The following is a 41,767-nucleotide window of genomic DNA, read 5'->3' on the forward strand; positions in this document are numbered from 1 at the left end:
TAAAAAAACCACGATTTTTTTTAGAAATCGTGGTTTTTATTTGCGTTTTTAAATATTTTTATTGCCTTTTGTCCCCCAAAAGAGAACCCGTTATCTTATTGACGACCCTTTATTTCACTAACGCACCCGATAGCTTAAGTACATTTCTTCACAAACCTTTCTTTTAATGTGAAGCAAACTCCTTCTTCTTGAAGAGTTACACCACCAGTTCAGTTCAAATAATTCTGTATTGTATTTAGCCCCACCACATCGCACAAACAAACACCGACCATCCCGATATACAAAAACCTATTATTCCAAAACCAAATATGTATATAAGAGCAAATTTTTTTACCCTTATCTTCAAATAAGCAAATAAAGGGATGACTATATATATTAGCACACTAATAATTGTAAGTACGGTTAAGTAGTTTAATGCTCGATTTGTTTTAAATAATTCATCCATAAAATATGCTAAAGACTGTCCGTTAACGCCTAATACAGTTGCAATTATCAATAACACCCATATTAAAAAATGCACCATTTTCAATGCAGCTCCCCCTAGACTAACACATATACATATAGTGTAAAATTTCACTAATTATAACAAATACTCCTGTCATTGGAAATGTCGTTTTATTCAACTAAACTGCCCCTTTGGACGCCGTAATGGCAGCCTGAACTTCAATTAACGCCCCCGTTAGCTTAACAAAATTTATTTCATAATGCAGTTATTTTTTTAATTTGAACACTATAAAGTCAGCACATCTAAAATCTTCTTCAGATGAAGGATATTTATTTAGCATTTCTTTTGATGGCATAGGTTCTACAATGCTCTCTAAAGCAAAACCAGTTTTGATAAGAGAATTTATATAACTCGTTAATGTTCTATGGAAGAACAGCATTTTTTCTTTGTCACCTAAACCTTGTTCATACGCACCTTCATAAAAAAATTTATCTACGTTCCAGTGCAACTTTTCACCGCTATCCGTTCTCTCCCAACCACATTCTGGAGTAACAAAGCAAGGATGCAAAATTGAAAAAATAAAAATGCCTCCATCTACTAATAACCGATACATTTCTTGAAATGCTTTTTCATAATTAGCAAGGTCTTGAATAACCATATTGGACACAATTAAATCAAAACTTTTATCTTCAAAAGTATTTAAGTCCTCACAGTTACCTTGTTTAAAATCAATTAACAAATCATTTGGAGTTCTTTCTTTCGCAATTTCTATCATTCTAGGAGAATAATCAACTGCTGTAACTGTGGCACCAGACTTGTAAAACATCCTGCTTAAGTACCCTTCACCACATCCTGCATCTAAAACTTTTATATTTTTTATATTCCCTATAAGTGAAAATAGAGTTGGGTTTAAGAATACCTCTTTATGAAGGTCTCCTTGTTCAGTATGATTATTTGAATATGTATTTGCAAAGGCATCCCATCTCTTAATCGCTTCTTCAGTACCTAAATTATGCTTCATTTTTAAATAACCCCCAATACCATTTTTCATATCCATTCCCCTTATTTCTATAACCTTCTTAAAGTATCCTGCTTCATTACTTCAATTAGAAAAAGCATTACCGTTGTTCCAGTAATGCACCCGTTAGCTTAAGTACATCTATTCACATACTTCACTTACAAATTTCTTTCTAATAAAATCCCAATTTGCTTAGGTAGCGATTCACGATTTTCTTTTATAGCGTTTAAAATATATGCTTCCACTACGCCGACAATGGCAACTCCGAAAAACTGTAGCAATAATTCTTTATTTAATCCTTTATTCTTCCCCTCATGTACATGAACTTCATCATGTAATTCATCAATGACATATTGTAGAAAACGACTTCTAAATGTTGGACCACCCTTACTCGCCAACATAGTAGAGAAAAACAACTCATGTTTATCAAAATATTCAAACCAGATAATTGTTCCATCTATAAAGCTTTCCTCTGCTCTTTCGTCACAAATACGCTGGAGCTCCTTTAAATGTTCATCGATTAACTTCTCAAGTAAATCAAATTTATCTAAGTAATGTGCATAGACTGTTCTTCTTCCGACGTTAGCTCGATCTGCAATTTCTTGGATAGTGATTTGGTCAAAATTCCTTTCAGCCATCAACTCAATAAACGCTGTTTTGATTGCCTCCTGTGATTTCAATACTCTTCTATCAACTGTTTCCATCTATATCATCCTACCTTTACTAAACTTTTTTTCATTTTTTTAATGCAGTCTATTTCGATTTAATCACATGTATAAATATAGCCCATAAAGATATTGCACTATTTTCGGCAGTTTGTTCTTTATCACTCAAATGATGCATAATTGGTCATTGAATGTAAATCGCCCCCGTGTATAATAAGGTACGTGAGGTAAATATAGCACATTTGTGCGAAATAATAAATAGGAGGATTCAAAATGCAAGTAACCAAAACAGATGTACAGTTTAATGGCAAAGGTCTTCAGTTAGCAGGACATCTTTATTTACCAGAGGGGTTTATAGGAAATAAAAAGTATCCTGCAATAGTTTGTGTCCATCCGGGTAGTAGCTGTAAAGATCAAACCGCGGGAATCTATGCCGGAAAACTTGCTGAACAAGGATATATAACCATTGCATTTGATGCGTCATATCAAGGTGAAAGTGAAGGTGAACCTCGATATATTGAAGATCCGTCTGCAAGGGTTGAAGATATTCGTTGTGCGGTGGATTACCTGAGTTCACTGGATTATGTAGATGAAAATCGTATCGGTGTATTAGGCGTTTGTGCTGGAGGGGGTTATGCAGTAAATGCCGCAATGACAGAACGTCGAATCAAGGCAGTAGGTACAGTCGTTGGCGCTAATATCGGTCGTTTATATCGTGAAGGTGATGCAATCAAGGCACTAGAGGGAATTGGTAAACAACGTACTGCTGAAGCTCGTGGGGCTGAACCAATGATTACGAATTGGATTCCTAATAGCCAAGAGGAAAGAGAAAAAGCTGGTATTACTGATATAGATATTACGGAAGCCGTTGATTATTATACTACTCCAAGAGGTCAAAGTCCTAATTCTCCAAATAAGTTAAAATTCACTAGTATAGGATCAGTAATGGCTTTTGATGCTTTCCATTTAGTAGAAGAATTTCTTACTCAACCTTTACAAATAGTTATTGGTACCGTACAAGGTGGATTCGGTTCAATAAAAGATGGACAAGAACTTTATACTAGAGCAGCTTCCGTTAAAAAGAATTTGTTTGTTGTTGATGGTGCAAGTCACTATGATTTATATGACAAACCGGAACCTGTTAATAAGGCTGTTGAAAAACTGGTAGGATTCTATAAAGAAAACCTTTAGGTGGAAGGGTGAGATGGCAGCAAAAGCTGCCATCTTTTTTTGTCGTAGAGTAAAATGATTACGTATTAGATTTTTATCATAAAAACCTTCTTCCTCTAAACTGTCCCGTTACTTCAATACCACGTTTCCAAAGCTATAATCAGGGCAATAATTCCTCTAATATAACCGAAAAGGAGGAAATATTTTGTTATTATCAAAAGCTTGGGAATTATATGAATCAGACAAAAGGATTGAAGGATTGAAGGATTCTCTCCTCAGACATTAAATGCATATAAACTCCAATCAAAACTGCGATTCAACACTTTAATGATGTGGATATTGAGTCATTGACTACTGATCAACTGAAAGGATACTAGCAAAATCCAGCAAACGCCTAAAACCGTCAAGTTTGGCTCATCGAATTCGATTTATTAAATCATTATTTCTTTGGTCACACGAGGAAGGGCATTTACCCAAGCACTCATAAGCTATATCTCCACATATTCTAAAAATTTCTTTACTAATCTATACTGATTTCCACCATTTAAGAAAACCCCCCCATATACGGAATTAAAGTTTAGAGGATACCCAGTTAGAGGAATAGCAACGATCTTTCCACTTTCTATATATGGGTCGTCTTTTAGCATTAAACTAGATACCAAACTAATACCCAATCCCTCTGAAACAGCTCTCTTGATAACTTCAGAATTTTTTGTTCTTAAAATAACATTAATTGGTTCGTATTGTTTTTCTAAATCTTCAATTAAATGTCTAAAATATCTCCTTTCATACATAATAAATGGATAATCCTTAATATCCACTAATTGTAGTTCTTTATTAAAAGCCAAGGCTGAGTCTTTTGGGGCTATAATATTAAAATTTCCTTCATAGTGAAAGGAGTGAAATATAATATGGGAAGGTAATTTATCTCCAGGATTAAATAAGGTAATTAAGCCCAAGTCCACTTTTTCTTGGTCAACACTACTAATTACATCCTCTTTTTCCATTTCTTTAATTGTAACTTGTATTTGTGGGTAATCGTTTTTAAATCTAGCAAGTGCTTTAAGTAAAAAAGTCATAAATATGCTTGGACTTGTAGCAATTTTTAATTCTCCGTTGAATGATGAAGTAAGGGATTGGACTTCTTCTTTTAATTCTTCGGTCTTTTTTGAAATTTCAAGTAACTTTTTAATTATAGTTTTCCCTTCAGCTGTGGGAACAGTTCCAAGCCTTGAACGTTTAAATAATTGAACTCCGAATTCTTTTTCCAATAAAGAAATCGACTGACTGATAGCTGATTGCGTAATATGCAGATTTTGTGCAGCAATCGACATTGATTTTGTTTCAATAATTTCCTTTACATACTCCAACTGTTCAAAATTCATTGGTTTCTCCTTTTATATTAGTTTCTCTAATATTATCATCAATAATTGTAATTTTACATTTAAAGTGAATTATATATATAATCGAGGTTGTTATATTATTGGAGTGATAAATAGAAAAGAGGTTAGGATAAAATTGAATAAACCTAAGTTATGGACAAAGGATTTTCTTATTATATCTATAACAAATTTTTTTCTTTATTTAATTCATTATTTATTAATCGCCACCATTGCAATATTTACAGCAGATAAGTTCCATGCCTCTGCAAGTATGAGTGGATTGGCTGCAGGTATTTTTATCATCGGAATGCTTTTTGGTCGTCTTTATTCGGGTAAGTATATAGACCTTATTGGATGGAAGAAAATGCTTTTTATCGGAATTATTTTTTCGATTATAACGATTCTTTTATATTTTGCCGTTATAAACTTATCCATTCTTTTAATTGTTCGCTTTTTACACGGTATTGGATTCGGAATAGCCTCAACAGCAACAGGGACAATAGTTTCGAGTGTTATTCCTGATGAACGAAGAGGCGAAGGTACTGGTTACTATGCCTTAAGTACAACCATTGCTTCCGCAATTGGTCCTTTTTTTGGTATATTTATTAATCAGCATTTAGGATTTAAGATGAACTTTGTAGTATGTACCGTAATAATTCTGATAAGCTTTTTATCTTCTCTTTTTCTTAAGATACCAAAAGTGGAATTTAATAAAGAGCAATTAAAATGCATGAAAGGGTTTAAGCTAAACAACTTCTTAGAACCGAAAGCTCTTCCAATTGCGATTGTAAGTATCATAGTAACCGCTGCTTATGCTAGTATTCTTTCGTTTCTTAACACATATGCACAACAAATACATTTAGTCGATGCCGCTAGCTTCTTCTTTATTGTCTTTGCAATAGCTGCCTTGGTTTCGAGACCATTTACAGGACGGTTGTTTGACCTTAAAGGAGAAAATTTTGTAGTGTATCCTGCTCTTATTTGTTTTATTATCGGTTTCCTGATTATCAGTCATGTTCATACTGGATTTATGCTTTTATTCTCTGCCGTTTTTATCGGTTTGGCTTATGGGACATTTATTCCAAGCGGTCAGGCTATAGCTGTTAAGGTTTCACCTCGTAATCGTATGGGCTTGGCAACGTCAACTTTCTTTATATTTGCAGATTTTGGTGGTGGTTTTGGACCATTTTTAATTGGACTATTAATTCCAGTCTATGGTTTTTCAAACTTATATATAATGATGGCTATAGTCATTTTAGCAGACGTTATTTTATATTACTTCTTACATGGAAAAACAAAAGGAAATGTAACATCATTACAAAATTAAGGATAAAAGAAAATGTCTCATTTTGACGAAGATTAGTCGTATACATGAAAAAGCACTCTAACTTGAGTGCTTTTTACTTTGAAATAGGTGGATTAATTATTACTAATAAAAAAAGAGTGGTTGTGAAGAATCTCACTTAAACTAACCTGCCCCGTTACTTTTATTAAGAAAAAAGCGACCTTCTTTCTTGAAGAATCGCACCCGTTTGTTAAAGTACAATTCTTCACAATCTTTTTTTATACTAAAAAAGAGCTACCTTTGCAATTAATCTTCTTATGTTTATATGTCCCTAACCGAATCTTATTTCATTTTACTTATTGGTAAATTAAAAAATAAGAAATAAAAAATAATGATTGGAACAGAAATTATGTATGCTGCTAAGGGTTTTTTATGGTGAAGTAGCAACATAGGAAATAAAGTAGCGTCAAGCAAAGCAGACCACCAAATGTTCCATCCATGATAGTAATGGAACAACCCAATAACAACAAAGAAATACTCGATTGCTATGTATAAAACTACCCAAAAAGAAACGTATATTAATTGTTTTATTCGGTTGTTTTTAGGGAAACGTGAAAGAAATAAAAGTACAGAACAAGGGAAACCTATAAATGTTACTGCAAGGCTATTTAATGTGTGAGTAGGTAAAATAAAGTCACTAAATATCCAGAGGGAATAATTATATGAAAGAACATCATAAAGTAATGAAAAAACAATCATAAAGAGCAATGTTGATTGATAGTTCCTCCAATTCCTCCAATCCCCCCAACGCCATGCAGCAAAAATCCATAAAAATTGACCGATGATATGCATTATCTACCTCTTACTATAATCATGTTTCGTTTTATTATCACTCTAAATAACCAAAAGTATTACTTTTTCCAACAGCCTTACCGTTTTTTTTCAATAAGAAAAAGCTACCCTTGATGACAGCCCTTTTTCAGGGAAACTTTCAATAAGCTTCTCAACGGTTTGTCCTTTAGCAGTGGTTGGGTCAGAAAACTTGTTCTCCATCACATTACCTCCCTTAACGGATAGCTTATTCTACACAAATATTAAAGGAAGAATAAGTTGTTTTGGTAGGAGTAATACTTAAATTAGAAAAATCCACTACTAAGAGGAGCTCTTCAATGAATACAAAACATTCTGTAGGTTTATCATCAACAGAAATTGCAGGATTATGGGCTACATATATTAACGATAGCTTATCTATCTGTCTCTCTAAGCATTTCCTTCAACAGTCGAACAACGAAGATGTTAAACCCTTAATTAAACTAACATTAGATTTATCACAAAAAAATATTGAGGAAATCAAGAATATTTTTGAAAACGAGAATTTCCCTATTCCCAAGGGATTTTCCGATGAAGACATTGATCTTTCAGCTCCACCTTTGTTTTTCGATTTATTTCCTGTAAGCTACACTTACGGGATGAGTCGTATGGGTTTGATGACCTATAGTATGCTCATTTCTAATGTCGTCCGTGAAGATGTTCGATCTTTCTTCTCAAAGTGTTTAACTTCCACAATGGATCTTTATAATACATCAGTAAATCTAATGCTATCCAAAGGGATATACGATCGCCCAACAATGATCCCTTATCCCGATAAAGTTGAATTTGTTAAAAAGAAAGAAATATTTTTATCCAAGTGGTTTGAAAAGAAACGCCCTCTGAATGTTCTTGAACTATCTGAAATATTTTTTAACATTGAAAGGAACTATTTTGGTTTAGTCTTACTCACTGGATTTATTCAAGTTGTGAAAGATGAACAAATAAAAAAGTTTTTGACAAAAGGAAAAGACTTAGCTCAAAAACAAATTCAATTCCTAAACCATACTTTAATCAAGGAAGATCTGCTTGGTACTGTAATGGTTAACTCAGAAGTGTCAACTTCTACTGTATCTCCTTTTTCAGAAAAGCTCATCATGAACCTTGTAACTATACTTAATACGCAAGCAATAACCTATATTGGTCATGCATTAGCTACATCAGCAAGAGTGGACCTAGCTTCTGAATATTCAAAACTAATTCCTGAAATATTGCAGTACGGGAAGGAGGGCACCGACATTTTGATAGAAAGGGAATGGATGGAAGAACCACCACATGCTCCAAATAGAAAGGAGTTAGCAGAAAATTAGGTTTAAATTAAACAATAGATCTCAACGATCACTTTTTTTAGTTATATTAGGCAAAAGTTGAAACCCTTTTCAAATATCCTGCACTAAGCTAAATAAGAAAAGGCTGCCAATTGTGGTTAACGGGTTCGGTTCAGTGGTGCAAAACAGTAAATAAGTACAATGAAAGATTATTGGGTCACCAAGTTACTTCGCACGAGGTTGTTACCCGTAGAATGTTAGGATGAAAAATCGCTTAAAGAATATTATTGATACTTGTCAAAAAGGATGTCAAAATTGACATCCTTTTTCTATTTCTAAATTAATGTTAAAAACTTCGTTAATTACAGTGTTAAATAGGCTGTGAATTGAATTTTGCACCTCTCAACCGAACCCGTTAAATTGTGGTAGCCTTTTCTTCAAGAAATGCCCCCGTTTGTTTAAGTGTAGTTCTTCACAATCTTATTTACACATCATAAACTTAATTCCTTTATTTTATTATCCATTCAAATAGGGCACAATTTCTTATTAAAGAATAACGCCCGATTGTTGAACATCTCATTAGTCTATTCAAAGAATATAATTAAAATAAACCCACCCATTTGTTAAATCAAAAGGTTGGGTTTATATAATAAATTTATAATTCGTGAACTAATTCTTATTTAATAACGTGTACCCGCAACATTTGGGCTAATCGCATCAAGTGCTGCTAATTCTTCATTTGTTAATGTTATTTCGGCTGCTTTTACATTTCCTCTAAATATTTCACTCGTTTTGTTCCAGGAAATGGTACAGCACCTTTTGCCATTGTCCAAGCAATCGCCATTTGAGCAACTGATACCCCTTTTGCAATAGCCATTTCTTCTAGTTTTGTAACAATGTCTACATTAGCTTGGAAATTTTCAGGCTGGAAGCGTGGTAGTCTACGACGTATATCATCAGCGGACAAATCCTCAAATGATTTTAATTCGCCTGAAATGAAGCCACGGCTTAATGGACTGTATGCCACGTGCAAATGCCTAAATCACGTGTTGTCGGTAAAATCTCTTCTTCAATGTCACGACTCCATAGTGAGTATTCTGTTTGAAGTGCTGCGATTGGGCGTACACTATTTGCACGACGAATTTGTTCAGCATTCGCTTCAGAAAGACCTAATGGACGCACTTTACCCGCTTGTACCAGTTCAGCCATTGCCCCAACTGTTTCTTCAATCGGTACGTTTTGATCTACACGATGTTGGTAGTAAATGTCGATGTAATTTAAGTTTAAGCGACGTAATGATTCATCAATCGCTTTTTTCACGTAGTCAGGATGCCCACCAATAATTGCCAGTTCGGACCAAAGGTGAATTTTGTAGCGACGATTGCTTGCTCACGTTTACCACCTTGTAACGCTTTACCTAGTAATTCCGGGTCTACGCAAAAAAGGAATTCGTTTGAATCCTTGATTATAACTGAAAATAGCCACATTTTTTGACAGATCCTCAATGTGTTCCCGTTCATTTTCTATTAAACTATAAAACTCTTTTGAATCATTCTGCTGAAGAATCAGGAATTGGAAACAGTTCTGATAACCTGATTATTTTTCCATCGACATCTTTAAATACAATGTGTTCCCGTGTGAATTTATGAGGGCTATCAATGCCACAAGCCGCGGCTAAGGCAAACAAACCAGAACGTACATTCATGATATAGTTCATGACTCGCCATTTTTTCTCCTCTGGCACAAGTGCTTCTTGATATTTTGGATCAGTGGTCGTTACGCCCGTAGGACATTTACCCGTATGGCATTGAAGTGCCATAATACAGCCGTTCGCAATCATAAATCCTCGTGCAGAGTTCACGGCATCAGCACCAATTGCAAGCGCAATGGCAATTTTATCGGCTGAAATTAACCTTCCTGAAGCAAAAATTTTCAGCTTGTTTCGTACACCAAACTGATAGGCCTTATCCACAACGGCAATTAAAGCAGGATATAAAGGAATCCCCATGGTATCTGCCATCGATTTATAAGTAGCGCCTGTTCCACCTTCTCCGCCATCAACCGTAATAAAATCCGGATAAATCCGAAGATGATTCATGGCCTCGAAAAATTCATCCAAGCTGGATGGATAGCCAACGACGATTTTGATTCCGACAGGTTTTCCCCCTTCCTCTTGCAGCATTTTGATAAACTGCAACGTTTCAACAGCATTATGCAAAAAGGGAAAGCGATTGGGTGAATTAATGGTCTGCCCCACTGGAACCTTCCGAATAGTTGCTACCTTCATTGTCACCTTCGCCCCCTCCAGATGTCCGCCACGGATTTTGGCTCCTTGGCCGAATTTAAGCTCAAATGCTTTTATATTCGGTTCCTGGGCTTTACACTTAAATTCATCAAGAGAAAAATTCCCTTTATCATCGCGAAAACCAAATAAACCAGGGCCAATTTGAGCGACCACATCTACGCCGCTCTCTAAATGCTCTGGTGCCACTCCGCCCTCCCCTGTATTGATCCATGAACCGCCTGCCATCCGGCTCCCTTGACCTATTGAAAGGATATAGTTTTCGCCGACTGCTCCATAAGAGGTGGCAGAGGCACCAAATGGACCTGCAAGTCTCCATGGAATTTTCCGATCACTGCCAACGATGATCGTGTCTTCCTCCTGGTAAAGCCAACGTGTGGTTTGATCCTTTTCCAACTGTTCGTGACGCGTAAACAATCCTTCATGATCAATTTTGTATTTCATTGCGTGGACTTTTTCCTGGTTGTCAACTCTTAATTCTTCATTTAATAGTGGAAACAAGCTATTGGCAATATAATACCCAGGCTTTTCAAAGTCACGTTTCGAACCAAAGCTCACAAGGTCACTTCGATATTTGGCCGAAAACACAATCCCTAAAAAATCTGTACGTGAAAATGGTTTGCCACTATTGTCATCATCAAACCAATATTGTCTAAATTCCGGACCAATCTTTTCTAACAAATAGCGCATCCATCCCAAATAAGGGTGTGCTCTAATAATCGAATGCTGTGGTTTCTTTGATAAAATATGTAACCACACAAGCAGGGCAATGGGTCCTACAATAAACACAATCAATAGGAAGATAAAAATAGTCCAAACCATCTAACAATCCCACCTTTTCTAAAACTAAAATGGTGACAAGAACTGCAGCTCTGATGCTGGGCGGCCATTTTTTCATTACTATTATGTTTATTTAGACCTTTCCTTTATATTGCCTGATATTTATCTCCAAATTGGATTTTCATAAAAATACAAATCCTTGCTTTTAATGGTATAGCCCCCGGTTGCTGAACTAATCTGGACCTTCGCAGCCTCCCCATCTTTATCTCTTGCAACAACTACTTCAATAAGAAGTATTACATAATAAACCACATTGGGAAGTAAAAAACGCCCCTTTATAAAAATACCCCTACCTAATTGGCGGGGGTGAAAGAAGCTAATATCCAAATGGTGATGGACAGCAAGGATTAACTGGAAAACCACACATTTTATGTGGTTCACAACATTCATTTACACATGATTCTGTGTTTTTTATCTTAGTTGAATAAGTACTATCAATTAACATTTTTTTTCAGATGTTTTCTCCATCGAATTGAGCATACTTACTTATGAGGTGAATTTATGAAACACACATTAGAGAAAAACATATTAAGGGCTTTATTAATTTTTGGAATAATTTCATTCATAAATTTGATGAGAAAACCACCCGCAAAAGATTGGTTACTTATCTTTCTATTTAAAGGATTTATATCTACACTTTTAGATATTATAATTGTGAAAAAGGGATACATCAAATATCCAATAAATTTATTTAAATCCTTTGATATTAGCTTTATTTTTGATTATTTACTTTATCCTATAAACTGTGTTTACTATAACCAAGTTACTAAGAAATCCAATATTTTTGGTATAATTGTTAAATCATTCTTTTTTACTATTCCAATGGCTATAACAGAGTATTTCTTAGAGAAGAAAACGTCTTTAATTAAATTTAACAACGGATGGAATTCCTTTACTAGCTTCTGGACTTCAAGTATAACTTTACTTATGTCTCGGGCTTTTATTGCAATAGTCCGAAAAGCAACTAATAGTCCTGTTTAAAATTAATTTACTTTAAGTACAGGATTTTTTCATGAAAAAATCCATTAAATTGATACAATGAATTATTAAAGAGGGTTCATACCTATTTCATTAACCTGCCCCTTTCGTATTATAAGTTTAGCCAGAATGCTAAATATTTCTGGTTGACCTTATTTATATCTTTCCACTTCGCCGTAAAGACTTTTCCCATTAAAGGAAGTTAGCTTTAGATATTCACCTCAATTTTTTTAATCATTATATTACCAACATCAGTTTGATCGGATATATGAAATGTTGTTCCTTTTCGATAGGTTCAACCCGTACAATGAAACTCTGAGTGTATTTAGGAAGAATTACCGATTCATGAATAATCAAGAAATTTTTTGAAAAAATAAAAAAAGAGATAGAGTTTTTAGGGGGTATAACAATGAACGTAAATGAATTAGGTTTCCTTTGGTACTTACAATCAAGTTCAAACATGATGAATTATTTTTTAAAATATCTTAGTGAAACTTCTGAGGATACCGATTTAAGGAATATTTTAAATGAAATATATGAAATCTCTACATATCAGGAACAAGAGGCTACTCAATTATTGTCTGAGGAAGGTTATAAAGATACACCGTTCTTCAGGGAAGATGATATATATAGTTCAACAACAAAGCTATTTTCAGACCAATTAATGATAGAAATCTTAAAGCATATAACGAGTAATGGATTGCGAGCGCTTGCTGTTCAATATGTTGAATTAACAGATTATAAAGTAAAAAATTTTTATAAAAAACTACTTATTGATGTAATTCAATTAGATTTATCTTTATTAAAATTACTTAATGATAAAAATTTATTACAAAATAATTCGTTCTCTTATAAAAAAGCAGATAAAAGGGATGGGAGACTATTCAAAGTTGCATCAACTCAGCAACGACCACTCAATGCCGTAGAATTGGCAAATATGTTCGGTGCCCTTCAATGTAACAATGTTGGAATTGCTCTTTGTACCGGTTTTTCTGAAGTCGTAGAGGATATGGACACAAAGGAATTTATACTAGAAGGGAAAAAGTTAGCATTTAATCAATCAGCCACTTTATCCGATATCTATAGAGAAAATGGAATTCCAACTACAACTGGACTAGAGGCTCACGTTAATAAAGGAAAGGAATCACCTTTTTCCGATAAATTAATTGCAAACTTAATAATGTTCCTTAATCCAGTAAGTATAACCCATCTACAAAATGCAGTGGTATCCAGTTATAAAAAGGATCATATAGATTCTTTAAAGGAACTAATCAAGATGATTGAAAACTACTCAGAGAAAGGGCTGAAGTTATTAATAAGGAAAAATTGGTTTAATGAACCACCTGTGTCTAATTGGTCACATAAATAGAAACGATGCCTGGTGGTAATCAAGATATAGAAACTACTCGGCACATAGGCCAGTTACACGAACTCCATAGGCGACACCCACATCGTCATGCCCCCCCATGTGAGCAGACGTACAGCCATGACTTCACAGATGGATTTTTCGGAAAAGTTTAGGAATTAGCAACGTAAGAAATCATTTGTACTTCTTTCGACCCAAAAAGAGCATTATGGCTTAAACCCTTTCTATCGCATTCAATCAAGTGGCTCTAATAAAAAAATTAAAAAATTTTTCAACTGATAGCAAAAGAAGTCTAAAAAGCGCTGGGGGGTATTAATTGGTGGAATGATCAGGAATGGGATCATGGAATTTTAAACATAAAACCATCGATAGACAACATTCATTTTTATTTCTCTTACTAATTGCCTCTCAGAGCGAATACCGTTCATATAACCAATGAACATCATTTTTAAAAGAATTAGTGGGTCCAAAGGACGCCCGTTGTCCTCACTATAATAAGGGAGAATCTTTTCTAGAAGAATATGTTTACAATGTAACCCTCTTATTAAATCAAGTTTTTTACCCTACGATTGCTGGTCCTACCCCAATATGTAGTAATGAAGATAGGGTCGAATGCCCCTCTTCACAGGAAGGTGTAATTATATCTAGGAGTATCTTAACGGCATTTCCTGAAACAAAGCTATTGCAGTTTGCCATGGAGGAGAATATTTCTTAATATCCTGAACAATCTAACATCATGAATTAAAGTCTTATGTGGAAGAATAACATCTGTTAAAACAAAGTCATTTGCTACTTAATACGACGCTAATATTCACAAATTAGAGTAATAGAAAAGTAGTGTGAATTATTTGAATTCCCCTCCATTTTTTATTGTGAATTTGCTTGCGAATTACCGCCTTCTACTTCAAATCGGAACCCGTTTACCATATTCTACTTTTTTAAAAAATAGTGTATGTTTTTATCTAGTTTTGAACCAAGTTTAATAACCTCTTAAACGACGTTTCCATATATGCACCTCATAAGCCCCTTACTCTTCTTTGTAATACAATTTGTTCGGATCGCTCACTAGCGGATCCGTTGGTTTTTATAAGGTGCCTGGCAACATTTTAAAACATTAACTTAAGTTGTATCAGTGCACTCATAATTGCTGCATCTCTTCCTATTTTTCCAGGTTGATTGATAAGCGGTCTCGTTCTATTTATAAACATTTGATCGCACATTTTTCTATTTCCAGTCATTCGGTAACAATTATCATGTTCCAAGCAAATAGCATCCAATACATTTACAGGAGCACCCGGCCCGTGACAACCAGGTCCTCAATATCTGTATCCCGGATAACAAAGCATCAGAAACCCTCCTTTCCTCAAAAGGTTTCTAATATATTATGTTATTGGGATAAAACTTGATTGTACTAGTTGCTTACTTTATCTTTTCCAATGCGAGAAAAAATTTATAACAAAAATGCATCTATCTTAATTGAAAATAAACCAGCCTCGATTTCACTATATCAATTGATAATTGAGTAAACTCACTTATCTTTTGGTCTATTTCATCTTCAATAAGATCAATAGTTCAATATTTATGTTAATGTTGGTCGGGGCAGAAAAATGTGGATTTACAACGTTAAGCAATTTTAAGAAGTAAAAATGTTAAACTTAACAACTATAAGGGATTTTTTGAGACATGTATATTTGACATTTGGGACCCTTTAACCACTGTTATATCCGTCATTCTCAATAGAGTTAAACCCTATTGATACAAATCTCATAAACCTTGAAATATCAGTATTTGTTCCCTTACCGTTGTAATTTGTCAAAACCATGACGCTTCCCAAAATAGAATGAACAGCGGTCTTTATGGATGCTTTTCATCTTTTGTTTTCCTCAACGCGGGTTCTGAAGTTATATGAAGAGGTACCATATACCTTTTCTTAGTATTATAATTAGGTTTAACCTTTTTGAGATTAACATTCCTTCCTACGTTAAAATGACCATTGTCAATCTGGGTGATAAAGACATTTGGAATATTATTTTCAAACATAAATATCAATTGAGTGTTATCTTTGAAATTGTCAACTGGGAACTCCTCATCCCTATGGACACCATTTTCATTATCATTATTATAAGAAATAATTAATTTTTTCATTATCTCTTCCTTGGAAAACAAATTTTTTTATTAGGAAAAATTTAAAAAACTAAGGGAAGCCTATTATTCATTTATATCTATTCCAGATAAATCTAATGAAAGTTCATCTATTACTATAAATACACAACCGAAAACAGTTCTGTAATCGATGAAGTCCCCTTTAACTTCAACATTCACCTCAATAATATTCCTTCTATTATGTATGTGTTTTTCTTCAAATAGATTAAACTTGATACTTGAAACAGATACACTAATTTCCTCTAAGGATTTTTTTAGCTCTCTTTCAAATATTGAATTGCTAAAGTTTTCCCTGAAGAAAAAACGGATAGTAAATTTCATCTCAAAACCTCCTTCTTCTTATAATTTGCCAAATCTTCCTTACTCAATCTTTTTTTCGAATACGGCAAAATCAAGGATTTCCTTATAGGATAAGAACTTTTCTTCTTTTACCTCACCAAAAAGTCTGAAATTCCATGTGGATTCATCAAACTTGGAAACATCACCTGCATGCAGTATTGGCCATTTTTCTGTTTCGAATTGGCCAGGTGGAAGCTGCTTTTCCATCGCACACCATCCCTTTTCCCTCTTAAACGTTGGTTCGATCTTAGTGCTTCGTATAGTATGCTACAAAATAATGTAAGCAAACCAAAGACAAATACGTTGGAATTCAAGTAAAGGAAGTAGCAGATCCTGCCCTTCAAAAGAATGAGGATATAATTGTCAGAATTACCTCAACGGCTATCTGCGGTTCCGACCTTCATATTTACAGTGGTGCTCTTCCGGCATCAAAAGATTATGTCATTGGACACGAGCCCATGGGGATTGTGGAAGAAGTCGGACCGGAAGTAACAAGAGTGAAGAAAGGTGACCGCGTGGTACTGCCATTTAATATTTCTTGCGGACACTGCCATTACTGCCAAAATCATATGGAAAGTCAATGTGATCATTCCAATGGAAATCCCCATATTGATACAGGCGGTTATTTCGGTTTTACAGAAAGATACGGGGGGCATCCAGGCGGGCAAGCCGAATTGCTGCGTGTGCCTTATGGCAATTTCATGCCTTTTGTGATCCCGGAATCAGCCGAGGTGCCAGATGAAGCCGTGCTGTTCTTATCTGATGTTCTCCCGACTGCCTATTGGAGTGTCGAGAATGCAGGTGTTAAATCCGGTGATACAGTGGTCGTGCTTGGCTGCGGTCCAGTGGGGTTAATGGCACAAAAGTTTGCCTGGATGAAAGGCGCTTCCCGAGTCATTGCAGTCGATAATCTTCCATACCGGCTAAACCATACAAAAAAGATGAACAATGTTGAAATCATTAATTTTGATGACTACGATGAAACAGGAGCCTATATCGCTGAACTTACAAAAGGCGGAGCTGACGTTGTCATTGACTGTGTTGGGATGGATGGAGAAAAAACACCAAGAGAAACAGTCGATCAAAAAATAAAGCTTTCCGGCGGTACGATAAGTGCGATCAGAATTGGCATGGAGGCTGTCCGCAAATTTGGAACCATACAGTTGACAGGAGTATATGGCTCTAAGTATAATCAATTCCCTCTTGGAAATTTATTTGAAAGAAACATCCAAATAAAAATGGGACAAGCCCCTGTCATTCATTACATGCAGACCCTGTTCGATATGATTACATCCGGTCAAATCGATCCTACAGAAATTATCACCCACCGTGTACCGCTTGATCAAGCAAGCGAAGCGTATAAAATCTTCAATGACCATGAAGACGAATGTATCAAAGTCATTTTGAAGCCATAAAGAAAAGGCTGCTGATTGGTAGTTGCACTTATGCCTATAGTAAAAACACTTGAATCAATATTTTGATTCAAGCGTTTTTTTAATTAAATTAAAGACTATTCTAATTACACACCAAAACCCATATTAATTTCTTTTTTGTGATTGCAGATACTCTTTCCAGGCAGTAATTCCGCCTTCTAGCAATACAACATTATAGTTTTTTCTGGACAAGATTGTGGCACATTTTTTGGCAGAGTTTCCTGTTGTACAGGTTACAATGATTTCATGGTTTTTAGGTAATGCTGCGACTTCTTCATCACTTTTTTCCTCAAGCTCAAAGATCGTTGTTTTTGGAATATTAAAGTTTTTGATTTTAGCAGCTTCAATGTGAAAGTCATTGTATTTTTCCTCTGCGCGGACATCCAGTATGTAAGTTTGGGTATTTTCTTTCAGTCGCTCTTCAAGCTCTTTTGGCGAAATCGTTTTGATTGTCAAAATCAACACTCCCTTTGAAGGTTTTAAATCTTATAAAATTCCCATCTATTATAACATTGTGGCTCAAATAAAATAATCATACTGCCAAATGATTGTGTGATTAAGGAATGGGATATTCATTTAGAGAAAGTCATATAAAAAAGCACCTCCATTAATTGATCCATTCAGGAGGCGCTGCCTGTTTTATGATTTAATAAGTATAACTCCCCATTTTTTTATGGAAACCAGGATCAGAAGATAGATTGCAATCAATCCCTAAATCGGAAGAAAGCTTTCTGGCAAGGACTTGTAATGGTACAACATATTCTAAAGAAGCAAAATACGGATGATTTTTAAAATCAAAGATTAAATTATGAGGATCTTTTTCAAAACCTTTATCAGAGGTTATAACAAAGTTTTTATTTCCTCGTTCCATTTCAAAATAGTTTCTCATATTCATCATTCGATTGTAATACTGACCTTCTGAACCAAGATAGAACATGAAAGTATCTTGATCAATCGAATGATAAACGCCGTGCATGAATTCCTCTAATTCATATCCTGTTACACTGTATCTAACGGCTTCTAGTACTTTTAATGTTCCTTCCATTAAAGCAGACTTGCACTGCTCATAACCCACCATGATGATTCTTCTAGATTTAAGTAATTCCTCTTTATTATCGTTATACCAATTAACACTTTTTCTGGCAATATCAGGGATATTATCCGTTGTGTCAAGCAGATCGAATACATAGTTCTCATACTCTAACGCAGTGAGTTTCTTTGATTGTAAGCCAATGTTTAGAGCCAATAATACCAATGAAGCTACTGTTCCAATATATCCTTTTGTTTTTGGTGCTGCATATTCAGGTCCGACTGAAATTTCTAAGAAACGTTCTGCATGATCGATAATGGGTGTATTTTTCTCTGCAGATGCAGCAATAGTTGCATATCCTTTTTCCTTGGCCTTATCCAAGGCTAGGATGGTAGATGTAGATCTTCCTGCATGAGAAATACCAATGACCAACGTATTTTCATCCGGTAAAAATTCTTGATCTTTAAAATCCATCGGATATTGAGCTATGACTGGAATACCTAACACTTTCTCCATCATACTTCTGGACGCTAACCCCGCATGATAACTGGTTCCTGATCCGACTAAATAGATTCTATTTATTTGCTTTGAGAAAAAGTATACAGTTGCTTCTTCCAGAATCTCATCTTTTTGATCTACCATTCTTCTTACTGCATCCTTTGATTCTACAATATAATCATACATATCCCATGTTTGGTTAGTCATATTATTCTCCTCGCCTATAAGTTTAAATCCCTGTTGTTCTGTCAATCGATATTCAAGTTCCTATTAATCTGTCCAATTGTTTCATTTGTCCTTGTGATTTAGAAAAACTCTTTGCTTTTTGGAGGAATCGTTTCGACTGATCCACCTCTCCAAGAAATTCATAAAGCTTGGCAAGTCTAAAATAAAGAATGACCACTTCGGGTAATACCTTTGTTTTTTCAATCCTTTTCTCCAAAACACTGATATAGTTCCTGTCATGATCAATATAAATTGTTTTTAGTTCATTCAATTCACGGTATAATTCTTGATTTGATTCTTTATCAATTTGATTAATTAAGAAATGGTAGATTTCTACTGCATCCTTTTTGTGCCCGAAGTCTAAATAATAACCATATACCGACAGTAAGATACTAACCAAATCTTTCATTTTGACATTCGATTTCCTTAATTGTTCGGTTATCTCTTTTATTTGATTGTATTGGTTTGTATCTAAATAATATTTAATTTTTAATACTATGATCGTTTTTGAAGAAAAATATAGTTTTATAGGTAAAGAAGACAACAAATCCATATATTCTTCTTCTTTTTTATAAAGTTTATATTCCATCAATAACGACAAATATTTTTTAGTGATAACCTTCTTATAGATAAAACTAGCGAAGATACAAATAAAGAATAATGAGGGGACTAAATAATTAGTCATGGTATCGTTTCAGCATTCTAGCAAATCGCTTTGCTGTAATATGAGGACGAGTGATGGCATTCCCAACAACAACCGCATAAGCCCCCATGTATAAACATTGGATGGCGATTTCAGGAGTAGAAACCTTACCTTCCATAATCACCTTTGTTTCTGTACCTTTTACTGCATCCACAATATCTCGCAATAAAATAAAGTCAGGTGTATCCTTGAGCGTTACATGATCGAAGTAACCCGCTTTTGTATATCCTTGTAAGGTAGGTGCGACAAAATCAGCTCCATACTCAGCAGCAATCCTAGCATCTTCAGGAGTGGAAATATCTGCAAAAATGAGAGCTTCGGGAATTTCTTTTTTGATTTCCTTTATGGTTTCATAGGAGTACTTTCCATCGTCTCTCTTATGTTTCGTTGCCTGTACCGCAATAATCTCTGCACCAGCATGCCAAATTTCCCTGGCAGCGTTTAGATGGGGCGTTAAATAAACATCCTTTATATTCCGGTCTATTTTCCAGAGACCGATGATGGGTAAATCGACCGTTTCCTTGATTCTTTTGATGTCGTCCGGTGAATTCGCTCGTATGCCGACCGCTCCAGCCCATGCTGCACATTCGGCCATTTTTGCCGTCATTCCCTCCATATAATGAGGCTCACCCGGAACCGCTTGGCAGGAAACGATTAAACCGTCTTTCAATCCGTCGATAATTTCTTCTTTTCTCATCCTAACCTCCCCTTACTTTAAAACGCCTAAAAGAACACCAAGAATACCGAGTATAATCAGCCCAAACATGATCCAGGTTCCACTTACTCTCTTTTGCAGGAGACTATAGCAGCCAAACGTAACGAGTAAAGGCAACAATTTAGGCATGATCGAATCTAAGGTTTCTTGAACATTAATCTTCGCGTGATTAATGCTAATGGACGTAGGTAATTTGATCACGACCATGGAAGCAATCAATGCCCCAATCACAACCAGGCCAAGAACCTTGGCGGCTTCTGTTAGTTTTTGCAACGTTCCATTTTCACTAATCTTCGCTAAAAATTCGCTGCCGCCTTTGTAACCAATTTTAAATCCAAACCATCTTACCAATTCACTCGGGATGACATTCATCAAAAAATACAATAGCGGTCCCAAAATACTTCCTTTAATCGCCAATGGTGCACCGATTCCCACACCAATGACTCGAAACGTTCCCCAGAAAAACGAGTCCCCGATGCCGGCAAGCGGCCCCATTAGTGCCGCTTTTACGGAATTAATGGAAGATACCTCGAACTCGTCTTCTTCGGCATTGGCATACTGTTCCTCCATCGCACAACTGATTCCGAGAATGAATGGTGAAGTGGATGTCGCACAATTAAAAAACTCTAAGTGTCGTTGATACCCTTCTTTTAGCTGTTCATCATCATCACCGTACAATTTTTTAATAACAGGTGTCATGGCCCATCCATATCCCGTCGACATCTGTCTTTCATAATTAAAACAACCGAGAAGCTGGTAATGTCTTACGTAAACACTCATTAAGTCTTTTTTGGTTAACTTCTTTGAGTTATTTTCCATTAGAATAATTCCCCTTCCCTTGGCTTAAATTGATAATATAGATAGGCGCAGATCGCACCGAATATGGCCGCACCAATCGTTGATATATTGAAAAAAGCAACAAGCGCAAATCCGAGGAATAGAAAGGCAGCGTATTTTTTATCAAGACTTAACTGCATTAACATTGCAATCCCAAGAGCAGGAAGCAGATTTCCTGATTGTGCTAAACCCGCTTGAATCACTTGAGGAATATGATTGACGATCCCTTTAATGACATCTCCACCGACCATAAATCCAATGAACACCATCAAAAACTTAGACAAGAAGTACATGAGTGAACCTGACCAATTTCCAATGGCGATTCCTTTCCAGCTGCCCTTTGCAATCTGATTGTCCGCATAATGGGCAAAGGTAGTATTCAAAATTGCCACCCCAATGGCTACAAATTGAGCAAGTAAAGCGATCGGAATCGCTAATGCTAAAGTGGTTTGATAATCGGCGCCCGTTTGAATCGCTAATGCAGTCGCTAAAGCAGAGCCAACCACCACATCGGGAGGAGTTGATGTTCCAATCCCCACCAGTCCCATCCAAACTAGTTCAAGTTCACCGCCTATGATTAAACCCATTTGAAAGTCCCCCATCACCAAACCAACCAGCGGACCAATGATAATGGGCCGATCTAACATGTGCTGCCCGCCAATTCGGCTTTCCATGTAAACAACTGCAGCAATTAAGGCAATCAAAATTCCTTGAATAACCATTACTTTTGCCTCCTCTTAGCTAAATAGTATGAAATGCTTTAAGGATTCCCTCATAATTCATTCTTTCTAAAGAAGGAGTAACTTGAGCAAAAACGTCAATTCCTTTTTCATGCAGCTTTCTAGCATACTCGAAATCTTCGATTGTCATTTTGATTTGCGGCAAGGTTGAAATTAATTTTTCTTTCTTTTTTAATCCTGCTGTCCCAATATTAACGGTTTTAATACCATTAACCTGTTCACTGACTTTATAGGCATCTTCTACACTTTCCGTCACAACAAAAAACTTCTTACTCTTGTATTTCTCACTGTTCAATATTCCTATGGATTCTTCGATATTTTTAATAATCAAACTAACCCCTGCCGGTTTCGCCATTTTCATCGTCATACTCATAAAAGCATCCTTTGAAGCTGCATCATTCGCCACTAAAATACAATCCGGCTTCAGCGCACTCGTCCAGGAAACTGCTACCATTCCATGAACCAATCGATCATCCACTCTTACTAAACTAATCATTCGTAAACTCCTTCCCTTCCATTTCTTCGATCAATTTGTTCATAAACACTAATTGTTCTCTAGATGATGTTACAACCCTCTCAATGGTTTCCTTATTTATCGTTTCAGGACTAAACACCAATTCCAATAGAATCGATAAATTAATCCCGCTGATCACTTGATAACCAAATGCAGCCATGTGTTTTGAAGCAATTCTATTCACGCTGCCACCTGGAATATCTGTCAATACAATAAGTGGAGATCCTGATAATTCTTTCACTTTCTCGATAAAGTCCTTCTCAAAATCGTTATGTTCCACATAGGCATTCATATAATAAACATTTTTGATCTGACTGTTAAAAAACTTTACAGACTCATAGAATCCTTCTGCTAGACGACCATGGGTGGCGATGATAAAATTAGTCACTCTAAACCCCCTTCCAGAAATATGAATGGCTATCTAAATTGACATAAGGTGATGGTAAAAATTATCTTACATGGGAGAAACTTCTTGTTTTATGCGGATAGATAGACGTGTCATAGCCGATTGATTCACAATTCCTAGCAGCCATTATTTGAAACGGCATAATGAATAATATCGGACTAAACACCTTACTTATAGGGGCAGCTAAATATAAGTCTTTACTTCTAAGAGTGATGGTTTGATTCGTGATTATAAATTGATGTTCTGTTAGCTGATCTAAGAAAGACCTAAACTTCTCAATTGATTGGATCTCTTCTCCTTCAGACGCAATCATAAAAATATACTGCTTAGAGTCAAAGGCCATTTCATATCCATGAAGCAGCTCTTCAAGTTCATGTGCAGAAAGCGGTTTATGAAAGGTTTCGTACATCTTTAAATAACCTTCCATCGCTGTCACGTAATTATGGCCGTAGCCTGCGATCGACCCTTTTTCCATGGTCATTAATTCATATTTGTTCCTCTTGTACCATTCTTCAATTTGCTCTATGGCAGATGGCAGTTGACTAATATCCTTTTCCAACGATTCCATTATTGTTTTATAATCAAGCTCTGATAGATTCCCAATCCGTTTGCCGATTTCAACAGCCATTAGGATGGATGTAAATACTGTAGAGGTATATCCTCTTGTTTCAATTGGAATCTTCTCTTTCCCACAATTTAAATGAATTGATAATTTTGCTTCATTCGTAATGAAACTGTTTAAATCTTCTGTGAGTGCAACCGTCTGAATCCCCAATAGATTCCCTTTTTTCACCGCATTTATGGAGGAAACCGACGTTCCGGACTGAGAAATAGCTATAAGCATTGTTTCTTCATTCTTAAAATTTTTGCTAAAAATTTCATATCTCGAAAAAAAGGTAGGTATCGAAACCGATGTTTCGAAGTCTGTATATTGGTCAAAATACATTTTCATTAATAAGGCCGCATGATAGCTTGTTCCAGATCCCGTCAAATACACTCTTTTAATTTGATTCTTTTCTATAAAGTTTAGTAACGGTATACATGTCTCATCTCTGGAGTCTAAGATTTTTTTTAGCCTATTGGGCTGATCGTAGATATAATCAATCATCTTCATTACCAATCACTCCTATTAACTTAGCAAATCCATTTCTGGTATACTTATTTAAAGATTCACACCTCCTATCATTCATGACTCATTTCATAACTGACAAAATATTCAGAAAAAGGTAGTTGTAACTTCCTTACTGGAAGTTGATTTGTTAGTATATTATGTATATACAAATATGAATATGTATATATTTTTAAAATTAATTTCTCCTCCTTATTATTCATTCAAAACCTCATCTAATGACTCAGCTTTCGGAAATATTCCTTTATTTATATGGATATTACTTCAAAATGTATATACAAATATGAATATGTATATAATTTTGTTCTCTCTCCATCCATTAAAGTCTCATAATACTGTCAAGACGGAATAAACTATTATTGCATAATAGAAAATTTTCAAAGAAAGGGGTCATAACTATATGAAAACAACCCCAAAATATACAATAGTGGAAGATTATTTAATTAATAGGATTAATACGGGGGAACTAAAAGTTGGTGATCAGATTGAAACGGAAGAACAGCTAGCTGAACTCTTTGGTTACAGTAGAATGACCATAAATAAAGCTCTAAATAGGCTTGTTGAAAAAAAACAAATCACACGGATTTCTGGAAAAGGCAGCTTTGTATCTTCCTCGCATGTTACCAAGTCACTGGAAAGTCAATCTAGTTTCACAGAAGATATGAAGAGTATCGGGCTATTACCAGGATCTAAGCTCCTTACCTATGAACTAATAAAATCGAACGAGATCCCTGTAATCTCAAAAAAATTAAATTTAAAAGAAAATATTTTTGTTCATCATTTTGTTCGATTACGGACCGGAAATGGTACTCCCATCGCTATAAGCTATAACTATGTATCTACGGAAGTCCTGCCTGCCATCAATGTAGAATCTTTAAATCATTCCTTTTATGATTACTTGAAATCGTTAGGCTATACTGTACTTGGCAGTGAATTAGAGATGGAGGCCGTTTTGCCTACCGCTGAACAGAAAAAACTATTGCAAATTGACCAAGGGGCCCTTCTGAAATCAAAAGCGATAACTACCGTTTCATTTAATGGTAAGGAAAGCATACTTGGTTATTTTGAGACTTTTTATAATGGAAATATCTATACATATAAATTTAATAAGTAATTTATCACAAGTAGTTGGATATCTCCTTATAAAGAAAAAGGGTGAACACCTTCAGCTGGTGTTTCACCCTTTTTCTTATCACCTATTTGATGGGAGAAATGAAGAAAAGCTCCATTTCTAAAAGTTTATTATTCATTAAATATGATGATAAATAAAATATTGTCCCTTACCAAAGCCACTCGGTACAAAGTAATCACATTAGTTATTAAGTTGTTTTTTTATTTCCTTAAGTTCGGACCTTAGAGCCTTTACTTGCTTAGAATTATCAATGCCAACACTAACTGCATATGCAATGATAAGAAATAGAACAACTAAACCAATAAAACCATAAAATAAAGTTAAAATAATCCCCATAACTTTGTCACCCCGAAATATATAAACTATTACAACATTACCATAAAACGGTAAATAAGTGACATATATTTTGTTTTTCTATACTCTTTTCGTATATGATTGTTGCTAATACAGGGTTATTTAATGTTAGTAATACACAAATTCCTCTGAATCAATTATTACATAATTCCGAGAATGATGGTAAATTAAGGAAGAGGTGATTTTATGAAAAGAATACCGAAATATAAATTTAATTTTATTGTTTCATTTATTTTTCTGGTTATAGGTATTATCCTTTTAAAAATACTTCCTAACGCAATTCCTACTCTTCTTATTTTTGGCTATTTCCTTCTTTATTACTTGGGAACTGGTATTTCTCATTTAATTAAACAAAGAAAGCATACCAACTCACCTATGGATTAAACATAAGAGGAGAACCATCTCTTTTTTTGAGTTGAGGATCTTGAGTTATCCTGACATACTACTTGTTTAAAACTATCTGAATCCCCCATTTAAATTTTTCTAGATATAGTCAATATTAATACAATTAATACTTTTTCAACTAGACTGCCCTGCCCAGCTTGTACAAAAAGAAAAGCCGCCTTCAATTGATGGCAGCACACCTCTTCAAAAATCAGTTTTTATAAATAAAATTCAACTATTATACAACAATTACTAATCCTTGTTTTACAAAGAAAGACAGGACCCGCATGGAATCCTGCCTTCTTGAAGGGGAATGCTCCTTATTTTCGTTCGCTTAGGACTCTTTCTTTGATAAACACCTCATTTTTTAAAATGTTAGTGTTTGGATAAAGAGTGATCTTTGTTCAAGCTAACCATCCCCTTGTATTCTTTATATGTTTCTCAACGTATAATGATCGGATGACGGTAGAACGTTAGGAAGCTGATCAATTGAAACGGAACTTGTCTGCGACAGACACCTCATTTGAATAGTTGATGATTTTCATCATCACTTTTTGTTCCCCTTCGAATAGTATAATACCCGTTTTTGTGGATAAATAAAGCCATTTTAATTAAATAAAATTTTCTTTTTAATGATACGGTTGTTCCTGTCATTAATGATTCACAACACCGTTGGTTGTGACCGGACATTCTGGTCCTTTTTTTTAGGTTACCTGAAACAAGGATTGAACCAAGAATGACGATTATCGCACCGATAGCAAATTGTAAGCTAATTGGGGTGCCTATGAAGATCATTTCAGTTACAATCGCCCAAAAAACATAGGTATTATTTAGGGATTGACCTTTAGCAGTACCGATTAAATGAATGGATGTGTAGTATAAAGAATAGTTGGCGGTACCTAATAATCCTGCAATAACAATGATCCATACGATGTTGGATGACGCTACTTGTAATGCGAAATGATGCCCATGTAGGAATGGAACAATTAATAATCCATAGCAGAGTGCAGAGGTCATCTGTCTTATATTAACCGCATATAGTGGAACGACCTCTTTTCCTTTCATTCCCCAGTCACTAATCACTCCTTCTAATCCCCAAAATACGGCGGCACCTAATGCAAATAAAATTCCGATGTAAAAGTGACGATCGACGGTAACCTCCGATGGAGAATATGCTAATATAATCACACCGACTATACTCAAAAAAACGCCGAGCCAAGTACTCTTGCTGGCTTTTTCCTTCAAAAAAATGAAAGCAAGCAAAGCACCTATTCCAGGGAATATAGAAGAAATACTTGCCGCATAAGTTACTCCTACATATTGAATACTAAGAAAATAAGAGGTCATTGCTAAAGGACCGCCGACCACTCCTCCTAAAACTAAAATCGCTCCACTCTTTGTTTTCAGTAATTTTAATACATTCAAAAATTCGCCCTTTGCAATCATTAACAATGATATCCAAAGTGCTGAGAAAAAGTCATGCATGAAAGCGGCTATAATTGGTGCAAGTAACACATTCTGTTTAAACGGTGTACTAGCAATTATGATGCCAATGATCACCGTGTCGATTCCCCAAGTAATTGCTGAAGTTCCACCTAGGAGTGTACCCATTCTAGCTTTTTTAATTTTTTTTACATTCATTAACTTAACCTCTTTTCCAAAAATCATTTCCTGGAAACCGGCCAAATTAATCGTCAGCTTTAAATCTGACAAATAATTCCACATGCTATTAAACTATCAATCTCACTATTAAAAAACTTATTTAGTGAGATTCGGAAAAGGGATATGCATGTCACATTTGTTCGCACCGCTCGAAAATACAGAATGGCCGCACGGTTTCCATTCCATATCCCTTCTTTTGCCGGCTGGAAATGTATTTTTTTTATTTGTCTGCACAGAATAAAGACTTTTTTAAGTCAAGCAAGATTAGGCTCCAAATGTTGCTTCACCTTTAGTTCCTGATTTTGATTTTCCTGTGCATGATCAGGCAGTAATATATATTGGAGGACAAAGAAGATTGTTTACACAATATAAACGAGGAAAAATACACCTCTACCTAAAAGTTGAGGATAAACAAGATTTTTTAAGGTTTTCCAATACCTAATTTGTAAGGATAGATCCGGGGAAATGGATTTTCAGTATGTACCGAAAATGGTTTTAAATAAAATGAATGGATGGAAAAAGAGCCCATTGAAAAATATCGATAGAGGATTAATACAGGATAATAGATTTAGTGAGCAAAAACATACACGTTTGATTGAGGGCGGCTTTGTTGTAAAATCTCAAAGGCAACTTATTAATTATACATATTTTTATTCCTCCATGTCAAATATTTCGAGACTTTTTATATTGGTAATATTTATACAAATAAATTTAATAAATGAATTTATCACAGTGTTCGGATCTCCCCCCACTATGAGTTCACTCCTAAAAGTCAAAATTAAAAAGGGTGCCCACCTTCAATTGGTGTATCACCCTTCTACTTATCCACATAGTGAAAAAATTTAAGATTTTGTGCATTTTTCATAGAAACAAGCTTTTCTCTTCGGTAAATATCTACTAATCCCTTACCTTATTCATAAAATCTTTCGTTAGTGGTTGGGTTACGCCTAAAGTAAAAACGCTAGAATCAAAGTAAAGATTCAAGCGTTTTTACTGATTATCTTATTTTCTTATTAATCTACTGGGCGGTTTTCAAAATCGTATTCCACTGACGCTGGACTTACATGTGCACGATCAAGAGCCGGCGTATCGGGACGAACAATTTGATAGGCTGAGGCTCCAACGATTGAAGTAGCTTGCTGCAGCTTTTCTTTACTGATATGCTCAATCGTATCTGTTGGTTTGTGATACTGAGGTTCAACAGGTGAATGAATAAATAAAGCAGAAGGTATGCCAACGTCATGGAATGGCTGATGGTCACTTCTTCCTAACTGACCATACGGCACGGCCACATCATACATTCTCGAGGAGGCCGACGCTCCTAAGTCAGTAACAAGATTTTTATGACCGTCAATGGTGTACATAATCAGTCCACCTAATGGATTGTCTTCTCCTGCCTCTGCCCCACCAATCATATCCATTTGGAAGTGGGCAACCATGCGGTCGATATCACTCTTTGGAAGTTGTGATACATAAAAGGATGAACCCATCATCCCTCTTTCTTCAGAACCGAATGTCAGGAAGCGGACTTCTGTATCAATCGGAGTATTAACAAAAATCCGTGCCAGCTCCAATACGGCTGAAACTCCGGAAGCATCATCATTTGCTCCTGGTCCATTAGGAACGGAGTCATGGTGTGCTCCAATCGTGACAATCTGTCCTGTGTCCTTGTTCTTGTTAGGCTTTAATTTAGCCTCAACTACATAGGATGTTTTCTTAATTTTTTCGATTTCAACATCTAAGGTGGCAGTAACAGCACCGTTCTTTAATTTTTCGACCAATTCCTGCCCTTGTGCTTGGGTAATAGCCACGGCGGGAATTTCTCCATTGGCTTGGCCAAAGTTATTACCATCAGGACTGTTGTTATACATAAGTACCCCAGCTGCACCTTTAGCGGCTACATTTTTCACTTTTTCAAGGAACGTTATATCTCCCCGCTCAATCAAGGCAATTTTCCCACTAACATTATCCGGAATCGTATCAGCTATTGCTTTTCCAACATTGACGAGCTCTGCGGTTACATTTCCACTTCCACTGCCGCTAAAGGCACGCCCATTTAAATCTACTCCTTCAACTTTAGCCCATTGTCGATTCGTCTTATAATCATAGATCGGGAACGGTATTCTTCTCGTTTCGAGTCCCAAGCTTTTAAACTGGCCTTCTATGTACTCAACCCCGCGAACCTCTCCCGCGGTACCCGCTTCCCTTGGCACTGATGATAGATACTTAATCGTATTGTACATATTCTCCGCGCTGATTTTTTTGATAACCTTGTTGTCAAAAGCTGTGGATGCTTGTGCATTTGGGGCAACATTTGTCTGAGCATACACCACCCCTGAAGATAAAAGCATACCTATTGCTAGCACCGTGATCATCGTTTTCTTCCGAAACATGAAACTCCCCCTTTGATAAGTGATACTCTTCTATTATTCCAATTTTGGAAATTATAGTAAATAATAATCGTTTTATAAAATCCTAGAAATTCCGATATAATGCGCTAAAGACTGAAACCTTCATCGCAAGAATTTGTAGTTTTGGTAAGAAATCCCGAGCGGCCTATGTTATATTACTCTCGTCGGGATAGAGGCTATGCTGGTAGAACCAAATGAGAGAACCACTTTAACCAACATGGTCATTAAAAAATATAAAGTTATCCTGGAAAAACTGTACATTAATCGTTTTAGAATCGGGAGACTATAAGATTAATGTATGAGATTCCTAAAAATAGGGTAAATCCTAAGACACGGTGAATCTAACAATAAGCGTACATAAAACATCAAGAGAACAGAGAATTGTTTCTTATTATTTACATTAGAGATGAGGCCTGATGATGAATTTAAAAAAGCAGCTTTTCATTGCCTTTATATTAAGTTTCGTCGCCCTTTTGGGATTTGGGATTATGGCGCTGCTGGTTAGTAAACATACCATACTTACCTTTGACGGAAACATCATTTCTTTTATTCAAGGTTTTGAAGCACCCATGCTTACCACTATTATGAAATTTTTCTCATTTATTGGTGGAACAATACCAGTAATCTTGATTTCCCTTTTTTCCATTGTTTTTCTGTATAAGGTATTAAAACATCGTTCAGAACTTGTATTATTTATTGCCGTGATCCTAGGTGCTAATGTTCTCTTTGTAACATTAAAGCAGCTGTTTCACAGAGCCCGGCCTGATTTACATCGCTTAGCCCAAGCAAGTAATTACAGTTTCCCTAGTGGTCATGCAACGATGGCGTTTGCGTTATATGGAGTTCTAACCTTCCTGCTGTGGCGGCATATTTCTACCCGATTGGGGCGGACCCTTTTAATTATTTTAAGTGGATTTATAATTGCAGCTATAGGAATAAGCCGGATTTATTTAGGAGTTCATTATCCTAGTGATATAATCGCTGGTTACTTTATGAGTGCCTTTTGGCTTACCTTTGCGATTGGTTTTTATCAAAGATATAAGGAAAGACATTATCGACAAAAACAAGCGAATGAATAGGAAAAGGAATAGCTCCGAATCCGAGGCTATTCCTTTTTACCACTAGTTATATACGAAGGACGTTTAGGATAGGTTGTAATTGTGGATGGTTCTATGCAAATCAATTCCTTGTAAAATAAATTTTAATGAGTCGTTTACTTTTGAAATAGTACCACTTATTCTATTGACATCATTCATTTTAAGGAATTTTTAATAAAATACTAACGTATTCTTAGGATTTTACTGCTATTTTAAATATGGGAGACTATTTTGTATTTACGTCACTAGAAAAAAATAAATACGACCTACTCCTCTTCTGGATTAGGTCATTTCAATTCATTTCATTCTTACTACATAAATTAATTAAAAGACGAGAGGATGTTTAGGTATATGAAACATCTTGTAATGGGACTCATGATCATAAGCACATTAATGATAATAGAGGTAATCTGCGTTGAACTATTCTATTGAATTAACGCTGCTTTGTTTTAGGTACCTTCCGATAAACCCACATAATGTTCATGACTAACATACTCACTAAATAAAGAACGTACAGGAAAACTGAAAACCGGATATTATGCTGGAAGCTTGCTCCTGCAAAGGATAAAAATACTATGTTAGGTATTTTTCCAATAACAGAAGCCCCAAAAAATACTTTCCAATTCACTGTACATAGGCTGCAGCCAATATTCACGGCTATGGCAGGGATAATGGGGATTAATCGTGCAATAAAAATCGCCATAAACGCATTGTCTTTCAGCTGATTCTGATATTTTTGTGCTTTTGGATATTTCTTCAACTTTCGTTGAGCCCATTGTCGATACCCATACCTCATAAGAAAAAAGAACAAGACAGTTCCGATCATGGATCCTGTAAGGGTAACGATACTCCCTTTCACCGGTCCAAAAACCGCTCCAATCATGCCAGCCGTTACAGGGAATGGGATGATTGGAAAAAAGACGCATAAAGAAAGCAGCAGTAGACTCATCACCATTGCAGGGAAACCGCCTTGGGTAATCATCAGGATAAGCGTGCTTTTTTCTCTAATTCCTAAACCTATGATACTAACTAGTAAGATAACGATCATGAGTTTTTTGACCATTTTGACCCCCAAAAGGAATTGTTCCTTAAATCCTTTATACCTCAATTAATTACCTTTTGAAATATAATCCCCTGTTATTCATAATTTTTACCACGCAGTACGCACTGATTGTATTTGCCTTAATTTTACTTCTTATGTGGTTTTTGGGAAAGAACAATATAAATATTCAGTTGTTTATGCCTTGTTTATAAATTTAGTACTCTATTGAATCCAATCCCACGCACCATTGTAACTATTTATAACCACTTACCATTAGTTCCTAAAGACCATAAATCCATTAGCGAAAATAACTAATTGTCGAAGTGCATCGGAAGAATGAACTCATCGCAGCGTCATTACAAATACATATTGAAGCCCAAATAATGGAGGTATCGTGCTTAGCTGAATGAGTTACTGGATGTGAAATTGTCGCTATCACGATTTAAGTCGGAGATTCTGAATTTAGCTGGGGGGCTGATGGCAAATGAAGCTGCTGATAAGGGTTTTGCCATTAAACGACTGCTCGAAAACTTGGAGTTGGTTGAGAATAGCGACGAAATGACCAAAAATATTAAATTGTAAACCCTCGGTGTTGAAAAATCCCGATCGTATTTAAAAAGTCAGAACCCAAGTAAAAAATGACCGGGCCTTGTGGTCTGGTCATTTTTTACTTGGGTTCCTATTTTTAAATCACTCAAACGACTCTTCTTCAACATCAAGTATTTGCTTAGGGATTTTTGCACCTTTAATTTATAATTAAAATTGAGAATTATTTTTACCTAGTTACCTAATTTATTTAAAATTATCATTTACAACAGAGGTGCCACAATGAAGGAAATGCAGACATTTTTAAGAAAATATCATGAAGAAATGAACTGGGAAATTAATAATGAAAGTTATGAGAAAACACGTGCTTCCCTTTTGAACAACTATATGCTCCTAACCACTGAGGTAGCTGAAGTAGCAGAAGAACTTAGAAAGGCTTTTAATTTTACCCATAGCCATATCTTAAATGGAATGAATGAAAGTGAAGCTTTTGATTTAGCGAAAGAAAATGCAAAAGAAGACTTAGGGAAGGAATTTGCTGATTGCTTAGCCTATATGATTAAATTTGCGAATTACTTTGATATTGATTTGGAAGAAAGCTTTTACAAAAAGATGGATGAAGTCAGAAATCGCAAAAATAGGGATGTTAGTTTGTCTAGAAAATAAAACTTTTCAAAGTTAGTTGTTATGAAGAGCTGAGAAAAGACGTGGTTCCATTTATTTAGTCATGCGCCATACCTGAATAAAAGTTGTATTAAAGGGTAATATACCTCTAAAACATGTATGAGGTGATGGAACATGATCAAACAAGAAGAACTTGAAACGTTAAGAGAGTTAATCAAAGACATAGACACGGCCATGCTGACTACCTTAACGGAAGAAGGGCTTGTTTCTCGCCCTATGAAAACACAAGAAGTAGAGTTTGATGGTGACTTATGGTTTTTCACAAAAAAAGAGACTGATAAATATGAAGAAATTTTAGATGATCAAGAGGTTAATGTGGCTTATGCAGGTAAATCCTATGTTTCCGTCCGTGGACGAGCGGAAATTGTTGAGGATTTAGACAAGAAAAAGGAATTGTGGAGTAAGGCATATGAGAAGATTATGCAAACTTCTTATGATGATCCTAACGTTGTCTTGATAAAGGTAAACGCGGAAGCAGCTGAATATTGGGATACCAGTAATTTCACGAAGAAAATTGCCTTTCTCTATAAACGTATGACAGGACAAAGTTCTAAATCGACAGATGTTAATGAAACGGTAGAATTGAATCAGTAACAGAAAAAATGGATTGTCTGATTAGGACAATCCATTTTTTTCTAAAATTTATGTTGATCCCTTTGTAGCTATAGTTTTTAATTTTTTAGGTTATCTGGTTTTTAGATATAGATTTTAAGATATTGTTCTTGTCCTGCTGTACCGATCATCAAGCCCATCACTGATTTTAAGTAAAGATTCATTGGCACACCTCCATGTTTTGATTACAATCATGAACAAGAGGCAAGCGGTCTGCGCTACTTGGCGATGTAGGAATACATTGTCACCTCGCAAGACGTGTTGATTATTTCGTACTCAGGTTTCAACCACATGTGATCCCCCCCTATCAAGACACCTTCAATAATAAATATTTATTAAAGGTGTGTCGTATTTTACTTTTCAAAACTATGTTATGTCGGATGAAACTCCAAAATAACAAAAATTTCAACAAGATGTTGTCCAAAAATAAACTCGTATTTTGCAAATTGCTGCAAATTTTACCTGACAAACAAAACAACCTGAGTCCATAGACTCAGGTTGTCTTGTTTCTATTGTACGAATTAAGAATGGTACGGGATACCTTTAGTTTTTCACCATCTGCATCAGTACTGACTACTCTTTAACATAAAATCAACTGTCCATTGACCCTTTTGATTCAATATTCCATGCGTATGAAATGACATTTTAGAATTATCGGTTCGGTAATGATGCATCTGTGCTATGATCGTCCCTCTATACTCATTCTTACTTACTTTTTTAAACGATTCTGATTCCTCACGGACTAACGTATTCCCAATCCAAATATACGGGTTTGCAATCAAACTTTTAGTATTCGAACTAACTTGTATATTTGAATTTGTGTTTATCGTATAATGCAGCTGAATGTCTTGGCCGTGGTTTATGATCGAATAGTCATTGATGGTTAACCTGATTCCGTTATCCTCGGAGGAACCTAAACCTATACTTGTTTGAGCATTAGTCAAAGTTGGGCAGGCAAATCCAAAGACTAAGGAAATACATAAGGCGGCACCAATGAATCGCACGGTATAATTCAGTAATTTTCTCATTTTACCACCATCCTTATTTTTCGTGAATATCTCATGTTTCGCCAATCTATATTCATCCTTTTAAGAAATAATCTGAGTCCATTAAAGAAATCAGACTCTGATTGCTGCTAGAGTACAAATCATTTCTTTTTGGATAGCCAATCGGCTAGTGCTTCAGCCTCTGCACCTTTAGCCATGCCTGCTGGCATGCGGTCGCCACCATTTAGAATTTTATTCAATATGTCCTCTTTAGACATTGTTTTACCTATGTGTTGAAGATTTGGAGCTGTTGCGCCTTGGAGATTATCCCCGTGACAGGAAATACAACTTCTTTTGTATACCTTTTCCGGATCGATAACTACGTCTGCTTCCCCTTGTAATTTTGCATTTTTATTTATAGCTCCAGGTTGTAACTTACCTCCTAGACCATAAACAACAACCTTCGTACCACCAGTGATGACTGCAACATATTCTTTGCCGTCAACTGTATATATGGAAGGTGCCATTTTGATTTGTTTTCCTCCACTTTGCTCACTCCATAATACTTTACCTGTTTTAATATCAAGAGCATTTACGTTTCCACCCAATTCCCCGTAAAAAGCAAGACCGGCAGCAGTACTTGTAAGTCCGCCATACATCGGATAATCCGTTTTATTTTGGTATACTTTTTTCCCTGTATTCATATCAATTGCTGTAATGGTACCAGAAACATCAACATCCTTTGGCAAAGGAAGGATCTTTGTTCCTGGGAAGGTATTATTATCTTTTGCAATCTCTTCTGCATCTTTAGCTGCTACCATTAAATTAGGACTATTAATACCCGGAATAAGCACATAGTTGGTTTCGGGATCATAAGTCTGTGGAGCATAGCTTTCTCCACCTGGCGTTCCTGGCCATTGAAGTACAGCCTTACTCTCATCGCTTGGTATGTCCGAATGTTGAATTTTTACAAAAGGTACCCCATCATAAATGGTTTTCCCTGTTTTTGCGTCCCACGCATACCACTTTCCATTCTTACCGCCTTCAACCACAACCTTTTGCTTTTTCCCACCGACCTTTGCATTGAGAATCATCGGTGTCGCGGCAGCGTCATAATCCCATATATCATGATCAACTTGAGTAGATGACCACTTTAACTTTCCTGTTTTACTATCTAAAGCAGTGATAGAATCGGTATATGGATTTTTTCCTTTTCTATCTGCATCATAAAAGTCCGGGGCTGGATTCCCTACTGCAAAATACATCATATCAGTATCTGGATCAAACGACATCGGAGTCCATACGGAACCTCCGCCTGTAAATTTACCTTTTGCCCAGCCCGTTCCTCTTTCAGGAACGGTCCAAAACGGCTCTTTCCATAGCGGTTCCAGGGTATCTGCTTTAAACGCCCAAACAAAACCTCTAGTACCATTATCACCGCCGCTGCTTCCAACGTAAACGTTGCCATCATAATACATCGGAGCTGAAGATTCATAATATCTGTTTTCTAACTTGATAGAAGGTTCATAATCCCAAAAGTTGGCCATTTTTAACAGTTTTCCACTCTTCGCATCCAGTTTGGCCAGCCGATTATCTATCATCAAGACAAATACATTTCCATTGGCCACTGCGACACCCCTACTTGCCACATTGGACTGCCATGGCAAACCATTAATATGATCAAGTACGTCCTTGGGAGGTGTCCATGCCCAAAGTTTCTTTCCGCTTGCGGCATCGATCGCAAACACATGATTTTTCGCACTAGTCACATACATGACCCCGTCGTGGACTACAGGAAAATCTTCTTGTAAATTTGGAACATCCTTATTCCAATCTAAAATATCCTGCTGCCATGCAATCCCCATTTTTTTTACATTATCTTTTGTAATCTCTTTATAGGGCACATGTCGAGTATGTTGAAAGTCATACCCCCAATTAGGGAATCCTGTTTCATCTGCTTGATTTGCCTGGTTGGATTCCTTGGTTTCCCCTTTGTTCTTTGCATTATTTTTTTCATTATTCGACTGACAGCCGACTATAACGATACTCGCTAGCAAAACTAAACCTAATGACTTTAAAAATCTCATCACGGAAATACCCTCCTGACATATGAAATAATAAATTGAACTTTTGATGATGAATTATTCCACTTAGAGTTTTATACCTCCTTAAGACATTCTAATTTTTATAAGAACATTGGTATAATTACCTAAAGTACAAAAATTATGCTAATAGCTACTAATCTTCCTTCCGTCTTTTTAAAATACAGGATGAGTATAACAACGCGTTTACTAGAGGAAAGTTGAATGTATTGAATGACATTGCCAAAAAGATTAAAAAGTTGGAAAAAGTTATATAGACGTTTTCTTAAGTTAGTTAGTAAAGACTCACTAAATTAAATGAATATTTTTTAAGGTGATGGATAGGGTAATATACCTCTTAGAACATGATGAGGTGATGGAAGATGAAACAAGAAGAAATAGAAACTTTAAGAGAGTAGATCAAAGACATAGACATAGCTATGCTGACAACGGTAACGGAAGAAGGCCTTGTTTCTCGTCCTATGAAGACACAAGAAGTAGGGTTTGATGGTGACTTATGGTTTTTCACAAAAAAAGAGACTGATAAATATGAAGAAATTTTAGATGATCAAGAGGTTAATGTTGCTTATGCAGGTAAATCCTATGTTTCCGTCCGTGGACGAGCGGAAATCGTTGATGATTTAGACAAGAAAAAGGAATTGTGGAGCAAAGCATATGAGAAAATTATGAAAACTTCTTATGATGATCCAAACGTTGTCTTGATAAAAGTAAACGCGGAAGCAGCTGAATATTGGGATACCGGTAATTTTACGAAGAAAATTGCCTTTCTCTATAAAAGTATGACAGGACAAAGTTCGAAATCGACAGATGTTAATGAAACGGTTGAATTGAATCAATAACAGAAAAAATGGATTGTCTGGTTATCGAACAATCCATTTTGCTCTTTTTTTACCCATTCCGCACCTGTAACAGTACGCTTTGCTTGATGTTTTACAGCTGCTTGAACGTCTTCAATCATATTTCCATCCTGACCTACAGTAACGCTTCAAGATCATCAATTTTACCTCTGTAACTAGCTCAATAAGACAAAAAGGCTGCCTAAATGACAGCCTCGACCTACAACTATTGACCCTTGTGACTGTCTAGTAAAATAACACAGTTTTTGCTTTAAGTGACACACTTAATTGGAAATTAGATTAAAAACCAATAAAACCAAACATTTTTGCAGACCGAAACAGTATTATTGCCAACAAACCCATTTCAAAAGCAGAAGGTTAAAGCCAAACTGCCCCGTTACTTTAAGTTCATCTTTTCACAAACTAAAAACCTTGGTCACTTGTAATTTCAACGCCATTAGGGTCTACTATAGGGGTTGAAATGAGGTTTTTTATTACCACTTGTTTGATTGTAACCACATCTCCAACTTCTGAACAAATGTTATATGTAGAATTACCGAACAAAGAAAAAAGGTCGCTTTCTAATCCTACTTTTTTTGTTGTTAATTTTAACTCCTTGATTTTTACCTGGTGGTTAAAGGTATCTACTGCATCTTCATTGGTTTGAAGTTCAATTCTAAAATTGTATGGTGTTGCAATAAAGGTTCGACGTTCCCCTTTATCAATCTCCCAATTCATTTTTCCAGCATTTTCACATATATCACCTTGTACTTCTTCTGAAACTAAAAAGCCAATATGGTCAAACATAATTTTCTTTCCAAAACCAAAAGTAATATTTACTGCCCCTTTTCTTGCCTCTATAATACGAAAAAGAATCTTTTTCTCACGAAAATCATCCCACGTTAATGGAGGATTAAAGGCTTGAAAATCGCCATTGTATTTTCCTATGCGTTGAGAAATACGGAATCCATTTTCTAAATAAAATTTTTCCGTTTCTTCTACATAAGGGGTCCAAAAATGATAATGAAAAAGCATACCTTCTCCTTTTTTAAAAATATATTTTTATTATCTATTCGATATAAAAAATAAGAAGTCCTTGTTGAACTAACCTGCCACGTTATATTATCAATAAGAAAAAAGCATTACCGTTGTTCCAGTAATATTCGCAGGATTTCATAACCCTTTTTAAACAGGATGACGGGTAATTGGAGTTAATCCAGAACATTTGGCTTCGTGAAGGCATAGTTAAATAAAGGAGTTAGCTACTACTCCATATTTTACCATATAATGTACATCTCCACGCCTCCCCAGGAGACTTTCCCTCCCATATCTCAACGGGTCATTTATGCTCCTTTATTAATTTCTAAAATCTACTTCATTAAACGATCTCGATCAATTAATATTACTTTATTAGAGGTTGCCAGTTTCACAGCAGGTGCAGTGAAATAGTTATTTGTAATAACCCAACATTCATCAGCATTATAGTGGTTCTTAGCAGAAACAATTTCTTGAACAGCTTTTAGTCCCACTTTTTTATTGTACCATTCTAATTAACGGACCTTAATCTTCGCTCTTGTGAACATATTGAATTAATGCTATGCCATTTGAAGTTTCGATTTCAAATACATCCCCAATCTTCATTCGAACCAATTGAATCAATCCTTAGCTTTTTATTTTATTCTAACTCATCCTTGTTAAACTAAACTGCCCAGTTAGTAAAAAGGCGACTGCTGTTATTGAGCAATCGCACCCGTTTGTTTTACATTAAGATTTTAAGGTTATTTAAATTTCGTTTTTTCATCACGGCTTAACTCCTCGAATTAATTGCAGTCCATTTAAAATGCCTTTCCTAAAATTAGTGGACAGTTCGCTCAAGCTGCTCATTAAGCCTTTGTTTTTTCTTCATTGAATATTGTATTAATGCAATTACTGACAAATATCCTAAAATAGCAACAATTGATACTTCCACACCAAAAGCTCCACCTGTCAGTAGAAATGAATGAGATAATAATTTATAAGAAAAAATAGAGGCTTTATTATAAGAAGTGCCCACATGAAAAATATTACCAATCATAATAATATTCCATATTCCATGTACAATTGCACTATTCCAAACAGACCCACTTTTATACACAATTAAAGAGAACATAATCCCAACACTGGTACCTCCGACTAACAACATCAGCAAATCTATCAAATGTAAATTTGCACCTATTGCATGAACTAATCCGAATATAATAGATGGTATTAGAATCGCAACTCTTTTCCCCCAACGCTTTTCAAGTGCTTTCATAATTAACCCTCTAAATATTATTTCTTCGACGATTCCTGGACCAATACCATATACAAAGACTGCTGTTATAATAATTCCTATTGCATGTGTAGCTTTACTATCGTTTTTAACAAATTCACCCGGAGTGCATAACAATATTGTCATTACAGCAATAGGCAAAACAATTGCACAAGTAAGCCACTTTATTTCAATATGAGGCTTGTCAATACGACACTCTTGTAAAGATAGTTTTATTACCTTTTCACTTAATAGCTTAACACCCCAATACGCCAGAACAACATAACATATGGCATAAAGAACAGGTGAAATCACTTCTGAAATCGGAATTAAATAGATAAGGCTTGCCATTCCTTGAGCGATGTCCAATACTAATATCGGTAAAAATATAGCTAACAGTGCCTTGCTTGTAACGATTCTATCCTCCATATTATCTTCCGTAATTACCCTTCCTATATTATAAAAATTTAAATATTCAGCAAATTTAGTATATCATTTATTTTTATTCTACTAAACTCCGTTAGCTCAAGAAGAAAATTATTATTTTTCGGTTTAGTCGATCTGACCACAACTATACTGCTTCGTTAGTTCATTAAAAAAGAAGGCAGCCACGGCAACCTCTCTTGAAGGAAAATCTATATTACCCAAGTAAGAAGAGTAGCGATTATAAAACTTTGAATCACAAGATGCCTGTACATTCTTTTCTCTTTCACATCGTTTGATAAGATTTTAATTACTACACAGCTGATCGCTGTACCTATTAGTAATCTAAAAGGAAGGTTATAACAAGTTCATAAACCATTAACTCCGCTCCTCGCTTATTCAATTTTCTATAATATATCCATAAATGCCTTATTCAACTAAACTCCCTCTATATAGAAAGGAAAATCTCACGATTTCTCTTGTTTTCTCCAAATTTCGTAGTAGTTTGTTTTAAAATCCATTTGACGATTGGAATTATAGTGTACTAAAGGATAATTTTGGGGGCAAAGTGAAAAAGAAACTTATAGTTAACCAAACCAACCTTATCCAAAAGTTGGATAACTAGTTAAAGTATGGTTGCACTGGTGGATCTCCACATCTCTCATGGAGGTCAACCCTCCCATTTCTCGCAGAGTCTTAGCTCCAAAATTCCTTCGTCCAACCTTTCCATGAGGTGGATGTCAGTCATGCTGCCCGACAGGGTCCTTGCCCGTATTTTAGTTGATTTACTGACTAATCCGTGCTTCAAATGTCTTAAACAATAAAACTACTACCTAATGAATTTCACTAAAAGAAATTTAAGCTGCTATCTGTAATTCCGCCATATGA

General features: G+C 35.6%; 44 protein-coding genes and 2 pseudogenes. 13 read left to right on the forward strand and 33 right to left on the reverse strand.

Features of this window, described 5'->3' with window-relative positions:
- Positions 1 to 235: 235 nt before the first annotated feature.
- The 3 genes from J7E81_RS22165 to J7E81_RS22175 all read right to left on the reverse strand — a co-directional run bounded on the left by J7E81_RS22165 (position 236) and on the right by J7E81_RS22175 (position 2,167).
- A complete protein-coding gene (locus tag J7E81_RS22165) occupies positions 236 to 529 on the reverse strand; it encodes a hypothetical protein (protein WP_215045634.1) in 294 nt (97 codons plus the stop codon).
- Positions 530 to 710: 181 nt separating this feature from the next.
- Positions 711 to 1,466 (reverse strand): class I SAM-dependent methyltransferase, encoded by a 756-nt coding sequence (locus J7E81_RS22170; protein WP_215045671.1) that lies wholly within the window; start codon positions 1,464 to 1,466, stop codon positions 711 to 713.
- A 155-nt stretch (positions 1,467 to 1,621) separates the two neighbouring features.
- Positions 1,622 to 2,167 carry a TetR/AcrR family transcriptional regulator gene (locus tag J7E81_RS22175; protein ID WP_215045635.1) on the reverse strand — a complete coding sequence of 182 codons (546 nt, stop codon included), beginning with the start codon at positions 2,165 to 2,167 and terminating at the stop codon, positions 1,622 to 1,624.
- A gap of 234 nt (positions 2,168 to 2,401) precedes the next feature.
- Here J7E81_RS22175 and J7E81_RS22180 point away from each other — a divergent pair, with 234 nt between their 5' ends.
- Positions 2,402 to 3,319, forward strand: coding sequence for an alpha/beta hydrolase (locus J7E81_RS22180; protein ID WP_215045636.1), 918 nt, complete (start codon positions 2,402 to 2,404; stop codon positions 3,317 to 3,319).
- A 467-nt stretch (positions 3,320 to 3,786) separates the two neighbouring features.
- On the opposite strand, the gene J7E81_RS22185 is transcribed toward J7E81_RS22180, so the two are convergent.
- Positions 3,787 to 4,683 (reverse strand): LysR family transcriptional regulator, encoded by an 897-nt coding sequence (locus J7E81_RS22185; RefSeq protein WP_215045637.1) that lies wholly within the window; start codon positions 4,681 to 4,683, stop codon positions 3,787 to 3,789.
- A 133-nt stretch (positions 4,684 to 4,816) separates the two neighbouring features.
- Here J7E81_RS22185 and J7E81_RS22190 point away from each other — a divergent pair, with 133 nt between their 5' ends.
- Positions 4,817 to 6,007 carry an MFS transporter gene (locus J7E81_RS22190; protein WP_215045638.1) on the forward strand — a complete coding sequence of 397 codons (1,191 nt, stop codon included), beginning with the start codon at positions 4,817 to 4,819 and terminating at the stop codon, positions 6,005 to 6,007.
- A 300-nt stretch (positions 6,008 to 6,307) separates the two neighbouring features.
- On the opposite strand, the gene J7E81_RS22195 is transcribed toward J7E81_RS22190, so the two are convergent.
- Complete coding sequence (locus tag J7E81_RS22195) at positions 6,308 to 6,817, reverse strand: CBO0543 family protein (protein WP_215045639.1); 510 nt, start codon at positions 6,815 to 6,817, stop codon at positions 6,308 to 6,310.
- A gap of 317 nt (positions 6,818 to 7,134) precedes the next feature.
- Here J7E81_RS22195 and J7E81_RS22200 point away from each other — a divergent pair, with 317 nt between their 5' ends.
- A complete protein-coding gene (locus J7E81_RS22200; RefSeq protein ID WP_215045640.1) occupies positions 7,135 to 8,142 on the forward strand; it encodes a DUF3231 family protein in 1,008 nt (335 codons plus the stop codon).
- Positions 8,143 to 8,863: 721 nt separating this feature from the next.
- Here the strand turns inward: J7E81_RS22200 and J7E81_RS31130 are convergent.
- The 4 genes from J7E81_RS31130 to J7E81_RS22210 form a co-directional block, all read right to left on the reverse strand.
- A complete protein-coding gene (locus J7E81_RS31130; protein WP_308162259.1) occupies positions 8,864 to 9,127 on the reverse strand; it encodes an aldo/keto reductase in 264 nt (87 codons plus the stop codon).
- On the reverse strand, positions 9,109 to 9,420 hold the full coding sequence (locus tag J7E81_RS31135; RefSeq protein WP_308162260.1) for an aldo/keto reductase: 312 nt from the start codon (positions 9,418 to 9,420) through the stop codon (positions 9,109 to 9,111). The genes J7E81_RS31130 and J7E81_RS31135 overlap by 19 nt, the downstream gene beginning before the upstream one ends.
- A complete protein-coding gene (locus J7E81_RS31140) occupies positions 9,417 to 9,587 on the reverse strand; it encodes a hypothetical protein (RefSeq protein WP_308162261.1) in 171 nt (56 codons plus the stop codon). The genes J7E81_RS31135 and J7E81_RS31140 overlap by 4 nt, the downstream gene beginning before the upstream one ends.
- 62 nt (positions 9,588 to 9,649) lie before the next feature.
- Complete coding sequence (locus J7E81_RS22210) at positions 9,650 to 11,224, reverse strand: FMN-binding glutamate synthase family protein (RefSeq protein ID WP_215045641.1); 1,575 nt, start codon at positions 11,222 to 11,224, stop codon at positions 9,650 to 9,652.
- A 519-nt stretch (positions 11,225 to 11,743) separates the two neighbouring features.
- Here J7E81_RS22210 and J7E81_RS22215 point away from each other — a divergent pair.
- Positions 11,744 to 12,223 carry a CBO0543 family protein gene (locus tag J7E81_RS22215; RefSeq protein ID WP_215045642.1) on the forward strand — a complete coding sequence of 160 codons (480 nt, stop codon included), beginning with the start codon at positions 11,744 to 11,746 and terminating at the stop codon, positions 12,221 to 12,223.
- A gap of 406 nt (positions 12,224 to 12,629) precedes the next feature.
- Entirely contained in the window at positions 12,630 to 13,589 is a 960-nt protein-coding gene (locus J7E81_RS22220; RefSeq protein WP_215045643.1) for a DUF3231 family protein, read from the forward strand.
- A 315-nt stretch (positions 13,590 to 13,904) separates the two neighbouring features.
- Here J7E81_RS22220 and J7E81_RS22225 read toward each other — a convergent pair.
- From J7E81_RS22225 to J7E81_RS22240, 4 genes and pseudogenes are all read right to left on the reverse strand, one after another.
- A pseudogene (locus tag J7E81_RS22225) lies at positions 13,905 to 14,080 on the reverse strand (transposase); the annotation flags it as partial.
- 1,360 nt (positions 14,081 to 15,440) lie between these two features.
- Positions 15,441 to 15,731 carry a hypothetical protein gene (locus J7E81_RS22230; RefSeq protein ID WP_215045644.1) on the reverse strand — a complete coding sequence of 97 codons (291 nt, stop codon included), beginning with the start codon at positions 15,729 to 15,731 and terminating at the stop codon, positions 15,441 to 15,443.
- 63 nt (positions 15,732 to 15,794) lie between these two features.
- Entirely contained in the window at positions 15,795 to 16,070 is a 276-nt protein-coding gene (locus J7E81_RS22235) for a hypothetical protein (RefSeq protein WP_215045645.1), read from the reverse strand.
- Positions 16,071 to 16,142: 72 nt separating this feature from the next.
- Positions 16,143 to 16,295 (reverse strand): annotated as a pseudogene (locus J7E81_RS22240) (sulfite oxidase-like oxidoreductase); the annotation flags it as partial.
- Positions 16,296 to 16,396: 101 nt separating this feature from the next.
- Between J7E81_RS22240 and J7E81_RS22245 the strand changes: the two are divergent.
- The gene (locus J7E81_RS22245; protein ID WP_215045672.1) at positions 16,397 to 17,503 is read left to right on the forward strand and encodes a zinc-dependent alcohol dehydrogenase; all 1,107 of its coding nucleotides are present in this window, start codon (positions 16,397 to 16,399) and stop codon (positions 17,501 to 17,503) included.
- Between the two features lie 123 nt (positions 17,504 to 17,626).
- On the opposite strand, the gene J7E81_RS22250 is transcribed toward J7E81_RS22245, so the two are convergent.
- From J7E81_RS22250 to J7E81_RS22290, 9 genes are all read right to left on the reverse strand, one after another.
- Positions 17,627 to 17,977, reverse strand: coding sequence for a rhodanese-like domain-containing protein (locus J7E81_RS22250; protein ID WP_215045646.1), 351 nt, complete (start codon positions 17,975 to 17,977; stop codon positions 17,627 to 17,629).
- 190 nt (positions 17,978 to 18,167) lie between these two features.
- Positions 18,168 to 19,256 (reverse strand): SIS domain-containing protein, encoded by a 1,089-nt coding sequence (locus tag J7E81_RS22255; protein ID WP_215045647.1) that lies wholly within the window; start codon positions 19,254 to 19,256, stop codon positions 18,168 to 18,170.
- Positions 19,257 to 19,308: 52 nt separating this feature from the next.
- On the reverse strand, positions 19,309 to 19,827 hold the full coding sequence (locus J7E81_RS22260; protein ID WP_215045648.1) for a hypothetical protein: 519 nt from the start codon (positions 19,825 to 19,827) through the stop codon (positions 19,309 to 19,311).
- 124 nt (positions 19,828 to 19,951) lie between these two features.
- Positions 19,952 to 20,674, reverse strand: a complete 723-nt coding sequence (locus J7E81_RS22265) for an N-acetylmannosamine-6-phosphate 2-epimerase (protein WP_215045649.1) — start codon at positions 20,672 to 20,674, stop codon at positions 19,952 to 19,954.
- Between the two features lie 12 nt (positions 20,675 to 20,686).
- Positions 20,687 to 21,511 (reverse strand): PTS system mannose/fructose/sorbose family transporter subunit IID, encoded by an 825-nt coding sequence (locus tag J7E81_RS22270; RefSeq protein ID WP_215045650.1) that lies wholly within the window; start codon positions 21,509 to 21,511, stop codon positions 20,687 to 20,689.
- Positions 21,511 to 22,251 (reverse strand): PTS mannose/fructose/sorbose/N-acetylgalactosamine transporter subunit IIC, encoded by a 741-nt coding sequence (locus tag J7E81_RS22275; protein ID WP_215045651.1) that lies wholly within the window; start codon positions 22,249 to 22,251, stop codon positions 21,511 to 21,513. The genes J7E81_RS22270 and J7E81_RS22275 overlap by 1 nt, the downstream gene beginning before the upstream one ends.
- 19 nt (positions 22,252 to 22,270) lie before the next feature.
- The gene (locus J7E81_RS22280; RefSeq protein WP_215045652.1) at positions 22,271 to 22,765 is read right to left on the reverse strand and encodes a PTS sugar transporter subunit IIB; all 495 of its coding nucleotides are present in this window, start codon (positions 22,763 to 22,765) and stop codon (positions 22,271 to 22,273) included.
- Positions 22,758 to 23,171, reverse strand: coding sequence for a PTS sugar transporter subunit IIA (locus J7E81_RS22285; protein ID WP_215045653.1), 414 nt, complete (start codon positions 23,169 to 23,171; stop codon positions 22,758 to 22,760). The genes J7E81_RS22280 and J7E81_RS22285 overlap by 8 nt, the downstream gene beginning before the upstream one ends.
- A gap of 61 nt (positions 23,172 to 23,232) precedes the next feature.
- Positions 23,233 to 24,303 carry an SIS domain-containing protein gene (locus J7E81_RS22290; RefSeq protein WP_215045654.1) on the reverse strand — a complete coding sequence of 357 codons (1,071 nt, stop codon included), beginning with the start codon at positions 24,301 to 24,303 and terminating at the stop codon, positions 23,233 to 23,235.
- A 415-nt stretch (positions 24,304 to 24,718) separates the two neighbouring features.
- On the opposite strand from J7E81_RS22290, the gene J7E81_RS22295 reads away from it, so the two are divergent.
- Positions 24,719 to 25,432 (forward strand): GntR family transcriptional regulator, encoded by a 714-nt coding sequence (locus J7E81_RS22295; protein ID WP_215045655.1) that lies wholly within the window; start codon positions 24,719 to 24,721, stop codon positions 25,430 to 25,432.
- Positions 25,433 to 25,630: 198 nt separating this feature from the next.
- On the opposite strand, the gene J7E81_RS22300 is transcribed toward J7E81_RS22295, so the two are convergent.
- The gene (locus J7E81_RS22300) at positions 25,631 to 25,786 is read right to left on the reverse strand and encodes a hypothetical protein (protein ID WP_215045656.1); all 156 of its coding nucleotides are present in this window, start codon (positions 25,784 to 25,786) and stop codon (positions 25,631 to 25,633) included.
- A 204-nt stretch (positions 25,787 to 25,990) separates the two neighbouring features.
- On the opposite strand from J7E81_RS22300, the gene J7E81_RS22305 reads away from it, so the two are divergent.
- Complete coding sequence (locus J7E81_RS22305; protein ID WP_215045657.1) at positions 25,991 to 26,188, forward strand: hypothetical protein; 198 nt, start codon at positions 25,991 to 25,993, stop codon at positions 26,186 to 26,188.
- A 519-nt stretch (positions 26,189 to 26,707) separates the two neighbouring features.
- Here the strand turns inward: J7E81_RS22305 and J7E81_RS22310 are convergent.
- Together J7E81_RS22310 and J7E81_RS30965 are read right to left on the reverse strand one after the other, a co-directional pair.
- The gene (locus J7E81_RS22310) at positions 26,708 to 27,829 is read right to left on the reverse strand and encodes a DMT family transporter (protein ID WP_215045658.1); all 1,122 of its coding nucleotides are present in this window, start codon (positions 27,827 to 27,829) and stop codon (positions 26,708 to 26,710) included.
- A gap of 1,034 nt (positions 27,830 to 28,863) precedes the next feature.
- Positions 28,864 to 30,243, reverse strand: a complete 1,380-nt coding sequence (locus J7E81_RS30965; RefSeq protein WP_215045659.1) for a M28 family peptidase — start codon at positions 30,241 to 30,243, stop codon at positions 28,864 to 28,866.
- Positions 30,244 to 30,680: 437 nt separating this feature from the next.
- Here J7E81_RS30965 and J7E81_RS22320 point away from each other — a divergent pair, with 437 nt between their 5' ends.
- On the forward strand, positions 30,681 to 31,340 hold the full coding sequence (locus J7E81_RS22320) for a phosphatase PAP2 family protein (RefSeq protein WP_215045660.1): 660 nt from the start codon (positions 30,681 to 30,683) through the stop codon (positions 31,338 to 31,340).
- Positions 31,341 to 31,791: 451 nt separating this feature from the next.
- Here the strand turns inward: J7E81_RS22320 and J7E81_RS22325 are convergent, their stop codons facing one another.
- Positions 31,792 to 32,421, reverse strand: coding sequence for a TVP38/TMEM64 family protein (locus J7E81_RS22325; RefSeq protein WP_215045661.1), 630 nt, complete (start codon positions 32,419 to 32,421; stop codon positions 31,792 to 31,794).
- Between the two features lie 399 nt (positions 32,422 to 32,820).
- On the opposite strand from J7E81_RS22325, the gene J7E81_RS22330 reads away from it, so the two are divergent.
- The 3 genes from J7E81_RS22330 (at position 32,821) to J7E81_RS22340 (ending at position 34,224) form a co-directional block, all read left to right on the forward strand.
- A complete protein-coding gene (locus tag J7E81_RS22330) occupies positions 32,821 to 32,982 on the forward strand; it encodes a hypothetical protein (RefSeq protein ID WP_215045662.1) in 162 nt (53 codons plus the stop codon).
- A gap of 246 nt (positions 32,983 to 33,228) precedes the next feature.
- Positions 33,229 to 33,612 carry a MazG nucleotide pyrophosphohydrolase domain-containing protein gene (locus tag J7E81_RS22335; RefSeq protein ID WP_215045663.1) on the forward strand — a complete coding sequence of 128 codons (384 nt, stop codon included), beginning with the start codon at positions 33,229 to 33,231 and terminating at the stop codon, positions 33,610 to 33,612.
- 132 nt (positions 33,613 to 33,744) lie between these two features.
- The gene (locus tag J7E81_RS22340) at positions 33,745 to 34,224 is read left to right on the forward strand and encodes a pyridoxamine 5'-phosphate oxidase family protein (protein WP_215045664.1); all 480 of its coding nucleotides are present in this window, start codon (positions 33,745 to 33,747) and stop codon (positions 34,222 to 34,224) included.
- Positions 34,225 to 34,460: 236 nt separating this feature from the next.
- Here the strand turns inward: J7E81_RS22340 and pqqA are convergent, their stop codons facing one another.
- From pqqA to J7E81_RS22355, 3 genes are all read right to left on the reverse strand, one after another.
- Positions 34,461 to 34,535: a pyrroloquinoline quinone precursor peptide PqqA gene (gene pqqA, locus J7E81_RS31395; protein ID WP_205182009.1), complete on the reverse strand. Its 75-nt coding sequence runs from the start codon at positions 34,533 to 34,535 to the stop codon at positions 34,461 to 34,463.
- Between the two features lie 270 nt (positions 34,536 to 34,805).
- Entirely contained in the window at positions 34,806 to 35,270 is a 465-nt protein-coding gene (locus J7E81_RS22350; RefSeq protein WP_215045666.1) for a hypothetical protein, read from the reverse strand.
- 119 nt (positions 35,271 to 35,389) lie between these two features.
- A complete protein-coding gene (locus tag J7E81_RS22355) occupies positions 35,390 to 37,315 on the reverse strand; it encodes an outer membrane protein assembly factor BamB family protein (RefSeq protein WP_251028816.1) in 1,926 nt (641 codons plus the stop codon).
- A 434-nt stretch (positions 37,316 to 37,749) separates the two neighbouring features.
- Between J7E81_RS22355 and J7E81_RS22360 the strand changes: the two genes are divergently transcribed.
- Positions 37,750 to 38,169, forward strand: coding sequence for a pyridoxamine 5'-phosphate oxidase family protein (locus J7E81_RS22360; protein ID WP_251028814.1), 420 nt, complete (start codon positions 37,750 to 37,752; stop codon positions 38,167 to 38,169).
- On the opposite strand, the gene J7E81_RS30970 is transcribed toward J7E81_RS22360, so the two are convergent.
- The 4 genes from J7E81_RS30970 to J7E81_RS22375 all read right to left on the reverse strand — a co-directional run bounded on the left by J7E81_RS30970 (position 38,163) and on the right by J7E81_RS22375 (position 40,885).
- Positions 38,163 to 38,288 carry a hypothetical protein gene (locus tag J7E81_RS30970; RefSeq protein ID WP_285292041.1) on the reverse strand — a complete coding sequence of 42 codons (126 nt, stop codon included), beginning with the start codon at positions 38,286 to 38,288 and terminating at the stop codon, positions 38,163 to 38,165. The two genes, J7E81_RS22360 and J7E81_RS30970, sit on opposite strands and share 7 nt — an antisense overlap.
- 301 nt (positions 38,289 to 38,589) lie before the next feature.
- The gene (locus tag J7E81_RS22365) at positions 38,590 to 39,201 is read right to left on the reverse strand and encodes a VOC family protein (protein ID WP_215045668.1); all 612 of its coding nucleotides are present in this window, start codon (positions 39,199 to 39,201) and stop codon (positions 38,590 to 38,592) included.
- Between the two features lie 335 nt (positions 39,202 to 39,536).
- Positions 39,537 to 39,695, reverse strand: coding sequence for a restriction endonuclease (locus tag J7E81_RS22370; protein ID WP_215045669.1), 159 nt, complete (start codon positions 39,693 to 39,695; stop codon positions 39,537 to 39,539).
- A gap of 326 nt (positions 39,696 to 40,021) precedes the next feature.
- Positions 40,022 to 40,885 (reverse strand): CPBP family intramembrane glutamic endopeptidase, encoded by an 864-nt coding sequence (locus tag J7E81_RS22375; protein ID WP_215045670.1) that lies wholly within the window; start codon positions 40,883 to 40,885, stop codon positions 40,022 to 40,024.
- Positions 40,886 to 41,767 lie beyond the last annotated feature (882 nt).

The sequence above is a fragment of the Bacillus sp. ISL-18 genome, from assembly GCF_018613415.1.
GTDB lineage: Bacteria > Bacillota > Bacilli > Bacillales > Cytobacillaceae > Neobacillus.

Coding starts and splice junctions, on each gene's coding strand:
- J7E81_RS22170 (WP_215045671.1), bottom strand. CDS start 1,466: ATGAAGCATAATTTAGGTACTGAAGAAGCGATTAAGAGATGGGATGCC.
- J7E81_RS22175 (WP_215045635.1), bottom strand. CDS start 2,167: ATGGAAACAGTTGATAGAAGAGTATTGAAATCACAGGAGGCAATCAAA.
- J7E81_RS22180 (WP_215045636.1), top strand. CDS start 2,402: ATGCAAGTAACCAAAACAGATGTACAGTTTAATGGCAAAGGTCTTCAG.
- J7E81_RS22185 (WP_215045637.1), bottom strand. CDS start 4,683: ATGAATTTTGAACAGTTGGAGTATGTAAAGGAAATTATTGAAACAAAA.
- J7E81_RS22195 (WP_215045639.1), bottom strand. CDS start 6,817: ATGCATATCATCGGTCAATTTTTATGGATTTTTGCTGCATGGCGTTGG.
- J7E81_RS22200 (WP_215045640.1), top strand. CDS start 7,135: ATGAATACAAAACATTCTGTAGGTTTATCATCAACAGAAATTGCAGGA.
- J7E81_RS31140 (WP_308162261.1), bottom strand. CDS start 9,587: ATGTGGCTATTTTCAGTTATAATCAAGGATTCAAACGAATTCCTTTTT.
- J7E81_RS22210 (WP_215045641.1), bottom strand. CDS start 11,224: ATGGTTTGGACTATTTTTATCTTCCTATTGATTGTGTTTATTGTAGGA.
- J7E81_RS22215 (WP_215045642.1), top strand. CDS start 11,744: ATGAAACACACATTAGAGAAAAACATATTAAGGGCTTTATTAATTTTT.
- J7E81_RS22220 (WP_215045643.1), top strand. CDS start 12,630: ATGAACGTAAATGAATTAGGTTTCCTTTGGTACTTACAATCAAGTTCA.
- J7E81_RS22230 (WP_215045644.1), bottom strand. CDS start 15,731: ATGAAAAAATTAATTATTTCTTATAATAATGATAATGAAAATGGTGTC.
- J7E81_RS22235 (WP_215045645.1), bottom strand. CDS start 16,070: ATGAAATTTACTATCCGTTTTTTCTTCAGGGAAAACTTTAGCAATTCA.
- J7E81_RS22255 (WP_215045647.1), bottom strand. CDS start 19,256: ATGACTAACCAAACATGGGATATGTATGATTATATTGTAGAATCAAAG.
- J7E81_RS22260 (WP_215045648.1), bottom strand. CDS start 19,827: ATGGATTTGTTGTCTTCTTTACCTATAAAACTATATTTTTCTTCAAAA.
- J7E81_RS22265 (WP_215045649.1), bottom strand. CDS start 20,674: ATGAGAAAAGAAGAAATTATCGACGGATTGAAAGACGGTTTAATCGTT.
- J7E81_RS22270 (WP_215045650.1), bottom strand. CDS start 21,511: ATGGAAAATAACTCAAAGAAGTTAACCAAAAAAGACTTAATGAGTGTT.
- J7E81_RS22275 (WP_215045651.1), bottom strand. CDS start 22,251: ATGGTTATTCAAGGAATTTTGATTGCCTTAATTGCTGCAGTTGTTTAC.
- J7E81_RS22280 (WP_215045652.1), bottom strand. CDS start 22,765: ATGATTAGTTTAGTAAGAGTGGATGATCGATTGGTTCATGGAATGGTA.
- J7E81_RS22290 (WP_215045654.1), bottom strand. CDS start 24,303: ATGAAGATGATTGATTATATCTACGATCAGCCCAATAGGCTAAAAAAA.
- J7E81_RS22295 (WP_215045655.1), top strand. CDS start 24,719: ATGAAAACAACCCCAAAATATACAATAGTGGAAGATTATTTAATTAAT.
- J7E81_RS22300 (WP_215045656.1), bottom strand. CDS start 25,786: ATGGGGATTATTTTAACTTTATTTTATGGTTTTATTGGTTTAGTTGTT.
- J7E81_RS22305 (WP_215045657.1), top strand. CDS start 25,991: ATGAAAAGAATACCGAAATATAAATTTAATTTTATTGTTTCATTTATT.
- J7E81_RS22310 (WP_215045658.1), bottom strand. CDS start 27,829: ATGAATGTAAAAAAAATTAAAAAAGCTAGAATGGGTACACTCCTAGGT.
- J7E81_RS30965 (WP_215045659.1), bottom strand. CDS start 30,243: ATGTTTCGGAAGAAAACGATGATCACGGTGCTAGCAATAGGTATGCTT.
- J7E81_RS22320 (WP_215045660.1), top strand. CDS start 30,681: ATGAATTTAAAAAAGCAGCTTTTCATTGCCTTTATATTAAGTTTCGTC.
- J7E81_RS22325 (WP_215045661.1), bottom strand. CDS start 32,421: ATGGTCAAAAAACTCATGATCGTTATCTTACTAGTTAGTATCATAGGT.
- J7E81_RS22335 (WP_215045663.1), top strand. CDS start 33,229: ATGAAGGAAATGCAGACATTTTTAAGAAAATATCATGAAGAAATGAAC.
- J7E81_RS22340 (WP_215045664.1), top strand. CDS start 33,745: ATGATCAAACAAGAAGAACTTGAAACGTTAAGAGAGTTAATCAAAGAC.
- J7E81_RS22350 (WP_215045666.1), bottom strand. CDS start 35,270: ATGAGAAAATTACTGAATTATACCGTGCGATTCATTGGTGCCGCCTTA.
- J7E81_RS22355 (WP_251028816.1), bottom strand. CDS start 37,315: ATGAGATTTTTAAAGTCATTAGGTTTAGTTTTGCTAGCGAGTATCGTT.
- J7E81_RS22360 (WP_251028814.1), top strand. CDS start 37,750: ATGCTGACAACGGTAACGGAAGAAGGCCTTGTTTCTCGTCCTATGAAG.
- J7E81_RS30970 (WP_285292041.1), bottom strand. CDS start 38,288: ATGATTGAAGACGTTCAAGCAGCTGTAAAACATCAAGCAAAGCGTACT.
- J7E81_RS22365 (WP_215045668.1), bottom strand. CDS start 39,201: ATGCTTTTTCATTATCATTTTTGGACCCCTTATGTAGAAGAAACGGAA.
- J7E81_RS22375 (WP_215045670.1), bottom strand. CDS start 40,885: ATGGAGGATAGAATCGTTACAAGCAAGGCACTGTTAGCTATATTTTTA.